Raw genomic sequence first — 57,671 nt, 5'->3', positions numbered from 1 at the left:
CAGGCCATCAGGGTGAAAGCCGAATGCGCCAGCAGCTTGTCGAGCGCCTTTCGGTAGGGGCTGGGCATGGCCAGGGTGGCGAGGTCTCGGTGCGGAATCAGCCGATGGTTATCTGGCCAGACCTGGGGTGCGGTGGCAGGGAACTCATGGACCCACAGCGTCACCTTGTAGCGTGTGATGCCATAGTTCATCTTCAGGAGCACCGGCGGAGGGGACGCGGCGAGGTTTTCTGGCAGGGCAGGGAGCTTCCATAGGCCGGTGCGCCGGGCACCTGTCTCTTGCTCCAGCAACACTCCTTCAGCGGTCTGGATGAAAACGACGCGCTCCGTGACTTCCGTCATCTGGGTTTTGTTCGATTTGACGGGGAGGGAGGTCGGATCGGTGGCGCGGCAATGTTTTTTCACTGGGCACTGCGGGCACAGGGGCTGTGTAGGTTTGCAGATTGTCTGGCCCAGCTCCATGAGGGCGGAATTCAGAGAGCGAGGATCTTCGGTGGCTTGAACCAGCTCGGTGGCACGCTCCCAGAGACGCTTGCTGCCGGTGGTGGAGTCAATGGGGGTCGCATCATTGTCCAGACGTGACAGGACTCGGGCCACATTGCCATCCACGATGGGTTCTGCCAGGCCATAGGCAAAGCTGGAGATGGCCCCTGCGGTGTAGGGGCCGATGCCGGGGAGCGCACGGATCGCGGCTGGATCGGTCGGAAAAACGCCACCGTGCTCAGTCACCACTACCTGGGCCAGTTTCTGTAAATTACGTGCGCGGCGGTAATAGCCCAGGCCTTCCCAGGCCTTCAAAATCTCACTTTCAGAAGCCGCCGCCAGAGTGGCAAAATCAGGGAAAAGGGCCAGCCAGCGCGCATAATAACCGCGATCCAGCACGGTGCTGATCTGCGTCTGCTGCAGCATGATTTCCGAGACCAAAATGGCATAGGCATCCCTCGTCTGCCGCCACGGATAGTCGCGCCCGTTTTGGCGAAACCAGGAGACCAGGGCAGCGGAGATGAGGGGGGCAGACACAGGAGAAGACTACGCAGGTCCATGGGGTGCCGAAATCACAACTTTGCCACGGACTCAAGATTTGGTTGGGCCCTGACGTCCACCGGCCATCTCTCGCAGGAGTTCGATCTGGATTTGCTGCACCTCCATGAGGCGTGTTGCCTGCTGATGCAGCATGTAGTCCATTTTGTCATGCAAGTGACGGATCTCCAGCTCGGCCTTGAGATTGATCTTGTAATCGTTTTCAGCCCGCTTCCGGTCACGGCTTTCCTGGCGGTTCTGGCTCATCATGATCACGGGTGCTTGCAGGGAGGCTAAGCAGGAGAGAATGAGGTTCAGCAGGATGAAGGGGTAAGGATCATAGCCACGGTTGGCCAGAAGGACGACATTCAGCAGAATCCAGATGGCCATGAAACCTCCGAAGGCCAGGATGAACGTCCAGCTACCGCCAAATTCAGCCAGCTTGTCTGAAAGCTTTTGGCCCACGGTGAGCTGGCTTTCTCCCTCTTCTTCACTGTCTGGGTGCTCACTGAGCAGCTCCTGACGATGCAGGCTTTGAAGCACCTCCTCATCCAGGTGGGTGAGATCGCCTAACTGGCTTTGCAACAACTGGCGCACATAGTCCAATCGGGCCTCATTGAGCACCTCCGTGCTGATCAGGGATTCGGGCTTCAACTCAGGGTGAGCCGCCCGGATAATGTCGGCAATTTGAGGTGGTAAGGCCGTGAGAGGTCTCAGCTTGTTAGGCGAAAAGGATTTGCCAGTGACCGCACATGTTTGAGTCATGTGCGACCATGCCGCGAAATTCCTCGAATAACAAGTCAGGCCATTCTTTGGGACATCAGCGTGCTGAGACGGATTTGCCGGTGCCTTTCAGCAGTTTTTCCAGCGCTTCATCAGGTGCCACGCCTTTCTTCAAAGCCTCTCCATATTCGGTCTTGGCCTTGTCCCACTGCGGTGGGTCCCATGTAGCGTAAAGCACCGCCAGATTGAAGTGGGCTTCGCCATAGTTTGGGTCAATGGCGAGGGCGGTTTTGAATTCGCGCTCGGCACGATCCAGGAGGTTCAATTTGGTGGAAATGATGCCCAGGTAGTGGCGGGCGCGGGCATTTTTGGAGTTCTTGGTCAGGCTCTTTTCAAAGGCGGCCGTGGCATCGTTCCAACGCTGCTGTTTGAAGTGCGTCACGCCCAGGTGGAAGGCGGCCAGTTCATGGCTGGGGTCAATGTTCAGGCACTTTTTCAGGGCAGCCTCAGCTTCGCTCAGCTTGTTTTCACGCTGGCGGGAGTAGCCCAGGCCGACGAGGGCGGTGGTGTTTTTGGGGTCCACGCGCAGGGCGTCTTCGTAAAGGGCGGCGGCCTCGGCGAATTTCTGGGCGCTGAAGGCTTCGTTGGCTTTGTCCAGAAGCGAGTCCAGCGGTTTCTCGGCTGGGGTGCTGCCAGCAGGTTTCGGGGCCTGGGCGATGAGGGTGCCCTGGATGCTGTCCCCGCCCAGCATTTCGCGGACGGAGGGATCGGAGAAGAGTTTTTCTTCATCCGGGGTCAGGGTCATGCGGCTGCCGCGCAGCTCTTCCACCTGTTCCAGCAGCTTGGAGGAGACTCCCTGCATCTTTTGCAGCTCGGCCAAAACGAGGTCCTTGGCCTGCTGCTGGCGGTATTGGCTGCGGAGCTGGCGCATGACGATTTCGCGCAGCAGTTCGTTCTCCTGGGCCAGTTCCGGCGTCATGGCGGCGGGCTTGCCATCCTGCAGGTTTTTGAGCTGCAGGGTCAAGTCTGCCACTTGGTTTTGAAAGGTGGCGCTCTGCTGACGAAGGGCGGTCATCTCCGTTTGCAGGGTGGTGATCTGGCCGCGCAACTGGGTGATTTCCTGATCCTTGCGGGTGACGTCGCCCTGGAGGGAGGCCACCTGCTTTTGAGCGGTTTCCAGTTCCTTTTTCAGGCGGTCATTTTCAGCGACGATGAGCTTCACCTCATCCTTGGCTGGAGCGCGTTTTTTGAGAGACTCAATTTCCGTCTGCATACCCAGGTTTTGGGCGCTCAGTTTGTCGCGTTCCTGCACGGCGGTGTCGCGGGAAGCCACAGCTTCGTTGCGCTGTTTTACAGCGGCGTCGCGTTCCACCAGGAGATCATTGCGCTCTTTTTCCAAGGTGGAGATGCGCAGGGAGGCATCGGCGAGCTTTTGCGAGGCTTCCTTGGAGGCTTGCTCAGCACCCGTGAGGCGTTGTGAGGCCTTGCGATATTCGATTTCGAGATTGAGCTTTTCTTTGACCAGGGCATCGAGCTGGCCATTGGCGGCGCGCCCGGCGGCAACTTCTTGCTTCATCGTTTCGATGGCCTTTTCCATGGCGGCAGATTTTCCGGCCAGGGTGTCCTTGTCCTCGCGGGCGGTAGTGATTTCGCCGGAGGCCCACTGGTACCACTGCTGCCACTTGGTCAGGTCCATCTGCATCTGGTTGTTCTGGGTCTCCAGTTGCAGCATGCGCTGGCGGTAATTTTGTTCCCATTGGGAAAGCACATCGCTGAGGCTGGGCATGGTGCCCGCGGGGCCTGCGAGCGTGCCTGGGCCGGGGGCCTCGGTGCTGCCGGTGAAAACGGGCATCGTCGGGGCTGCGGCAGGTGCGGGGGCCGCCGCTGTTGCGGGGGCCGGGGCGGCGGCTGGCTGGGAAAGGCGGCCTTGCATCCGGGTGATGGCCTGCTGGGTGAGGCTGCGGCGGTTGGCCAGGAGGTTGGGTTGCCAGTCAGGATGGCTCTGGGCCACGGTATCAAAAATCTGCCCCATCTGCTGATAGACCTGGAGGGCACCGGCAAAATTGCCGTCGGTCTCCATCTTTTCAGCGTCCTTTTTCATCACGTAGCCCCTGAAAAATTGCTCGGCAGCATCGTCCACCTGCGCTGAGGCGAAGGGGGCGAAAAGGAGTGCGAGACCAAAGGCGGCCAGGGGGGCAAGGCGCATTTTCTTCATGGGGAGGGGGAATTTAGCGGAAATGCAGCCCTTTGTAAATAGCGGTGCGACATTGCCTGCTGGACGGGAAACCCCATGGTTGCTAGCATTTGGGCGTAATTTCGGGAAAAAACAGCCGTTTATCTCGATTCCCCCAACTCAACCACATAGCATAAAACCCCATGGGTCTTAATATCATCTCACGCCGTCATTTTCTGGGCCGCACGGCAGGCCTCGCCGCTGGTGCCTTCGCAGGTCCAAACCTCCTCCTCCGTGGCCAAAACGCCGCCAGCAAGAAGCTGAACCTCGCCGTCATCGGTGCCAATGGCAAAGGCCAGTCCGACACCCAGGGCGTGACCCTGGACCACAACATCGTGGCCCTGGTGGACGTGGACATGAACCGCCTCAACGAAGCGGCCAAGAAGCGCGAAGACCACCACGTGAAGTCCGGCCAGGCAGCCCCGGCGGCACCGAAGCTGTATCAGGACTTCCGCAAGATGTTCGACGAGATGGCCAACGAGATCGATGGCGTCATCATCTCCACCCCTGACCACACGCATTACGTGGCAGCGATGCATGCCATCAAGCATAACAAGCACGTCTGCGTTCAGAAGCCCCTTTGCAATTACATCGGCGAAGTGCGTGAGCTGCACCAAGCAGCGAAGACCGCGAAAATCACCACCCAGATGGGCAACCAGGGCCGCACCATGGAAGGCCAGCGTCTGGCCAAGGAGTGGATCGAGCAGGGCGCTATCGGCACCTTGAAAGAAATTCGCCTGTGGACCAACCGCCCCATCTGGCCCCAGGGCCCCCTGGTCAAGAAGGCCGCTGAGTGCCCTTCCAACCTTGACTGGGACCTCTGGCTCTCCAGCGAAGCCAAGGAGCCTTACTTTGAGTTCGAAATTCCTGAAGGCATGAGCGGCAAGCGCGGCAACAGCCTCCACCCCTTCAACTGGCGTGGCTGGTGGCAGTTCGGCTCCGGTGCTCTTGGCGACATGGGCTGCCACATCATGGACGCCACCTTCAGCATCCTGGGCCAGCTCATCCCTGAGCGCATCGACGCCACCAGCAGCCCGATCTCCGATACCTGCGCCCCAGTGTGGTCAGACCTCGTCTATCACATGCCTGCTGGCAAGCATGGAGCCCTCAAGGTCTCCTGGAATGACGGCTCCAAGGACGGCAAGCCGAACAAGCCTGAAATCTCCCCGCACATGACCAGCGAGCTGGCCAAGAAGGCTTTCGAAAAAGCCAGCAGCGGCATGATGTTCATCGGCACCGAAGGCACCGTCTTTGAAGGCGAAGCCTATTGCGGCAGCCCCGTCATTTACAATGAAGAGCGTTACACCCAGGTGCGTCTCGACATGAAGGCCGGCAAAATCAAGAAAACCGAAACCCGCAGCGTGATGCCGAACAACCCGCAGGGCGAGTGGGCTCACCACATCGTTAACGGCGGCCTGCCAAGCTCCAACTTCGACTATAGCTGCCCGCTGACCGAGTTCGTGCTTCTCGGCAACCTGGCCGTGCGTGCTCAGCAGAGCGTGCAGTGGGACAAGCAAGGCATGAAGGTCAGCAACGCCGAAGCTCCGAATAAGTTCGTCTCCCGGCCCGCCTACCGCGACGGTTGGAAAGCTTAATCGCTACTCAACGCCCGTTTTGAACGGGTGTTGAAACCTTAAAACCCCGGCATTGCCATAGCAGTGCCGGGGTTTTTTGCAGGTTTTGAGTGAGCCAACCCCAGCGATGAATCACTTCGTCAGGCGGGCGTGCCATTCGTCCAGGTAATGGCCAAAAAAGGGATACAGGTTACTGGCATTGAATAGCCTTCTTTCGAGGCTGGTATCCACGTTGAGAACCCTCATGGATTGTTCCCGCACGCTGCCATCGGGCAGGGTGGTGCTGATGCGGCGTGGGAAGCCGATGGTGCGGTCCATCCAAATGAGACGCGTGTAGCCGGAGCTTCCGGTTTCGCGGAAACGTGAGTAGCCCACACCGCCGATGATGTCCACGACCTCGAATTTGGCCTTGCTGCTCAGGGCTGAGTAGATGCTGGTGAGATCAGTGGCAGGGCCCTCGGAGGGGGAAGGAGCTGGGGTCTGGGATGAGGTGACCTTGCCCTGGCTGCAGACGGTGATGGCAATCTCTGCCTGCTGATTTGCGAATTCACAGCGCCAGTTCTCCCCTTCGATGGAGAAGACATTGCAGGTGCGAGTTACTTCTCCTCGGGCATTGCGTGCGGAGGTTTCCTCCACCCAGGTGATTTTCTTCGGCAACTGCATGGGGGCGAGCTGTGCGTTTGCCCATAGAGCAGAAAAAACGAACAGGGCCAGGGTGAGACAAATTTTCATGCAAGAGGGCGGCGAAAGGAGGCAATGGAAGACGGGCTGATTCTTATGGCTGGGGCCAAAAGATCAACGCGAATTCACGCCCAGACTCACTTCAGCGCCGCCAGTGCCTTTTGAATATCGGCAGCCTGCCCGGAGGTAGAGGCGCTGTCATCATGCCAGACTATCTTGCCGTCTTTGATCAGAAAGCATTGCCGCTGGGCCATGGAAAGCATGCCACCGAAGACCTTGCCGACTTTGAATGCCTCCAGCACCTTGCCATCGGTGTCGGCGATCAGGTCGTAAGGCAGCTTTCTCTGGGTCTTGAATTTCTTCTGGGTCTCGACGTTGTCGAGGGAGACCCCTAGCACCTGCACGCCTGCCTGGGTCAGGTCGGCAAAGGCATCCCGCAGGGAGCAGGCCTGGGCGGTGCAGCCGGGAGTGTTGGCCTTGGGGTAAAAGAAAACCACGGTGGGACCTTTTTTGTACACATCAGCAAAGTTCACGGTCACCCCATCCTGATTGATGCCGGAGATCTGGGGGGCGGGCTGGCTGACCTGCGGGCTTTCTGCTTGGCAGGAACTGCCAAACAGGCCGGTGAAGAGTGCGGTCAAAAAGCGCATGGTGAGTTTCATCTGCTAGAGGTTCGTCTCGGGACGGTCGCCGGATTCATCGGATCAGTCACGAATGTTCCGGTATCGGTACGGAAGATAGTTTTTTTGCTTCAGGTATTCGAGACGTATCTGCCTGCGAAAAACCTTCCAGGTGGGGTGGCAGCCTGCCTCATAGACGGAGACGCGAGTGCGCGCGGGATTGGCCCAGCCGGCGAAGAGCAGCACGTGGGCATTGTGGGTGTTGAGGATGTCCCCAGGGCGCAGATCCTCATAGCCTCCCAGCTTGTCACAGAGAGTAGGAAGTTCCCGGGTGGAGTAGGAGCGGTGCAGCCGCCAGCAGCGCGAAATGAGACCGGAACAGTCGATGCCAGTTGCTTCACGGCTCACGGCGGCATCCAGACCTGCGCGTTTGGCCGGGGTATAAATATCGCCCGCAGCAAAGCCCCGGCGAATTTTGGAATCAAACGCTTCCAGAGAATCAAAACCGCCCCACTGATAGGGGACACCCACATTCCAGGCACCGGCCATCCACCAGCCGGGACGGGTGCCATCTGCGGGGCGGTAGTCCGCGTCCGGTGTGTCCACCTGGATGCCTTGGGAGTCTTTGCCATGCTTGATGTTAGGTTTGGCGGCCTTCCATCGGTGCTGGCTGTAAGCCCGGGCGATGGCCAGCACCTCCCGCCGCTGCACGATCGGGCGGCGGCTGGTGTCTGCTTTTTCAGGCACGGCAGAGCAGGCCGCCAGCAGCAGGGCAAGCCCAGGGAGACAGAGGAGGAGCGCAGTGGGTAGCTGCGTGGGGAAAAGCGAAACGGTCATGCCTTGCGGCAGCTTAAAAGGGTCGGGCTGACGCACAACCTCCCATTGCAAGAGCGGGCACCTGCTGCCGATTATTTGTCCTCGGCCAGAATGAGCGGGCTTTCCCTCTGCTTATTGGCGGCATCTGGAGTATCACCAGCATTTAGACGAAGTTTTAGGTCTTTCGCTTTTTCTTGGCGGCCAGGGGCCAAGGGTGAGCGGGTAAGGTCTGTCCCTGGTATTTTGCGGGCATCTGTCGGCGGCGAAATGGGCTCCTCAAAAAAGGCAAAGGCCGTGGAGAGCACAAGAAGAAGAGCGACGATGGCCAAAGGCTGCCCGTAATCGAATTTAAAATTTTTCATGAGCTGGAGGTTGGAGAGCGGTGTGAAAGTCACCCTTTCATCCCGCCTCCAGTGCAAGAGGCTCACGGTAAGGATGAAAGGGCTTAGGTTCCGGGGGGAAAGTGGCAGTCAGTCGGCTTGTCTCTTCAGATGATCGGGCCTGATGAAACTGAATGATTATGAAACAGCCTTGTGATAGATATAATTGTTTAAATGAGTAAAAATGATTGGTTTTACCAATGAATAAGAGGTCGTTCGGAGGCGGACAAAAAGATTTCAACTCACCTTTATCTCTGGTTTGTTCTTAATATTGCTTTTTGCATGGGAAAGCCCGTGTATCCCTGGAGCTGACGGATATCGTGAAAATCTATGCATCCTGTAAAAGTTTCGGAAAAAACTGGCAGCGAGCCCCTTCGGATTGGGGCCTTGGATGCACTGAGAATGACGGCGGCCGTAATCGTTTTTCGGGAGCACTTTTATGTGGTCTTTGATATCGATGGTCCTCGATATTCCGCCTTTGGCCTCCTAGATGCCAAGGCGGCGGTGACGTTGTTTTTCGTCCTCAGCGGTTATGTGCTTGCCATCTCGCTGAGCCGCAGTGAGCCATCGCTGAAGCAGTACGTGAACTTTGGGATCCGGAGGTTTTTTCGCATCTATCCACTGTATTGGGTGGCTTTGCTGGTGACCTTTTGCGTGTTGATCTGGGTTCGGACCAAACCGGACTTCACCTACGCGGTGGACATGCCGTCCTCATTCGTGGATGCGCCGGGGCTGCAATGGAAGCAGTGGCTTTTGCAGATGACGCTGATAGCTCCTGGCATTGTGTCATTCTTCGCCATGCCGACAGTTTGGACGCTGATGGTGGAGGCCAAGGTAGCCATCGTTTTTCCCTTCCTGGCCTGGGTGTTGTTGCGCACTCACTGGGCCGTAGCCGCCGCTGTGCTGGCTGGCCTAGTTTTGGGGGCTGGCTGGCTGATGGACCATGTCGTGGGCACTGCCTTGTTCCTGGGGCAGTTTGGCATGGGGGTGATGCTGCACCGTCTGCCCGCCAAGATATGGTCTAAGATGAACACCTGGGTCTGGTGCCTGCTGCTGCTGGCGAGCATCGCTCTTTACCGGACCATGTCCTTGCGCCTGAGCTTTTCGCATGACCAGGCGAGCTACTACCATTATACCTGTGCGCTGGGCAGTGCGGGTTTCATTGTCTTCACACTTCATTGGCCTTTGGTGAAATCCTTTCTTGAACGCATCCAGAAGGCCCTCCGATACGACCTTTCCTATGGCCTCTACATCCTGCACTATCCGGTGATGATCGCACTCCGCAGCATATGGTTGGAAGGTGGCAGGACCTTGCCACTAAGCGCGCTTTGCCTCCTCTCAGCGACTCTGACGGTCAGTCTGGCGTATGTCTTGCACCGTTTCGTGGAACTCCCGGCGATCCGGCTGGGGCGTAGGATGACCTTTCGGTGAAACGCATCGCTGCCCAGACGTCCTTTGTCAGGAGGCACTCTTGGTCATCAGGTCTGCCCCGAACAGCGCGGGGTAGCGTGTGTGAAGCTCGTCGTACGCGGGTTTTAGCAACTGGCGTCCGGCAGGATCTGCGAGGATGGGATGCGGGCGCCAGTGAACGGAAGTCAGTCCTTTTGTCCACGGTCTGCCTTGGTCGAGTGCATGAGATTTGAGGCTGCCTTCGAGGGCGGCCAAGGTGACATGGCAGGAAATATTTTCGACGGCCCAGGCGGCGGAATCTAGGGAGGCTCCACGGGCAAGCAGGTCCAGCAGATCTTGGGCAATGTGTCCTGGGCGTAAAAAGGCACCTGTGCGCGGATTGATGTGGGCGGCCGAGCCGATGCTGGCCCCTTTGCGCATGGCGATGGCGGCTCCCGCAAAAAGAGACTCGACCATGGCCACGCAGCCGCCTTCGCGCCGACTGATGACCATGGAGATCTTGGCATCGCATTGCAGCCGGGTGACTTCTTCAATCGGAAGGGATTCTCTGATCTCTAAGGACTGTGGCACACTCAGTTGCTGGGCCATTTGCTGGATGGTTTCCCGGGTGTTGCTGCCTTCGTTTTGGCCGACAAGAACGATGCGCAGATCCCTCGGCATCTCTTTGAGGGCCTCCAAAAATTCCCAGTGTCTTTTGAAATCTCCCCAGTTAGCGACCATGAGGATGTCCACGCTGCGCTCAGCCCAGGGTTTGGGCTGGTAAAAGGAGGGCTCCACCCAGTCACAGGCGAGGCCGGGGAGGCAGCGTACTTGCGGATGAAAGTCCTGCAGGCGGGTGCGTTCGCCGTGGGTAGCAGGCTGGACCCAGAGACCACCCGGCAGGCGGGCGGTGGCCAGGCCCAGCAAGGCATAGTCCGTGGGAGTCCAACTGGCCGCCAGGATGATGTCATAATGGGAAGCCAGCCAGCGCAGTTCCTCTTCCGGCAGTGCCAGGAGAACTCGAGCCAGGTTGTACTCAAAGTAATGCAACAAGACGCCTTTTTCCCCCTGCTCACCGGGGCTTTTGAGGATGACGGTGCGTGTGAGCGAGGGCTTCTGTTTGACGATGGCCGGTAGCCGGGAGCTATGGCGAAGGACAGCCAGCCAGAGTTCAGCGTCGGCACCCTGGGCGGTCTCATGCAGTCGTGCCATGATGGGCCGCCAGGCGGTTTCCCGGTCACAGAGGCTGACGGCACGTGCCAGCATGGCCAAACGGGCAGGCTTCTTGGCCAGAGTGGAGGCGAGGGCAAGGAACTTCCCGCACGCTTCGCGGATGGATTCTGAGTAGCGCAGCTCGTCTTTGAAGCGGGTGCCGATGAGGGAAAGCGGGGTCAGCTTCATGACGCGTTTCCTGGGGGCTGCGGGTGGGCCGAAGGCTGGAGGAACCTGCTGCCCTGCCAGAATTCCGGGTGTCTGATAGCTCGGCCTGTTGTGGTGTCAACCTGCTGACCGAAGTCATGACCATGAAGAGGTGGTGGAGTCATCGGTTGGAGGTTTCGAGGAGATCTGGAGGGAAAACGGAGGGGAAGCGCTGGTGGCATTCTGCGTAGAGCGGCCGGAGTGCGACGGCGTCTTGCGGATGCGCATGGCGCGGGTACGGCCGCCAGTGTGGCAGCAGGAGATCCTGGGTCCAGGGACGGCCATGCTGGATGGCCTGCGTGCGCAGGGCTTGGTTGACCTTGGCGTGGGTTTGGTGGCAGGAGATGTTTTGGGCGGCCCAGGAGGCGGGCTGCAGAGTGGGGGCCACTTGGTGCAGTTCCTGGATGTCCGCCGCCAGATGTCCTGGCCGCAGCCGCCTGCCCGTGAGGGAGTGGATGTAATGCAGGGGACCCACGTGGGCATCTGCCCGCAGGCCCAGGGCGCAGCCGGCGAAGAGAGATTCCACCGCTGCCACACAGCAGCCTTCGCGTAGGCTGAAGATCAAGGACACCCGGGCTTGCAGTTGCAGGAGAGAGACCTCCTCCGCAGGCAAGGACTGGCAGATTTCCAGCTTCTGGGGCACGCCGATGTCCTGGGCTAGACGGGCGATGAATGCCTGGTCGCGATTGCCCTCCACCTGGCCGACGAGGACCACCCGCCAGGATGCCGGGAGATGGCGCAAGGCATGAAAGAAATCCCAGTGCCTTTTGAATTCGCCCCAGTTGGCCACCATGAGGATGTCGATGGGACGCTGCTGCCCTGGCTGCACGGGATAAAACTGCGGGTCCACCCAGTCGCAAGGCAGGCTGTCGAGCACGACGAGGCGGGGATGGAAGGAGGCCAGTTTGGCTGCCTCGGCGTAATTGCAGGGCTGCACAAACACAGGCCCAGTGGTCTGGGCCAGGAAAAGACGGAGGGCGGCGTAGTCGGTGGGGGACCAACTGGTGGAGAGAATGAAGTCAAAGTGCTCATCCAGCCAGCGAAAGTCCTCTTCAGAAATGCCCAGGGCCAGCCGCACCCAGTTGTATTCGAAATACATCAGCAGCACTCCTTTTTCTCCATTGGGGCCAGGGGCCTTGAGAATGATGGACCGGGAAAGCTGGGGCTGCTTCACCACCAGGCTGCGGTAACGCGGCAGTGAGGCGACGATGGGCCGCCAGAAGGAGACGGAATCAGGGAAGCGATCGGCAGCCTGTAGTTGCCGGATGAGGTGCTGGTCCAGCCGTGGCGATTCGCTGAATTCCAGCGCGCGGCAGAGGGTGCGTGCCGCTGCAGCAGGCGTGGTCAGGGTGGCCCTCAGTCGCAGGCGCAGGGCATTGAGTGAACGCAGCCGCCGCGAATGCCGGAGCGAATCCACCAAGCGCAGCCTAGACAGCCGCCACCAGCGCCGCAATGGGGAAGTCGGGTTTGAAGATGCTGATTCCATGGAATGGACAGACGCGCCTGTCATGAATCAGGCATCGGATGACGGCTTCACGCCGTGAATGCACCAGCCCTGGGTATTGAGAGGTTCTGAATCCAGCCGGTCCAGCCACAGGAGCACCACTTTGGCAAAGAAGCCAAAGAACATCTGGCAGAAAAGCATGGAAAGCTTTTTGACTAGCCCTGGCAGGCTGGACTGGCGGAAGAAATTGACGGTCCAGTGCAACTGGTACGCCAGCAGCGCAAAGTGCCCCCCCTGCGGCATTTCGCGGAGGATTTTAAGCCCTGCGGCATCAAAGAGCAGTCTCAGGCCGAGGTTGGTGAAATTGAAATAATTCCACGGCAGATTGTGCAGTGGGGAAGACTGAGGCGTGGTCAGAAACAGGTGACCTCCCGGCTTCAATACGCGGGCCATTTCTGAGACGACCTTTTTAGGGTCCTGCACATGCTCCAGCACCTGGGTGGAGAGCACCAGATCATACGTGGCATCGGCAAAGGGAAGGGCCGAAACGTCGGCTGCAAAGTCAACCCCTGGGCCGGGGCTGAAGTCGCAGGTGTGGAGGGTGGCCCCGGTGGCGAGCAGCTCTTTGCGCAGATACTGCTCGTGTTCGTGGCCAGAACCGGCATCCAAAACCAGCATGCCAGGCTTCATTAGGGGCATGGCCTGGGTGCGGATGAACTGGTGCACATACCAGCGTTCTACCTGGAGGCGCTCATGCAGACGTGGACTCAAAAGGTGGGAGCCGAGGGACATCAGTCGTGGTAGTGGTATGGATATTACCGGAATCACTCGGGCAGTTTGCCCGGATGAAAGCTGACGTCACCTAGCCTCTCCTTGTCCACTGTCAAGGTTGCGCCTCATCCGTTTCATGTCGGGAGTCTGGGTGAGCACCGCGAATGCCGCTGGCGGCCACCTGCCATTTTGGCTACCATGATCCCTTATTCCCATGAACTTTCGTGACCTCGAATACCTCGTCGCTGTGGCGGAACATGGGCATTTTGGCCAGGCCGCAAAGGCCTGCCATGTGAGCCAGAGCACGCTGAGCCTGCAACTGCAAAAGCTGGAGGCGGATCTCGGGGTGCAGCTAGTGGAGCGGACCAACCGTCGCGTCGTCGTCACGCGCTCAGGTTTGGTCTTTGTCAGCCGCGCGCGGGGCATCCTGCGTGCGCGGCAGGAAATGCTGGATGAGGTGGCGCTTGAAGCCGGGCAGATGCCCCGTGAAATCACCCTGGGAATGATTCCCACCATTGCCCCGTACCGGCTGGGCGCGGTGCTTTCTGCGGTGAAGCTGGCCTGCCCAGAGATGTCAGTGCGGGTGGTGGAGGACGTGACCCAGGCCCTGGAGAAAGGGGTGGCCCAGGGAGACCTGGATGCCGCCATCACAGCGACCCCGACCGTGGACTCCCTTCTCGAAGAGGCTGTGCTGATGGAGGATGAACTGCTTTTGGCCGTGCCTGCGGGCCACAGTCTGGCTGCCTCCAAACGGCGGGTGGTCCCCGAGCGCATGAGTGGTGACAAACTGCTGCTGCTCAAGGACGGCCATTGCCTGCGGGATCAGGCCCTGGACTTCTGCGCCGCGCATGGCGGCGGCGGGCCGCATGAGTCCATCGCCACCAGCATCGAGACCTTGATCGCTCTCATCCGTCATGGGGCCGGCGTGACTCTGATGCCCAAAATGGCCCTCGCTGATCGCCCGAAGGTGGAGGGGGTGATGTTTCTGCGGCTTGACCCCAGTCCGGTCCGCACGGTGCGGCTGATCACACGCAAAACATCGCGGTTAGGCCAGGTGCTAGCGCGTGTCCTCGGTCATGCTTGAGTGGTTATGCTTAAGGGATGCGGGAGGGTCTTTGTGACAATTGATGCATTCATTATCAACCTATTGCGTTAGATCCTTCGTTATGCTAATTTCCATAATTCCGCATGAACAAGGCTCCCGCTTCGGTCATTGGTCTCTTATTGACCTTGGTTTCCTCACTCAATGCCCAAACGGGTGTGCTGCGGGAGGTGTGGACTCATCTGGATGGCGGGGTGGTGGCGGACCTCACGCTTTCCGCTGATTACCCTGGCAATCCATTGCTGCGCACGGTGGATGCTAACTTTGCCGCGCCTGTGAATTGGGCGGAGCGGTATGGTGTGCGCATGCGGGCCTACCTCACCCCTGCTGCTGCGGGCAGCTACAGCTTCTGGGTCAGTGGGGATGATAACTGCGAACTGTGGCTAAGCACGGATGATGAGCCTAACAACAAGGTGCGGATCGCCCATGTGCCCGGCTGGACGGAGGCGCTTCGCTGGACCAAGTTTACGGAGCAAAAGTCTGCCCCCATCTCCTTGCAGGCGGGGCAGCGTTATTACATCGAGGCCCTGATGAAGGAAGGCTACGGCGGAGACAGTCTCGCCGTCGCCTGGGCCACCTCTCCCACGGCCACCCCGCAGGTGATTCCTGGCACGGTGCTTACACCCTTCGAGGTGCCGGCAAGCATTCCCACCGGACTCTTGGTGGAGGCGGGTAAACCCGTCACTCAATACGCGCCTAACTACACGGTAGAGCTTGCCGCCCAGGCCCTGAATGTGGCGGATGCAAATGTCTCCCCGACCCTCCAGTGGACACAGGTGAGCGGCCCTGCGGCGACGATCACGACGGCGGATGCAGCCACCACGTCCGCCATCTTGACTCGCGCGGGAGTGTATGTTTTTCGCGCCACTGCCAGCCATTCAGGCAACAGCGCCTTCGATGATGTGACGGTGACCATTCAGCCACCTCTGGCGGCAGATGCTGGCAAAGCTTTGGCAAACTATTGGTTCGGCGTGGATGGCAATACCGTGGCTTCGCTTTCGCGGAGTCTGGATTATCCCAATTTCCCGCATGCGCATCGCCTGGTCAGCACACTGACCCAGACGCAAAGCCTCGCTGAGCAGTATGGCCAGCACGTGCGTGGTTTTATTTTGGTGCCGGTGACGGGGAGTTATCGGTTTTTCATGGCAGCTAGTAAGAAAGCTGAGTTTCATCTGAGCACCGATGCGGCAACGGCGAACCTCCAACTGCGAGCCGCTGTGACCACGACGGTGAATGCGACGGATTTTGCCAACCATGCTGCACAGGCTTCCCCTGCCATCACGCTCACCGCCGGGCAAAAGTATGCCTTTGAAATCCGGCACAAGGATGACTGGGGCACGGACCATTGCACCGTGATGTGGCAGCAGCCGGGGCAGAATTATCTCAGCGAAATCACCGGAGAATATCTGGCACCACCTAGCGATGCCGCAGCGGTGATCGCAGGGACACAGGAGTTCGATCTCAGCCACGACTATCTGCTGAATGCTGGGCGGGATGTGGTGCTGCACATGCCACGGAATTCCGTCTCACTCAGTGCTTATGAATCCCGCCGCATCTGGGGGGCAGATGCACCCACGCGTGTCTGGTCTCAGGTCAGTGGGCCCAAGGGCGTGCTCTTTTCCACGCCTGATTCCGCCCAGACTCTGGCCACCTTCCCCAAAGCGGGCCTTTATGTACTGCGCTACAGCGTGACCACGCTGAACAACACCAGCACGGATGAAGTGACCGTGGACGTCAAAGCTCCCCTGAATGCTCAAGTGGGTGCCCTGACTCGCCAAGTGTGGTGGGACAAGCAGTATGCGACCTTAGACGCGCTGCGAGCAGATCCGGCTTTCCCAAATTCTCCGGATATCGTGGATGCCGTGCCAGATCTGAAACAGCACAATAGCTGGGCAGACCGCTATGCGACGCGGGTCACCGGCATTTTAAATGTGCCGGCGGGTGGGCCTGATCCTGTCAATTACGTGTTTTATGTCTCAGGTGATGATGCGGTCGAATTTTCGATCAGCACCGATGCGACGATGGCTAATTTGCGCAAAGTTTGTTACGCTACCACCGCTAGTGGCCGTGAGGTCTGGACGAATGAAGCCTCCCAGACCTCTGCCCCCATCGCTCTGAAACCCGGTGGGCGTTATTATGTGGAACTGCTGCACAAGGAGACCTGGAGCAGTGACTACTTTGCCGTGGCCTGGAGTCCCGAGGGAGATCGCCGGCCAAAGGTGATCGAGGGTAGCTACCTGGAGCCTAGCCAGAAGGCGCCTGCCTTTGACCCCACGCTGACCTTTTACGCGCGAGCTGGCAAGGACCGCACCTACTGGTGGCCACATGACCGCACGCGCCTCGCCGGCTCGTGGATCAAGGTTCTTAGCTCGGATAAAACTCCGACTGCGCTCTGGAAGCAAGTATCCGGCCCCAAGAGCACTTTGGTAGAGCCAGCAAGCCTAACCAGTGAAGTTGTTTTTAGTGCCGCAGGAATTTACACCTACGAGTTGGCTATTACCGAAGGCGCTTACACGCATCGGGACACGGTGGTGATCACCGTGACGGCTCCTTTGGCCAAGACGACGGGTGCTTTGACAAGGTCTGTATGGCTGGATGTGGAGGGCATCACCTTACCGGATCTGTTCGCTTATGACCCGGCGCTGGCTTACCCGCATTTTGAAGATTTGCTGCCCGGGGTAGAGCCTCCGAGCAACTGGGCAGACTACTATGGCACACGCTTGAAAGGCAGCCTGATGGTGCCAGTGAGTGGGTCCTACACCTTTTGGATCGCCTCTGACGATGCCTCCGAACTGAAGCTGGATCTCAATGATGGGCAGGGCATTCGCCGGGTCGCTCATCTGGACAGCGCCGTGTACAATTCGCGGGACTGGGATCGTCGTGCCTCGCAGAAATCAGCCACGCTGAGCCTCACGGCAGGGGTGCCTTATCCGGTGGAGATTTTGCATAAAGAACGGGATTCTTCGGACTACCTGGCGGTGGCCATGGAGGGTCCTGCGACGAATGGCCGTGAGGTTGTATCTCGTGGGTTTTTGATTCCAGAGCGCGTTGTGCCTGCTTTCAATCCTGAGATCTCGGTGGCGCTGGGCACGGATCGCACGGTCCTGTGGCCACAGAATGAGCTGGCGCTGGCCGCACTGGTGTATGATTTGAAAGCGGGGCCTAAAGCCCTGAGTTACCAGTGGTCTTCGAAGTCGGCGAAGGTCTCCTTTGATAATAAAGCGAGCCCGGTCGCGAGGGTGAAATTTTCCGGCCCTGGGGTTTATGAAATCAAGATGACCGCCACGGATGGCACGAGCACGGGGACCGATACCATGCTGGTGACGGTGCAGAATCCGCTGGCCACGAAAGCGGGTGGTCTGCTGCGCGAAACGTGGACGGGTGTCACGGGGTATCAGTTGGTGAATCTCACCAATTCGGCGGCCTACAAAGGCAAGCCTAACCACAGCGATATTTTGCCCAACCTGGAGACGCCTAGCAACTGGGGAGACAACTATGGGCAGCGGCTGTCCGGTTTCCTGCAAGTGCCCATCGAGGGAGATTACGTTTTCCTTTTGGCCAGTGATGAAGAGAGCGCCTTTTGGCTGAATCCTCAGGGGGATGCGGCAGCAGGTGCGCAAAAGATCTGCTCCACCCCTTACGCCACAGGTCGGTATAACTGGACCCGGTATGCTTCGCAAAAGTCAGCGGTAGTGCATCTCGTGCCAGGCACTCGTTATTATGTGCAGGCGCTGCATAAAGAAGGTGGCAGCGATGATTATTTTGCTGTGGCGTATCGGTTAGCTTCACAGACGGATGCGGAGGCGCAGGTGATTCCTGGGGCTCTGCTGAGCCCGCCGGATGGTGTCACGGCGAGTGCCTTCGACGGTGAGATGATCGTGAAAGCAGGGGAACCTCAGAGCAGCTACTGGCCGAAGATTCGGTTTAGCCTCAAAGGTTCAGCGGTGGATTATGTGCCGGGGCCGCAGGCGCTGGCGTATCGGTGGTCCATCCTCAGTGGCCCCAAGGGCACGGCCATTTTCGATCAACCCACGGCCCTAACCACCGATGTGGAATTGCCAGCGGCAGGAACTTACAAACTGCAACTCACCGCAACGGATGGCGTCAATACCCGCTCAGCGGAGGTCACGTTGACGTTGGCTGCGGCCATCGCGCAAGGGACCGGTTCGATCTTAGCGGAGACCTTCAATGGCATCAATGGCGGCTGGGTCACGGACTTGATGGCCTCGCCTAAATTCCCGAACAGCCCAGACTCACGCGTGCAATTGCCACGTGCGGAGATCCCTTCTAACAAAGGGGAAAACTATGGCATGCTGCTGCGCGGGTATCTGCATCCGCCTGTGACGGGCATCTATCGTTTTAACCTGGCTTCGGATGATTGGAGCGAGATCCACCTCAGCACAGACCGCACGCCTGAGAAGAAGGAACTCGCCTGCTTTGTCCCGGCGGGAACGGATTACTATGAGTGGCGCAAGTTCCCCGACTATCAGCTTTCCCGCCCGATCTCCCTGACGAAGGGGAAGAGCTACTACATCGAGATCCGGTTCAAGGAATCAGGCTGGCGAGATCATTTGGCGCTGGCTTGGTTGTTGCCAGGAGCGACTGCCTTTGAGGTGATTGACGGGCCTTTCCTCTCGCCGTTTCAACTCGCGGATAAACAGCCTCCAACCATCACCCTCACGGGCGGCAGCAGTGTGACCATTCCTGTGGGCGGCAGCTATGTGGACCCAGGCTTCAGCGCGCAGGATTTGGAAGATGGCAACATCACCGGCTCCGTCACCACTCAAGGAACGGTGGATACCTCCAAACCCGGCACCTACACGCTGCGTTATGTCGTCACCGATTCATCAGGCAACCAGTCAGTGATCGCGACTCGGCAGGTCACCGTGGCGGTGGCTGAAGGCACGGAGCCAACGTATCCTGCGGATGCCAGCGGTAGCCATGTGGCGAGCCCCTGGACAGCTCCGGCAACGATCACGGATCTGGAAGCCGCGCGGTTCCTGAAACAGGCGACCTTTGGCCCTTCGGAAGCGGACATTGCGCGTGTGAAACAGGTCGGTTTCTCCAAGTGGATTGATGAGCAACTGGCGCTGCCAGTCACTTCACATCTAGAACACCTGGATCGCATGGCATTGTTTGAAGGTGCCCAGGAACGGTTGCTGGAGCTTTCCCGCACGGCTAATACCCTGGGCCTTCCGGGGGCAGTGATGCCGATGACGAACACCCCGCTGGAGACGGAAGATCGGCTGTATAGCTGGTGGACCATTGCGGCGACGGCACCGGATCAGTTGCGGCAGCGTGTGGCGCTGGCGTTGAGTGAGATTCTCGTCATCTCAGACCGCAACGGCGCTCTTCGCAATTACCCGCGCGGCTGCACGAACTACTACGATCTGCTGGCCCGCAGTGTGGCTCCAGGGGTGCCGTATCGAAAGCTGCTGGAGGATGTGACTTTCAATCCCATGATGGGTGTGTGGCTGACGATGGTGCGCAGCTCAAAAACTCAGCCGGATGAAAACTACCCGCGTGAGATCATGCAGCTCTTCAGCATCGGGCTCGAGCACCTGAACAAGGATGGCACGCTGAAGCGAAATGGAGCGGGCAATGCGATTCCCACGTATTCGCAGACTGAGATCTTGGAGCTGTCGCGCGCCTTCACTGGGTGGACGTTTAACAACTCGCGCAGCTTCACCTGGAGTGGCAATGCCACAGATGAAATCAACCCCATGATGTCGTTTGAAGATGCCCATGATCGGGGTCAGAAAGTCATCGTAGGTGGGGCGACGATACCCGCAGGACAGACAGCCATGCAGGACGTGCGCCGTTGCCTGGACATCCTCGCGGCTCACCCGAATGTGGGGCCTTTCATCAGCAAACGGCTGATCCAACGTCTGGTCACTAGCAATCCTAGCCCCGCCTATCTCTTCCGTGTCTCCAAGGTCTGGGATGACAATGGCAAAGGGGTGCGTGGAGACATTGGCGCGGTGGTGAAAGCCATCTTATTGGATTCCGAAGCACGCATGCTGAATGCGGCTCCCGGTGCGGGTAAAATGAGTGAGCCGATGATCCGCCTAGCCCGTGTGCTGCGGGCTTTGCCGAAGCCACCGAATAGCAACCCACCTGTGCTGGGCCGCTATGTGATGTGGAATGCGAGCGACGAGCTGGGCCAGTGGCCGATGCAGGCCCCGACGGTCTTTAATTTCTTTAACCCGACCTATTCACCTCCCGGCGCTCTTCTGAATGCGGGACTGGCAGCGCCCGAATACGAGATCACCACGGAGCTGACGGTGACGGATACGGCGAACTACTTCTTTGAAGGCGTGACCAATGGATTTTACGCGAACCAAGGCGGACGCGTGGGCTTGGACCTACTGCCGCTTACCAGCGTGTGGAATACCCCGGACGTGCTGTTGAGTAAATTGGAAACCCTTTTGTTAGGCCGCACCATGTCGGCAAACCTGCGGGCTTCTCTCATGAACCTTCACGCGCTGCACATCGCCAATGCCAACAACGGGGTGAAGGTGATGCTGCAACTGATCACGGCCTCGCCTGAGTTTTCCACTGAGCGTTGATTTCTCCCTCTTTTCGACCCTTTTCCTTTTGCGCCCATGATACCGAACGAAATGCCCACGCTCCTCACCCGGCGGAACTTTCTGGGCCGCAGTGCGTGCTCGGCCATGTCCACGACCTGCCTGCTGAATACCATCCTGACGCTGCGCCACATGAATGCGCAGGCAGCGGATGTGCTGGCCCCTGGAACCCCCTACAAGGCCATCGTCTGTGTCTTCCTGTATGGAGGCAATGACTCCAACAATCTGCTGATGCCACGCGAGTCCTCAGCCCATGCGAAGTATGCCGCCAGCCGCACGGTGCTGACGATTCCCCAGGCGAATATTCTGGCGCTGAACACGCTGAATGACAATGGCCTGAACCTGGGCCTGCATCCTTCCATGACAGGCTGCCGAGACTTGTACAATCAGGGCAAGCTGGCGCTGATGTCGAATGTGGGCACGCTCATCGCCCCAGCGACTTTGCAGGACTATCACAACCGCACCGCAGCCATTCCTGACAATCTTTTTTCCCACAGTGACCAGCAAGTGCAGTGGCAGACCTCTGCCAGCACCATGAATGCCGCGTATAACCAGACAGGCTGGGGCGCAAGGATGGCGGAAGCCCTGGTGGGCACGCAGGAGCGCACGTCGGTCTCCATGCTGGTGTCCTTGAGTGGGACGAATTTCTTCCAGGTCGGCAAGACGATGCTGCCCTTCCGCCCAGGTCCAGGTGGCACCCCGGTGTTTCGTTTGGGGCAGGGGAGCAGCAGTCAGGATGTGTCACGCTACACGGCTTTTCGTAACATCTTGAATGCGGAGTATGCGAACCTGATGGAGGACGCTTTTGCCGATCTATCCAACAAGTCCATCATCGAGGCGGATACGATCAATGCAGCTCTGCAAGGCACGTCGAATTTCCCCACCATCCCCGCGAACAATGACCTGGGTGAGCAACTCCGCACGGTGGCGAAGATGATCCAGGCCCAGGGGCCGCTGGGCATCACGCGGCAGATTTTCTTTGTGGCCACGGGTGGTTTCGACACGCACGGGCCGCAGCTCGATGATCACGCAGGTTTGTTAGGCCGAGTGAGCGCGGCGATGAAGGGCTTTCAAGATGGGCTGGAAAGCATCGGCATGGGAGATTCCGTGACGAGCTTCACCGCATCGGACTTTAACCGCACCTATGACTCCAACGGACGTGGTTCTGACCATGGGTGGGGTGGGCATCACATGATCATGGGCGGTGGAGTGAATGGGCAGAAAGTCTATGGCAGCTACCCAGACCCAGACATCACCGTGGCAGGCAATCCGCTGGATACAGGGCGTGGCCGCTGGGTGCCGACCACCGCAGTGGATCAGTATGCCGCGACGATGGCGAAGTGGTTTGGCCTCTCCGATTCACAGATTCGGGATGTGTTCCCGAACATCCTGAACTTCGACGCCAATTTAGGTTTCATGAAAGCGGCGTGAGTTGGCTAGCTTTTCATCCTCTGATGAAGGATTGCCGTTTGGTGATTTTGTGCTAATCTTTCGTTATGAATTTGCTGTCGCGTATCACCTCTTCGCCTGAGATCTGTCATGGCAAGCCTTGTGTGCGTGGATTGCGTTATCCCGTGGAGTTTTTGCTGGAATTGCTCAGTAGTGGAATGAACCACGAGGATATTCTGGCTGATTATGAAGATCTAGAACGAGAAGATCTTTTGGCCGCTATTGCTTGGGCCGCACGCCTCACACGGACTAAAAGAATCGAACCTGTCCTGGCATGAGATTCATGGTGGATGCCCAGCTTCCACGAAGGTTGTCCTGGGAATTGAAATCGTTAGGGCAAGATTCGATTCATACGCTTGACCTGCCGATGGGTAATCTCTCATCCGATTCCTCGATTGCTGATCTGGCAGATCAGGAAGACCGTATCGTGGTCACCAAGGATAGCGACTTTGTGGATTCTTTCCTGCTTCGCGGCAAACCTGCCAAATTGCTTTTGATAAGCACGGGCAACATTCCTAACAATGAGCTTATTCATTTGCTGAAGTTAAACTGGGGGCAAATCACGGAGATGTTTTCTCAAGGCGACTTTGTGGAAATGACTCGTCAATCTTTGACCCTCCATCAATGAAGTGAAGGTATGAAATCATTCCTTCGTCCCTTCGCTTTCATTTTGCTGCTGCTTCTGGCGGTCTTGTTTGGACTCATGCTCGGCAAGGGTGGTGGCATTGGGGGATTGTGGGCGGATGTGCAAACATGGTTAGGCAAAAAGCAAGAGAGTCTGCAGCCGGAAGATCCGGCGCTGAAGGCAGGGCTGCCCGTGCCCGATCCTGCTACAGGTCTGCCGCCTGGGCCGCTGAATGATTTACTCAAACCCGATCTCACCCCGGAGCAGCAGACGACTATCGTGGGGCAGATGCTGATGGATTATTGGACGACGGTGCGCTCCCTGCCGAACGGCACTTGGCAAGAGGTGTGTGACCAACTGGCCGGCGCAAATCGCAAGAAGCTGGCGCTGGTGCCCAAGGAGCATCCGGCGCTGCAAAAGGAGGCTTTTCGCTCTGCTCCTGAGGCACCGGGCATCCGCCTGCACGTGATCTCCAGCAGCGGCTGCGCGTTCCAACTCGTTTACGATGGGCCGGACGGGCTGCCTTACACGAAGGATGATCTGGTGCGGAATTTCCCACCCGATCTGGAGTTTAAGTGAAGCTCGATGGCTCAGGTGTCTTACTTGGCGCGTGTTTGGTAGGTGCGGGAGTGAGACTGCGAGGGCACGGCGAGGGTGTAACTTTTGGCATCGGCACTGACCATGCAGTGGATGGGATGAGCGGTGCAGGTTTCACCGAGATCACCGTGATTGGCGATCATGGTTTTATCGGTCGTGTTCTCCTGGTCTTCGCGAATGTTTTCGTGAACTTGATACATGGCGATGAGAGTGGGCGCAGACTTAAGGGCATCGAGAACGGATTTGCTGGTGCCCTTTTTGGGACCGTTGTTCATGACGGAGACGGTCGGCTGTAGGCTGCGGATGAGGACGGGATTGTTGCTGCTATCGAGACCGTGATGGTTCACCTGATAGAGATCCACCGTGCCGACAAGATTAACCGGCGTGACGAGCTTTTCCTCCACGTTCCAGGTGAGGTCGCCGCCATCAAAGAACCGAAAATCACCAAATTGAAGCAATAGGACAACGCTGTTGGCATTGTCACTCGGATCCACGGCTTTGGGGGGAACGCTGCCTGTGAGTGGGTTGTGGGGAGCATCACTGGGCGCGGTGATGAACTTTTGGTTAGCGCCCAGGCAGCGCAGGCTGAGCTTGGGGCTGCCAGCGGTTTGCTTCAAAGGCAGTTCGCCACCAGCGGCCAGAGTCACGCGTTTTTCCACCTTCGCGCTCAGGTAAGGGCGTTTCATGAGGGCCCAGCGCATGTCTTGCGGTTTGCCATCGGGGCTGCCTTCGGGCACGCCTTTGTCATAAAGAGTGCCGATGGGCATGAGCTCGGCCAGTTCAGCCAAGCCACCAAAGTGGTCGGCATGGAAGTGAGTGATGACGACGTGGTCAATGCGCTTCAGGCCAGCCACCTGGGTGGCTACCTGCTGAATGCGCTGGGGATCGCGCCCACCGGGATTGCCTGTATCCACAAGGATGGACTCGCCTTCCGGGGTGACGATGAGGGTGGAGCCACCGCCTTCGGAATCAATCCAATAGAGATCCAGGGTGCCATCCCGCGCAATGACGCAAGAGAGAGAGGCCCAAAAGAGAAAGAGAAACATTTTCATGCAGAGGCTTCACGCATGCACGGTGCTGTTTCTCTCTCCTGAGCTGGAAAAATCTGTGGCTCGTTAGCTTTTGCGGTTCAGTTCATCCAACTGACTGTTGAGCGTGCAGAAGTCATAAACCACCCCGATCAGCAGGCCACCGCCTGAGATGAGGTAAAGCAGGCCGGAGATCCACTTGCCCTGGTAAAAGCGATGCACGCCAAAGATGCCCAGGAAGGTGAGCAGTATCCAGGCGGTGGAGTACTCGTAAGGACCTGGGGTGTAGCGAGCGTCCGCCTTGCGGTCCATGCCGGGGATGAGGAAGAGGTCCACAATCCAACCGATGAGGAAGAGACCCCCGGTGCAAAACCAGAGGATGCCGGTGGCGGGTTTGCCGAAGTAAAAACGATGGGCTCCGGTGAAACCGAAGATCCAGAGGATGTAGCCGAGGGCTTTATTGTGAGTGGAGGTGGGAGCGATATTCATAGCGGAGAGACAGTGAGACTGAAGCCGACGAGGGCCACTGCAATATCGTGACTGGTTTGGAACGTGGTCGTCTAGGGAATAGCGGATGGAAATTCCTGCGAAATATGGGGCGGGCGACTTCGTCTTTAGGGGATGCGTTTCGCAGCCTTTTTTTTCGTTCTGTTTCTCGCCTCTACTTTGGCTCATGGCCAAGCGTCGAAGCCTAACATATTATTGATTGTCGCGGATGATCTGGGCTGGGCGGATGTGGGGTGGCATGGGGGATTCGGCAAGACACCGCACATGGACAAGCTGGTGAAGGAAGGGGTGGAACTTGATCAACATTATGTTCAGCCCGTCTGCACTCCCACCCGCACGGCCCTAATGAGCGGGCGGTATCCAGGGCGCTTTGGCCCACACTCACTTGCTCCGACCAATCTGCGTGCCATGCCTCTGGGCACGGTGACGATGGCCTCCATGCTGAAGTCTGTGGGCTATGCCACTTACCAGACGGGCAAGTGGCATCTGGGAGCACGTGTCGAATGGGGTCCGAATGCCTTCGGCTTTGATCACGGCTATGGCACCCTGACCGGGGCTGCGGATCCGTGGACGCACAAGTATCGCGTGGGCCCCTATGAGGATACCTGGCATCGCGATGGCAAGCTCTTCCATGAGGAAGGCAATGCGACTGAACTGGTGGCGGCTGAGGCAGTGCGGCGCATTGAGGAAAAGAAAGGGCCGTGGTTCATCTATGTGCCCTTCCATGCCGTGCATACCCCGGTGGATGCCCCTGAAGAATACAAGAGGCTCTATGAGGGCGTGAAGTTTCATGACGAGCCAGAAAAGCAGGACAGTCGGCTACGCCTGGCGGCCATGGTTTCCCAGTTGGATGCGAAGATCGGCCAGATGGTGGCGGCTTTAGAAAAGACGGGGCAGCGGGAGAGCACGCTGATCATTTTCACCAGCGACAATGGCGGGATTGAGTCTCTCAAGAATGCCTACGTGGGTGAGGTGGGCCATTCCCCGCTGAACAGTGAAAACGATCCGCTGCGTGGGCAGAAGAACACACTGTATGAAGGGGGGACTCGGGTGTGCGCTTTCGCCAACTGGCCGGGCGTGCTCATGCCGCAGAAGTTTACGACGGCCATGCACGTGGTGGATTGGATGCCCACCCTCGCGACCCTTGTCGGGTATGAGCCGAAGGAGGATCTGAAATGGGATGGCGTGAGCCAGTGGCTGCCGCTGCGCGGGGCGCGCATCATGCCTCCGCCGCGTTCCATCTTCATCGCCCATCGCTCGGGCGACGCCTCGCTGCGGCTGGGCGAATGGAAGCTGATCTCCCGGGCCAAAGGGAAGGCGGAGTTATTCAATATCGCGGCAGATGCTTATGAAACCCAAAACCTGGCTGCTGAAAATCCGGCCAAGGTGGCGGAACTGGCGGCCCTCTTAGCCGCCGAAAAAGCCAAGGATGACCCGAAACTACCCGCAGATTTGGAAGGGCTGCCCCACTAGGAGTCACCCTTTATCACTTCTCAACCAATGTGGGTTGTGTAAGCCGCTGCATCCATGAGAGGGGCGGCTTCACTGGCGCTGGCCATCTTGATTTTGAAGATCCAGCCTGCGCCGTAGGGATCGGTATTGATGAGGCCTGGCTCGGCGTTGAGGGCTTCATTGACCTCGACGATCTCGCCTGCCACCGGAGAGTAGATGTCGCTGGCAGCTTTGACGGATTCCACCACGCAGACCTGCTGGCCTGCGGTGACGGTACCCAGCTTGGGCAGGTCCACAAAGACCACGTCGGTCAGTTCGGCCTGGGCGTGGTCGGTAATGCCGACAGGGGACACTTCCTGGGTGGGGTCCACCCACTCATGGGAATCACGATAACGAAGCTGGTCGGGAACGGTGCTCATGATGGGTGGTTTGAAAGGAGGAGATCCAGCTTAGACCCAGCCCATGGCGCTCATGCGGCCGTGGATGGCTTCTTTGGATTCGAGGAGCTCGGCGATGGGGTCCCACTTGCCGCTGGTCAGGGCCTCATGGGCGGTGGAGGCAATCTTCACGCTGAAGCTGTCGTCACCGAAGACGACGCGATTGTTTTCCACGTCCACAGTCACCTGGATGGCAGGATTGACTTCAACCGCAGCTGCCAGTTTGGCGATGTCTTCAGCTGAGGCGATCACGCAAGGGATGCCGAGAGTGGTGCAGTTGCCGAAAAAGATCTCGGCAAAGCTCTGGGCGATGACGGCGCGGAAGCCAAAACGGTAGAGGGCCTGGGGGGCGTGCTCGCGGGAGCTGCCGCAGCCGAAATTCGTGCCGGAAAGCAGGATGGAGGCACCCTTGAAGCGAGGGTCGTCCAGGGGATGACCGGTAGGCTTGCCGTCTTTGTCGAAACGCACGTCGTAAAAGGCGAATTCACCGAGGCCGTCAAACGTGACACACTTCATGAAGCGGGCAGGGATGATGCGGTCCGTATCAATGTCGGAACCTGGGACGTGGACGGCAGTGCCGGAAACTTGGGTGATCTTTGCAAGGGCCATGGTGGAGCTGCCACTCATAGCAGGGAAGTGGCGCGGCTCAAGCCCCAACCCGCGCCCGGCGAAAGACGACCCCGATTCCAGCCCCGAATCCGAGGCCGTAGAAGAGGCCCCAGGAGAGTTTGCCCAGCAGGGCGGCCTGGGTCTTGTCCACTTTTTTGAGGCCCGCGAGGTTTTCCTTGCTGAGCCAGACATCGTACATGGCCCAGTCCCCGGCAAAATAACCGGCGGCCTGGAGGACGAATAGAGTGAGGGCGGCCATCAGCCAGCGCCTGGTGCTGCCCAGGATGGCCATGCTGACGAGGGTGAAAGCGAGCGAGCCTGCGGCGATGCCCACCCACTCGCCCGTGCGGCCTTTCAGACCGAACCAGGCAGCGCACCAGACGACGGAGTAAAGGAGGAAGGCGGGCAGAAAGGCCATGTAAAACCGTCCCATGCCACCTGCGAGCGGGCCCAGGACGAGTCCGGAAAGTCCTAAAAACACAGCGGCGATGGCCGCATACATGCCCAGTTCTCCTCCGAAATCCTTAAAGAACGGGGCGGCAAAAGCCCAGACCGAAAAGGCGGCGACACTGACCAAGGCAAACCCGAAGGCTCCATGAACGAGATCAAGCCAGAGGGGACGGGAGGGGAGGGGGGCGTTCATGAGTTTGTCTAAGTATCGTTACTGGTAACGTGCGGGACCTTGCCTCATTAGCGCCGCTTGCCCATGCAGCACAGAAAGTGTTCTGACTTGAGGTGAGTTTGCTTTGCAGCGCCAGCAGTTCCGCCTTGGCTTCCGCACTGAGAAAGGTCGGAGGCTGGATCTTGCCCGGTGTGAAGGGCAAGGCAGAGGAGAGGCTGAATGGCCTTCAAGAGGAAGGACGAAACACCCCGGTCTGGATGTATCAGGCATCGCATTTTTTCTCGCTGTTTCGGGAGAGGGACGCAGGCTAGGCGGGCTGGTCGTTGCGTATCCTCTAGGTCTCGATAACCTCCCTCCACGTGGCTTCCCCCTTCCAACTCAATCGCGAATACGAACCGAAAGGCGATCAGGCCCAGGCCATTGCCAAGCTGGTCAAATCCGTCCGTGCAGGCAATCGTCATCAAACTTTGTTAGGTGTCACCGGATCCGGCAAAACCTATACGATGGCCAACATCATTGCCGACATCGGCAAACCAGCTCTGGTGTTTTCCCACAACAAGACCCTCGCCGCGCAGCTCTACTCCGAGTTCAAGAACTTCTTCCCGAACAACGCGGTGGAGTACTTCGTCAGCTATTTCGACTACTACCAGCCCGAGGCTTATATCCCGCGCACGGACACCTACATTGAGAAGGACAGCAGCATCAATGACGAGATCGAGCGCCTGCGCCTTTCCACCATGGGTGCGCTCATCACGCGCAAGGACGTCGTTGTCATCGCCAGCGTCTCCTGCATCTACGGCTTGGGCTCGCCCGAAGACTACGAAGGCATGATGGTGCCTGTCCACGTCGGCCAGCAGATGAGCAGGGAAACCTTCCTCACTAAGCTGGTGGACATGCTCTATGAGCGCAATGACATCCAACTCAAACGCGGCACCTTTCGTGCCCGGGGAGACGTGGTGGAAATCGTGCCCGCTTACCTGGATAGCGAAGCCATCCGCGTAGAGTTCTTTGGCGATGAGGTGGATCGCATCAGCGCCGTGGACATCCTCACGGGCACCGTCACCCTGAAGATGCCGAACTACACCATCTTCCCCGCCAAGCAGTTCGTTACGCCTAACGACAAGTTAAAAAAAGCCGTCGTGAAGATCCGTGATGAGATGGAAGCCTGTGTGGCCAAGTTTGAAAAGGAGGGCAAGCTCCTCGAGGCCCAGCGCCTAAAAATGCGCACGGAGCACGACATCGAAATGATGCAGGAAATGGGTTTCTGCCAGGGCATCGAAAACTACAGCCGCCACCTCACGGGCCGCGTCCCTGGCGCCACACCGGGCACCCTGCTGGATTTCTTCCCCGATGACTTTCTTTGCTTGGTGGATGAGAGCCACGCCACCATCCCCCAGATCGGCGGCATGTATGAGGGGGATCGCTCCCGCAAGACCGTCCTGGTCGAGCACGGCTTCCGCCTGCCCAGTGCGCTGGACAACCGCCCCCTGAAGTTCCCCGAGTTCATGGATGCGGTAGGCCAGCTAGTCTATGTCAGCGCCACGCCTGCGCGTTTCGAGATCGAAAACAGCGTCGTTGGCAATGACACCTACATCCCGCATAAGCGCGACCGCATTGGCGAAGAAGAAGGCACGCCCGCAGCTTTGCCCGGTCTCGCCGTCCGTGTCAGTGGCAATTCCCAGCCCGTGGAAAAGTTCGATGTCGAAACCAAAGGCAAAGCGCTCGTGGTGGAGCAGATCATCCGCCCTACCGGTCTGCTGGACCCCATCATCACCATCAAGCCGCTCAAGGGCCAGATTGATGAAACCATGGAGCTCTGTCGCCAGCGCATTGAAAGAGGCGAACGTGTCCTGGTGACCACTCTCACCAAACGAACCGCCGAAGACCTCACCGACTACCTGCGCAATCTCGATTTCAGAGTCCGTTACCTACACAGTGACATTGATGCGATCGAGCGTGTGGAGATCCTGCGTTCTCTGCGCAAAGGCGACTGCGATGTGCTGGTGGGCATCAACCTTCTGCGCGAAGGTCTGGACCTGCCGGAGGTCAGCCTCGTCTGCATTCTCGATGCGGACAAAGAAGGCTTCCTGCGCAGTGAAACTTCACTCATCCAGACTGCTGGCCGCGCGGCCCGTCACGTCGCAGGGGAAGTTGTTTTGTTTGCTGACATCGAGACCCAGAGTATCCGTTCCCTGCTCAGCATCAGCGGTTACCGCCGTCAGGTGCAGATGGACCATAACGAAAAGTATGGCATCACGCCGCAGACCGTCCGCCGGGGCGTGCAAGAGTCTCTGCAAACGCTGGGCAAGGCCAAGGAGGTGGAAGACAACGTCCTGCGTGAAGCTGGTGGTGACTTCGCCGTCATTGATGTCATCCGCGAATTGGAAGGTGAAATGGCCGAAGCCGCCACCAAGCTGGAATTCGAACGCGCCGCTCTTCTGCGCGACCAGATCCGCGAACTCAAGAAACAGGCGGGACTCAATCCCGATGAAGGCGGCGTGCTGCCGAAGACCAAAAAAGTCCTTTACGGCAAACCGAAACGTGGAGGCAAGAAAGGCAAGTGAGTGCGGTGCGGAAACATCATCTGGCGAATGACGGATGATGTGCGGCCATTTCACCATCCATCAATACCCGATGCCCTTCAAATAAGCGGCGAGTTCGGTGCGGAATTCGTCGGTGCAGGCTTGGATGATGCGGGCTTGTTCAGTGGAGGAGTAGTCGCTGAAATTGGCTTTAAACTCAAGGTTAGGCAGGGTGCGGCCGTTGAAGTAGCGGCTGAAGTGGGCCAGGCTTTTTCCGGTCTGGGCATCCAAAAAATGGATGAGTTGATAACACTGCACCTGTCCCACCTTGCCCTGATGCCAGATGCCCAACCCCTCCGCCGTCATGTAGGAAGGGGCTCCGTAGGGATAGTAGTAGCGGCCGGTGATGAGAAATACGGCGTCAGCTTTGTGTTTGGCGGCCAGGGCCTGGCCCCAGGTTTTATAATCGGGGTGCTTCGCGAAGGGGTTGCTAGGCACGTGCGGAGGCGCTTCCGGAGAGAAGATGACTTCTTGGAACTTGCCTGAGAGTTCTTCGCGCAAGACTTTGTTGATACTGCGATCCAGCTCAGGGCTCCGGATGGCTGTGGCTTCCTTATTTCCGAAGGCGGTGAACCCGATGGAGTGCCGTGTGACCTCACGTCCAACATTGGAGGCGACGACGATGCGCTTGACGGAGGCTTTTTTGGCAGGGTCAATGCTGCTGCACTGGCAAAGGATCAGGCTGATGGCGAGAAGAAGGAGGTGACGCATGGAATGGATTTTCATAGGATGAGGTGGGCCTTATGGCAAGCCTCAGAGAAGGATGGAGGAAGATAACTTCGAAGGTTCCAGGGGGCGTCAGAGGCAAATCTGATCAAGGATTAAAAAAACATTTGTCAGTGTAACAGTTGTGCTGTTACACTCAATACACGCAGCCGCTATGCTTCCTTTTTCACTCCAGCTCCAAGATGGCATTCCCGTGTCGGACCAGATTCTTCTGGCGGTGCGGAAGGCGATGCTGACGGGGCAGATGCGGGCGGGCGACGAGTTCCCCAGCGTGCGGACGCTGAGCCAGGAACTGCGCATCAGCCCGACAACGGCGCACAAGGTGGTGCTGCTGTTGAAGTCGGCTGGGTGGCTGGCCTCGCGCCCCGGCATCGGCATGGTGGTGACAGTGCCTGAGCAACCGGGGGTGGCAGATCGGCTGGCGCAGATCACACCACAATGCCGGGCGCTGCTGCAGGAAGCGGCGGAGCTGAATCTTTCCCCTGAGCAGGTTCTCAAGCATCTGCGCAGTCTCATTTCAACCGAACAGAAGCCATGATTGAGATTCACGAACTCCACAAACGCTTCCGCAAGACGGAAGCCGTCGCCGGTTTAAAACTGTCTGTGCCAGAGGGACAGGTGACGGCCTTTTTAGGGCCGAATGGCGCTGGGAAAAGCACGACGATCAAGTGCCTGCTGAACCTGCATCGGCCTGATCGCGGAAACATCGCGGTGTTGGGCTGTGACTCACGTCGGCTGGGCCCGGCACAGTTTGCGCAGATCGGTTACGTTTCGGAAAACATGGAACTACCGCTGTGGATGACGGTGGGGCAGTTTCTGGACTATTGCCGACCGCTGTACCCGCTGTGGGATCGGGACTTTGAGCGGCAGCTTTTGCGTCAGTTTGACCTGCCGCTACAGACGAAGCTAAAGGATCTTTCGCGTGGCATGCGGATGAAGGCGGCGCTGCTGAGCAGTCTGGCCTACCGGCCCAAGCTGGTGGTCCTTGACGAGCCCTTCAGCGGGCTGGATCCGCTGGTGCGGGATGAGTTCATCCGTGGCCTGCTGGAACTGACCGAGCAGGAGGGATGGACGGTGTTTGTCTCCTCGCATGACATTGAGGAAGTGCAGCGGCTGGCGGATCGCATCGCTATCATCCATCGTGGCAGTCTGGCGCTGGCAGAGAGCCGGGAGTCCCTGCAGGCACGGTTTCGTGCGGTGGAGCTGGTGCTGCCGGAGGCGGTGCAGGTGCCCACCACACTGCCAGCGGACTGGATGCATGCGGAGCAGGCTGGCCGCACGCTACGGTTCATCACCGGTGGGTTTCAGGAAGAGGCGGCGCTGGGGGCGGTGGTGCGGCAGGTCTTCCCCGGCGTGCAGCACCCGGAGGTGCGGGCGATGAGCCTGCGTGAGATCTTTGTTTCGTTGGCCCGTGCCTACCGTCTGGAGGCCAAGTCATGAATCTGGCGATCCATCATTTAAAAAAGGAGGCGCGCTGCATCCAGGGTCGGTGGTGCTTTTGGTTAGGCCTGCTTGGGCTGGACCTGGCAGTGCAGATGGAGTGGCTGATGCCGATGCAGGGTTATGAAAATGGGCGGGCGCTCTACTGGTGGCTGCATGTGACGGTGCTGGGCACGGCGCTGATGCTGTCGCTGGTGGGCTGCGGGGAGGATCGGCCATCCAATGAGGCGGCGTTCATTGCCACGCGGCCATTGCCGCGGCGCAGTTATTTTCTGGCGCGGGCACTGCTGGTGGGGGTGTTTTTCATGCTGCCATTGATGCTACAGGAGGGGGCGTATCTGGCACTCTCAGGGCGGTCTTTGCAGGCCATCTGCACGGGCATTGGCTGGAGTGTCGCGGTGACGGGTGCGTGGCTGCTGTGGGCAGTGCCGGGCGCGGCCCTGTGGAAGGCTTGGTGGCAGGCGCTGCTGGGGCTGCTCTTGCCGCTGGTGGGCCTGTGGCTATGTGACTGGGCGGTGACGGAGGCCTGGAAGCATCAGGAATGGTTGCGTGATGTGGGCACTTTTTCGCAGGCGGCCTGGGTAGCGGTGGCGTGGTTTGGTCTTGGCATCTGGGCGGTGCTGGCCGGACTGCACCAGCGGGCAGGACTGCCCCTGGGGCGGAGGCTGGGCATCATGGCAGCGCTGGCCCCTCTGCTGTATGCCGGACTGGTGTCCTGGGAACTGGGTGTGAGGCAGCCGATGGCGCAGGATCGGGCGCGGGTGGCTGAGCTGGAGCTGGCCATGGAGATCCAAGTGCCGCGTGAGAAGCTTCGCCCCCTGCTGAAGGCTACGTATCAGGGGCGGCTGGCGACAGTCTTTTACGGGCAAATGCGCCTGCTGCATCTGCCTCCGCAGGTGGAGATGCAATCACGTCTGAAAAAGGTGACGGCGACGATGGGTGGGCTGCCCGTGCCTGCACATGTCACGCAGGATGATGATGCTCCGCCACCCCGGCAAATGCCACAATTTTACCCTGGTGCCATCCTTCAAGTCCTGCCTGCGGGCACGGTCCTGATGCCCAGCCTGGAAAGCGTTTTCAAAACGGGCGGGGACCCCCTGGAACATGAGCTGGGCCGGGTGGAAAATGTCGTCACAGGCAGCCCTGCGGGCCCGCTGATTTTGCAGAGCCACTTTGAATCTTCCTGGTATGAATGGACCACGCTGGCGGATCTGCCGTTGGAGGTGGGCGCACATGCAGGGGATGAGGAGGCGGGGCTGACGATCACCGAACTGCTGCCAGACACAGCCGGCTGGGTGCTGTCTAAGCCGGGTTCTCAACCAGGGACGATGACGCTGCAATGCCGCATCCATCAGAGCCGCAATGATGTGGGGCTGCAGATGGTGCTGCACAGCCCAGACCAAAAGCTGGCGTGGAGCCTGGGTGGCCACACCATCGACAACTCCTTTCGTGCCCTGTCTCGTCGCGCCACCCACACGGGCTGGCAGCGCAGCCTGGCCCGTTTGTCTCAGGAGGGGGTGCTGCGTTACGCGGATGGGCAGCCCATGGCAGATATGAGTAAGCTGCGCCTGTTGGTGATGAAACGACGCTATCTGGGGCGCAGTGAATGGGCCTGGCAGTCCCCGCCGCTGGATCTGCAGCAGCAGGTGCCAGGTGCACGCGACTGGTATTTTCACTCGGGCAGTTGGACGCTGGGAGATCCTGTTAAGCAACTGGATCTGCGCCTAGCAGCGCTGACGGCACCCGGCCCAGAAGCCACTCCGGAGGCTCAGCGTGACTACGTATTGACGGTGCTGCGCAGCTATCACGCCTTGCGTACGGAGGCGGATAAACGCGCCCAGTTTGACCTGGTGGTAGCCAAGCTGCGTCCCTTTGCCGAGCAGCACTTGGACGTGCTGCTGGACCTTCCCGCCAGCGCGGTGGAGGGGCCCGGGAGCCCAATCTTTCGCCTGGCTAACCAATTGTGCAATGACACGCATCGCGACCGCATCGTATCACGCATTTTAGAGGCAGACTGGATGGCGGCACTGGTGACCAGCAAGGGCTGGAGCGAGGCCGCCCGTGAAAAGATGCTGCCCGCCGTCATGGCCGTGCCCCGGCATGAGAAACACCTGCGCACGCTGATGCTGAGCTGGCAAGACCCTGCCGTGCAACTGCGGCAGGTGGAGGAGCTCCGCTACTTCCCCGACTCCAAAACCTTCGAAACCCTGTATGCCGTGCCGGCGCTGCGCCCTCGGCTGGATGTCGTGGCGAAGATACTGGAGGCGGAACTGCGACCGCTGCGGGGCTGGGGTGGTGACATGCGCCCACGGTTGGAAATCGCCATTGCCCAAGGCAGTGCAGCGGCGCTGGATATGGCACTGCCGTGGATAGCAGTGATGCATAAGGACGATCCCCTGAATGATGACCAGTCCCTGTTTCCTTTCGCACAGGATCTGGCTGGGCGCATAGGCTTGGCGCTGCCCACTGGCGGCACCCAGGAGATCAGCCTGCCGTTTCGCGGTCTGCGAGCCGCTCAGTTCGACTATCAGCCTGCGCTGCGCACCTGGAGAAAGAAACCATGACCCCTCCCACCACGCTCACCTTTGCCGCCCAGGTGCGGCATCAGCTCCACAGGGAGTGGCAGCACCACCGCCTGTGGGCTCTGGCTCTGCTGGCCTTCATCGTCCTGCGTCTTGCGTATCTGGTAGATCCTTTTTGGCAAGCCTATGCAGGTTACCGTGGCGAGCCCTACTGGCTGCAGTTCATGAACATCTTTGTCCCTGCGGCTCTGTTCATGCGCGTCATCCTGGCGGAGCCTCTGGCGAGCTCAGACCTAGGCACGCTCACACGCCCCCTCAGTCGCTGGGCGCTGGTGCTGGGCAAAGGCCTTTTCCTCTCCCTCACGGCCCTGCTGCCCTGGCTGCTGGCGGATGCGTGGCAGTGGCGTGGGTTTGATCACTCAGTCGGCACGTGGATGGCTCTGCTGCTGGGCAGCGCACAGGGCATGCTGGTGACCGCGCTGCTCTTTGCCGCCTTGGCCAGTCTGGCCACCTCGGTGGCGCAGTTGACACTTCTTTTGTTAGGCTTTGTCGTGTTGTATTTCGGTCTGGACATCGCCTTCAGTCAACTGCGGGAAATTCTCGGCTGGCAGCAGGTGAATCGTGAGGTTCCCCCTTTTGGTCAGGCCAGTGCCTTGCTGAATTCCTTGGCCTACGTGGTGCCCAGCCTCATCTTCCTCGCAGTCTTTCTCGTGCAGGCTGTCGGGCGGCAGCGCAGGCTGGCCGGTGCCCTGTTGGTTATGGGCATCATGCTGGCAATGGGAGGTTCGCATTATTGGCAATGGCTGAGCTGGCTGCGTCTGCCCCTGCCTGCCTACACAGCCAATGAGCTGACGCTCGTCGTTGGCCCCGCTCCAACGATTGCTGATGAGGCCCGCCCCGTGCAGCCCCTCTGGCCCACTCTCCACGTGGCAGGTCTGCCGCCCCGGCACATGGCCATGGTGGTCCACTTTGCCCCGGCTGGGTTGGACATGAATCAGGCCCGCCTCCACTGGCGCAAAGGCGAGGGGCCTTTCTACTGGATGGATGACAACATCAAGCAGCGTGAATTTGATCGGGCGAAGATCTTGTTAGACCAGTACCCCGATACAGATCTCTCTTTCACCTCCGACTTCTCCGGGCCGCCGCCGATGCGAGCTCCTTTGAATAAGGTTTTGGGTCCCACTCTGCCTTCGCAGCCCTGGCAATTGCGCTTGGCCGTCTATGAAATGCGCCAACTGCTGGACCTGCCCCTGGCCGATTTCCTCAAGGCTCCGCCCCCATTCCTGCTGAAAAGCGGCCGACGCCTTGAGTTCCAGCCTCTGAAAGAAGGTCGCGGCGCCTACATCTTACCCTGGACCGTGCGCCTGCAGAACAGTCGCCTGCTTCCTGCTCCGCTTTTGCAGATGGATGACATTCCCCGCTTTGCTGACGGCGGTGTCGGCGGGGCCTGGGCGGTGCTGCGAGATGGCTCAGTGAGGGAAAACAACCTCATCAGTCGGCAGTCAGGCAATGAAAACATCCTGCGCAGCGGCCAGTTCCACGAAGACACGACCTACAGCTGGGAATTTCACCTCGACAAACCGCTGGACCGCCTGGCCCTCACCGGCCTCACCCTGGACACCTGGATCAAGAACGTCCGGGTGGAGATCTGGATCCCCGAATTGCGTGGCATCACCGACCTAGAAGTCAGCCCCGAAACGATGCGACAGATGGTGGGCAGGCCAGATCGTCGATGAAGGATTTGCAGTTGGAAGGGGGCGGTCGTAACTGCTTAGCCTAACAAGAATTGAAAATCATTCAGGGTCAGTCCCTGGGCAAAGCTCTCTTCTCCAAGAATGTCCTGAGCGAGCGCCCCTTTCTGCTTTTGCAGCATGCGGATCTTCTCCTCGATGGTGTCTTTCATGATGAGGCGGTAGGCAAAGACCGTCTGCTTTTGGCCGATGCGGTGGGTGCGGTCGATGGCCTGGGCTTCGACGGCTGGATTCCACCACGGGTCATACAGCACCACGTAGCTGGCGGCCGTGAGATTCAGCCCGGAACCTCCGGCCTTGAGACTGATGAGGAAGACGGCCGGCCCTTCATGTGACTGGAAGGCACTTACCAGGGCCCCGCGATCTTCGGTGTCGCCGGTGAGGATGAATGTGGTCCAATTTTGTTTAGCGGTTTCGTCCTGGATGATTTCCAGCATCTGCACGAATTGGGAGAAGACGAGCACCTTCTGCCCTTCCTCCATGATGGGTTCCAATTGCTCGATGAGGGCATTGAGCTTGGCGCTCTCGCTCTCATCTTCGGCGGCTTTTTTCTTTTTGCCTTTGGCGGGCGTGGCCTCTTTGTCCAGGCCGACGAGACGTGGATGGCAGCAGATCTGGCGTAGGCGTAGCAGACTGGTGAGGATGTTGAAGCGGACCTTGTCGAGCTGGTGGCTGGTCTCCACCTTTAGGAGCTGGGCGCGAGCACGTTTGATTTCGGCTTGGTACAGTGTGGCCTGGGTGCCTTCCATCTCCGTGAGGAGGTCCTCTTCCACCCGTTCAGGCAGGTCCGTGGCGACTTCCTTTTTCGTTCGCCGCAGGAGGAAGGGCTTCGTGCGCGCGGCGAGTCGACGACGGGCCAGGGGGTCCTCATTCGCATCAAACATCCGGCCAAAGCTGGCCCGGCTGCCGAGGATGCCCGGCATGGCAAAGGCGAAGATGGACCACAGGTCCAGCAGGCGGTTCTCGATGGGAGTTCCCGTGAGGGCCAGGCGGTGGCGGGCCTCCAGCGCACAGGCGGCACGGGCGCTTTGGGAGGTGGGGTTCTTGATGGCCTGCGCTTCATCCAGGATCACCGCGCCCCATTTCTGCTCCCGCAGCAGGTCCTCATGCTGGCGCAGGTGCGGGTAGTGGATGACGAGGAGATCCGCACGGCCATCCAGGCCTTCTTTGCCTGAGTTGCCGCGGTTCCAGACGGTGACCCGCAGATCCGGGCTGAAGCGGGCCGCCTCTGCACGCCAGTTGTCCTGCACCGACTTGGGGCAGATGACGAGGATGGGTTCCTGCACTTTTTGTTCGGCGCGCAGCCAGGCTATCCAGGTCAGCGCCTGCAGGGTCTTGCCCAGGCCCATGTCATCCGCCAACACTCCGCCAAAGCCGTTCATGGAAAGATAGGCCAGGAAGTGAAACCCCTCCGTCTGATACGGGCGCAGGTTGGCGCTGATGACCGCAGGCTGGGCCGGCGTGACACGAGTGTGGATTTCCTCCAGGCGGCGGCGCACCTGGGTGGCACTGTCAGCAGGTAGGAGTGTGCTGCTGCTTTTGGTTAGGCTGTCCAGTTGCAGGGCGTGCAGGCGCTGCTTTTCACCTGTGAACTGCTGGGCGGAAAGGCCCAGGTCCGCCAGGTCTTGCTCCTGCTGGTCGGTCAGATTGAACTCCAGCTTGCGCCAGCCTTTGCCGGGCAGTTTCACCCATTTGCCCTTCGCACGCAGGAGGAGGTTGATCTCGTCCTGGCTGAGGGTGTGGTCCGTGACATCGAGGGCGACGGTGAGGTCAAACCAGTCCATGCCGCTTTTGGATTCCTCGATCTCCAGCCGCACCTGGCCGGAGATGCCGCCATCGCGCAGGCTGGCCAGTTCGGCATCCAGGGTGACGGTGATGTCTTCGGGTCGGCGGGCTATCCAGGCGGCAAACAGATCCGGCCAGTCTTTGCCACTGATGCGTTGCTCGACCTTTTCCGGAGCAGCAGCGGACTGGCGCAGCGGCATCTGGCGCAGCCAGGCTGCCGTGGCGGGCAACCGGGATTTATCAATCTGAACGAGTTTCTCTTCGGTGGGATGGATGTTTTTGGAGTCCCAGTATTTGGGGATCCATCGGCTGCCATTCCAGGTGCTGGGCACCTCGACATCTTCAAACTTGGCGCTCGCCTCGAGGCGGAAGTAGTCGCTAGGCGAGTGCGAGTAACGGTACACTTCTCCTCTCACCTCCACGCTGGCTTTGACGGTCTGCACTTTTCCGGTCAGGCGGGCTGGCACTTCAACTCCCAGCTTGGCCAGGGCATTTACGCCTTCACGGCTTTCTAGTGCTGCAGCCGGGATGACGGTCGGCCAAGTCTGACGTTCGTTTTTGAAGGGCCAGTAGGAGAGCGGGTAGATGAGGCTGCTGGTGACGTAGCGTACCGGGTTTCCTGGAATGATGGCCACGGGCGGCTCAGGGCGCTGGCCATCGTCCGTGTACAGATGCAGGTGATAGTCCCCTCCAGGGGCGGTGGGTGCTTTCAGGCTCCACTTCAGAGGTTTTTCCGCGCATTGCAGCGGCTCGCCATCCTCAGAGACCACGTGTTCACGGAGCAGTTCGGGGTTGCTGATTAGCTGGGTCAGGCAGCGGTTCAGGCTTTCGGCCAGGGGGGCGAGCTCGTTGCCGACGAACTTGCCGTAACTGTCCTGAAAAGCTTTGAGGACCAAGCTGGATCCCGCATTGATCTTCGGTGGCGGGTCGCCATACAGAGGGCTGCGGCTGAGATCCTTGAGGGCCTTTTGGCTGATCTTGCCAAACTCCGCTTCATTCGGCTGGCGAGCCTGGATGGTCGCCCCGGCATAGTGCAGCACGAGGCGCAGCTCTGGGCCCGCTTCGGTTTCATCCAGGTCTGGATCCTGCCACTGGCCCATGAAGGTTTTCCATTCCTGCACGGCGTGATGGCGCTGCCACTTGGCCGCCAGCTCCTTTTGCAATCCTGGATCCAGAAGGCTGGGCAGGGGATCGGGAAGTTGGGCATTGAGTTTTTTCAGCGCGATGGCTAGGCAGGCTAGAAATTCCCAGAGATTGGCTGGCGGCACCTCGGCGGGCCAAAGGGTGACTTTTTGATAACCCCAGGCGGATCTGCCGCAGCTTTGGAGCAGCGAAGCCTGTTCGACTTTCGAGATCTTGTTGATCCACCAGGGTTCCACGGCCTGGAGTGTCTGGCGGGCCTCCGTTGGTAGGGGCCGACCCAGCTTGGCAATGACTTGGCCGGCGAGAGTGCTCAAAGAGGGGGCGGCAGATGAGCTCGTGGAGGCGAGGTTGCTCGGCTTTTGGGGTAGGGGCGCAGGGACAGCGTTTTTGCGCAGTTCCAGCAGCAGGGCCACAGCGTGCTTGCAGTGCTTCCCCATGGGGCAACTGCAGCCGATCACGGCTTCCTTTTCTGTCCAGGAAAGGGTGATCTGGTAGATCCTGCTTCCCTGAACCTGAGCTACCAGCCCTCCAGGAATGGGGGTCATGCTGCGCACGGCACGTTCGCGCATCAGCGCAGCACCCCGGCTCACGATGTGCGGGGCGTAATCCTGCAGGGATGTTTCGATTGAGACACGCTGGGCAGGGGTGATCTTGATGGCAGCAGCAGACATACGAAACGAAGGGGATGAAGAGCATGGCGAGGCCATGGAGTCTGGCCACCGCTTTCCGTCGCGGTGTAAGCTGGTTTCAGGATCGCTGGCGGATCCGTCGCAACTGCCGATTGCCGGAGGCGGGCGGATGGCACATCCTTCGGTATGGACTCTCCCGTCGTTGTCTCGCACCCGCTCGCCCAGATACACCTCACGGAAATTCGTCGGGTGAACACGACCTGCGGGCAGTTTCGCTGGCATCTGCAAAGGCTGGCTGAGATCCTGTTTATCGAGGCCACCCGTCACCTGAAGACATCGGCCATTCGGGTGCAGACCCCCTTGGCTGAAACGGAGGGCGCAGCCTTTGCGCGGCCCATTGTCCTGGTGCCCATTTTGCGTGCTGGCCTCGGCCTACAGGAGGCCATCTTGCCCCTGGTGCCAGATGCCATAGTGGCCCACGTCGGCATCGCACGGGATGAGGCCACCGCCCAGCCCATGCCCTACTATTCAAAACTGCCCTCAGTGCTGGCGCAGGCCGATGTCTTTCTGCTGGATCCCATGCTGGCCACCGGTGGCAGCGCCTGCAGCGCCGTTAACCAGCTCAAGGAGGCCGGGGCCACCTCCATCACCTTCATTTGTGTGGTGAGTTGCCCTCATGGATTGCAGGCCTTTGCCGCCCAGCATCCCGATGTGCCAGTGATCACCGCCGCCGTTGATGATGGGCTCAACGACCGCTGTTACATTGTGCCGGGGCTGGGTGATGCAGGAGACCGCTGCTTCGGCACCTGAGGGTAGGTTTTGCCCCCGTGGACAAAAAAGTTGCGTTTGCACGGGGATTGCTCTGTTCATCATCGCGGAGACGTGAAATAGTGTTCTGCATTCCATGAAAGAGTACGCTTACATTCACGAGGAAGGCCAACTGCCAGCACCGCTAAGTTCGGTGCCATTCCTCAACAGTTTCACGGAGGACCAGTTGGATGAAGTGCTCAACTCTTCCAGCCTGCTCCAGTGCGATGCGGGCGATACCATCATCCGCGAAGGATCCATTGATTCTCGCATCTACATCCTCCTGAACGGGGAGCTGGAGGTCAAGGTGGCCGGTAAAAAAGTGGCCCTCATCTCCCGTGTGGGAGACGTTTTTGGTGAGCTGGCCCTGGTCAATCAGGACAAGCGCGCAGCCTCCGTCATTGCAGGAAGCCGGGCGCTATGCCTGGCGGTGGATCAAAAGTTCCTTCAGGACATCCACCCCCGCGAAGAAGATCCCGCTTTTCATGCGGCCCTTTTTGAGTTTGTCGCCCGTTTGGTCGCGAAAAAATTGGACGCTACCTCCCGCCGTTTGGCGGAGCTGGAAAAGGAACTGCGCGTCCTGAAGGGGGAGCCTGCGGCGGAATCTGCTCCCGCGACTCCGGTGGTGGTGAGCAAAGCCCCTGCGGTGAAAGCCAAGAAGGCTGCGGCCAAAAAAAGCCCGCCTAAAAAAGCAATGGCGCGCCGGTAAAGGCGCGCCATGCGGAGTTTTAAACGGATGAGCCCGATGTGAATCAGGCCATGCGAGGCTTCACCAAAGCTTCCAGGCGGCTCACACCCCGGCGGATGCGGGCTTTGATAGTGCCCAGAGGCTCGTTGAGCCGCTCGGCAACTTCGGCCTGCGTCAGCCCGCTGAAGTAGGCCAGATGAATGGCTTCCCGCTGGTCGTCGTTCAGCTTTGATACGGCACGGTGGACGATGGAGTCACGCTCCTTCTCCTCCAGGATTTCCAAGCCGGATTCCTCGAATTCAAACTGGAGCTTCTTGTTCTCCGATTCAAAGTCGTCGTTGAGGCGTGAGCGGCGCTGCTTGGAGCGGATGCGGTCAATGGCACGATTGCGGGCCATGGTTGTCAGCCAGGTCAGTGGCTTGCCCTTACGGGGTTCGTAAAGATGGGCTTTGTTCCATAGCTGCACCAGCACCTCCTGCATCACGTCTTCGGTGTCGTGGTGGTCGTTGAGGACGTTGGAAATGGCGGCAAAAATGAGGCCAGAATACTTTTTGTAGAACATCTGGAAGGCAGCCGAGTCGCGTTCTGCGATTCGCTGGATCAACTGGATGTCTTCCTGGATCTGACGCTCCTGCTCGATGTCGATGGTTTCAGTCATTTTAATGGGGGGTTCAAGGTTGGACGCCTCCTGGACGATGTTATTCCAGACATCGACAAAAAGAGCTGTGTTCAATCATTTGTCAATTTATTGTCGAATAGTTTTGTCTAAATGTGAGCATTTGTCTAATAATTGCCTTTGCCATGGAAAAAGCAGCCCAAGACAGAATCAGGTATTCACGAAACGATCTTTCCCCCTAGAACAGGGGACGATGCTTCACCTACCCATTCCGGTAGAGAGGGGCCTGTTGGCCTTAAAATGGGGCATCCGTCGTGGGAACCCTTGCATGGATCTGACCCCAGGAAACGCTTGGAATCCGTCCTGGGACCAGCGTATACCCGCTGACTGTCTAGCTTTTGGGCGCTGGAGGTGCCTCGGGCAGCCATTCTTCAGGAGCTCCGGCCTTGCGGAGGACATCCCGCAGGGAGATCGGCTTGCCGTTTTGGCTTTTGCTCTGTTCAGCCGCTTCTAAAAAGGCATAGATTTCCAGGGTCTGTGCCCGGGTGACAGGCGGCTGCCGGGACTGGAAAAACTTGATGATCTCGCGCAGGAGTGGGGTGTAGTCCCCCTGGTTTTTTTGTTCGACAACGCCTTTTTGTCCAAAGCGGGTCAGCTTGTAGTTGGGGGATCCCATGGGCAGGGCATGGATGGCATGCAGGGTGCCCAGGCGATCTCCTTCCCACCGGCCTGTGACCACGGAACTGGCAGCACTGGCGGTGCGGCGCACTTCCAGGCAGCCGCTGCCCATGACGGTGAACAGGGCCTCCGCCGGGTGAATGCCATAGAAGTAAAGGTCCGGATGAAAGGGCAGAATGGGGGCCGGGCCATAAGAGATGGCCGCCAGGGCAGGGGTGGTTTCCGCCGTGGCCACCTCAATCACGCCAGGGTACCAGCGCATGGCCGAGGCACTGAAAAACGGCACCTTGGCAGCTTCGGCTGCCTTGTAGATTTCCACGATGTCCTTCAGGCTCGCAGCCACCGGTTTGTCGAGGAAGAAAGGTTTGCCAGACAGCAGCACCTCGCGCACCTGGGCCAGGTGTGGGCGGCCATCCACGCTCAGGATCATCACCGCATCCACGGCGGCACAGACCTCGGTGATGCTGCCCAGGATCTGCACCCCATATTTGTCCTTCAGGGTCGCCGTAAAGCCCGCCACACGGTTGGCGCTTTCAGGCAGGTCTGGGCTGCCTCCCGCATAGGCCGCCACCACACGTGCGCCAGGGATGTGGCTGGGATTGGCAGGGTCATTCAGCCGCAGGGTAAACTGCTCGCTATGGGAAGAATCCAGGCCGACGATGCCGATGCGTAGGTTTTCTGCCATGAGGAAATGGGGCGATAGCATGGCTGTAAGAGCCATGATGAGCGCAATCGTGTACCTGAGGTGACGGGCGGCCATGAGACAAAGTGGCACCTGGGTGCCGGGGGATGCAAGCAGTGAAACAGGGAAGTCTCGCATCCTCCTTATGCATTCGGCGGCGGCGGGGGAATTGGTTCCCGTAAATTCGCCTGTAGCGCCTCGGCGGACACCTCGCCCTCCCAGCGGCTGATGACCACTGTGGCCACGCCATTGCCCACCAGATTGGTCAGGGACCGGCACTCGCTCATGAATCGATCGATACCCAGAATCAGTGCCATCGCTTCCACGGGTACGCTCGGCACAGCCGCCAGTGTGGCTGCCAGTGTGATGAAGCCCGCTCCGGTCACCCCGCTGGCTCCCTTGGAAGTCACCATCGCGACAGCCAGCAGGGCGATCTGCTGGCTGAGATCCATCGGTGTATTCGTCGCCTGGGCCAGGAACACCGCCCCCATCACCATGTAGATGTTGGTGCCGTCCAGGTTAAAACTGTAACCGGTGGGGATCACCAGCCCCACCGTGGAGGGGGCACAGCCCAGGCCACGCAGTTTCTGGATCATCTGGGGCAGCACCGTTTCAGAGGAACTGGTACCCAGCACCACCAGGAGTTCTTCTTTGATGTAAATGAGAAACCTGAAAATGGAAAAACCAGCCACCCGTGCGATGAGCCCCAGCACCACCACCACAAACAGCGCCGAGGTGAGGTAAAAACCCAGCATCAGCTTCAGCAACTGCTGCAATGAGCCGATGCCATAACTGCCAATGGTATGCGCCATCGCCCCCAGGGCCCCCAAAGGTGCCACTTTGATGACGATGCGCATGATGCCGAAGAACAGGTCGCTGGCCTGATCCACCACATGCAGCACGGGCTTACCGCGTTCACCCAGGCCCGCGATGGCAAAGGCCGCCAGCAAGGCCACAAAAACCACCTGCAGCAGGTTCCCCTCAGTAAAGGCACTGACAAAAGTCTTCGGGATGATGCCCAGCAAAAAGGCCGTGGTGCTCAGGTTCTTGGCCTGTCCAGCATACCCCTGCACGGTCTCCACATCCTTGGCATCCAGGGTGGTCAGGTCCGCATTGAAGCCGTCTCCGGGCCGCAGCGTGTTCACCACGATGAGGCCGATGACCAGGGCCAGCGTGGAAACGATCTCAAAATATAGCAAGGTCTTACCGCCCACCCGTCCCAGCTTTTTCACATCGCCAATGGAGGCGATGCCGTGGACGACGGTGCAAAAGATGATCGGAGCGATCATCATCTTGATCAGGCTGATGAAACCTTTGCTCAGGGGCTCCAGGGCCTTCCCGTGCTCCGGGAAAAAGTGGCCGATGGCAATACCGACCGCCACAGCGATGAGCACCTGGATGTACAGGACCCGGTACCAGGGAGTGCGTGAGGGGGCGACGGGTTCAGGATGCATTTCGGAGTGAGGGCGTGATTCAAGCCCGAAGCCACGCCGAAATGCAAGCAATGTCTCTACTTCTCCACCTTGGGGATGACCTTGTAGCGATTGGGATTCTTCTTGTAGTCGTCCAGGCAGGAGGCGCAGCAGAAGATGATGGTGCCCTTGTCTTCAAAAACCCGGTAGATCACACGGGCGGCTTTGCCATCCACGGGGCAAAGGTCATTGATGGGTGGACCGCCTTTGGCAAAGACGGCCGTGAGGCTGACGAGAGAGAGGAGCAGGATGGGCAGCAGGGATTTCATGGCGGCAGGGTGGATGCGGCACGGGTTGAATGTGCCGCCTTACCTGCCTCAACGCATGGCGTTGACCATTCCTAAGCCCAGGCCAAACATGGCCCTCTGATGCGCAAAGTTGGCGCACTGCGGGAGTTTCGAAGGTGAAAACGAGGCGTGTGGCCCCGGTCTGACTCAAAACGGAATGTCGTCGTCTTCCATCCCATCGGTGATGGGACCTTCGCCGAAGTCGTCCTGCTGGGCCGGGGCCTGGCGTTGTGGAGGGCGCTGCTGCTGTGCGGCTGGGCGCTGGTAACCACCACCGCCTCCTCCTCCCGAGTTGCCGCCGCCACCGTAACCACCACCGCCACCTGCGGGGCGACGCTGCTGGGGTGCCGGGGCGCTGTAGCCCTCGTCATCGCCTGCATAGTTTCCACCACCGCCGCCGCCACCCCCTCCGGGGGCACCGCCTTTGCTGTCGAGGAACTGCATGTTCTCGGCCACGATCTTGATCTTGCTGCGCTTTTGGCCCGTGGCCTTGTCTTCCCAGGTATCCATCTGCAGACGGCCTTCGATGAAGACGGAGCGGCCTTTCGCCAGGAACTGGCCTGCCAGCTCGGCCTGCTTGCCCCAGAGGACGATGTCCAAATAAGTCACTTCTTCCTGGCGTTCGCCACTTTCCGTGAGGTAACGCCGATTGACGGCAATGGCCATGTCACAGACCGCACTTCCCTTGGGGGTGTAACGCACCTCCGGGTCGCGGGTGAGATTGCCGATGAGCATGACTTTATTGAGCGAGGCCATATTTCCTCACCTTATCCAGCCAGCACGCTTCGCCACAACTACTTTTGCCATTCGGGAATACCAAAATCCAGTTGCAAAGCCGCATGGAGGCCCGCCCAAGTCCTCCCTTGCCACCTCTACCCGCTATGGTACGCTGAATAGCGAGATGACTTATGAGCAACTGCCGGACGAATGGAAGGAGTGGGTGGATCTCACCCCTCTGGAGCGTTTCCGGCGCAGCGAGATCATCTTCGCCCAATATTTAGCCATGGGAGGCAGCCTTGATCCCGACCCCGATCCGACAAGTCCTTTTGATGATCCAGAAGCATGGCGTCCAGGCGCTGCTCATGGGAGGGCAGGCCTGCGTCTTCTACGGCGCGGCGCAAGTTAGCAAGGACATCGATTTTGCCCTCTGTGCAGATGATGAAAACTATGAGCGGCTGCACAGAGCCCTGGCAGAACTGAAGGCAGAGCGCATTGCGATTCCGCGTTTTGATCCTGCCTTTCTAAAGCGCGGTCATGCCATCCACTACCGTTGTCAGGCCCCTGGAGTTGAGGGGCTGAGGGTGGATGTGATGACCCAGATGCGTGGAGTTCCTGATTTTGCTACCCTTTGGGCGCGACGAACTACCTATGGTGACGACGCAGGGGCTGAATACCATCTTCTGAGCGTGCCTGATCTCGTCAAGGCCAAGAAAACCCAGCGCAGCAAAGACTGGCCGATGATTGAACTCCTGGTTGCCATTCACTATCGTGAAAACCGGGAACATGCCGATCCAGAGTGGATTCATTTCTGGCTGACGGAGGCGAGAACCCCCGAACTGGTTCAAGAACTCTGCCAACGCTACCCCTCCCAGGCCGCCGCCCTGGAATCCCAACGGCCGCTCCTCGCCCTGGCCCGCACACCGGACATGGATGCCCTCCGCGCTGCCTTGGATGCCGAGGTCAGTGCAGAGAAGGCCCTGGATCGCGCTTACTGGGAGCCGCTACGCCAGGAGCTGGAGCAGTTCCGGCGTGAGGAGAGGATGGGTTGAGTATCCAAACAGATCGCGACGAAGGAAAGGCGACGACGAAAAAGTCCGTCACCTCGCCTTTGCCTCTTTCTGCTCGGAACCCTGGCCGAGCGGTCAACCTACTGGGTTTTTGACGACCCATCTAGCCTCACTCCATCTCCAGCACCTGATGCAGGAAGGCCCATTCGTCGGCGGTTTCTTCGATGACTTTTTTCAGGGCGGTGCCGGCACCGTGACCGGCGCTGGTTTCGATGCGGATGAGCACGGGCGGGCCATCTTTGGCTTGGCAGGCCTGGAGGCGGGCGGCGAATTTGAAGCTGTGTGCGGGCACCACTCGGTCATCGTGATCGGCGGTGGTGACGAGGGTGGCGGGGTAGCGGGTGCCGGGCTTCAGATTGTGCAGCGGGGAGTAGGCGTAGAGGGCCTTGAATTCATCGGCCTTTTCGCTGCTGCCGTAGTCGCTCTTCCAGGCCCAGCCGATGGTGAAGAGATGAAAGCGCAGCATGTCCATGACACCCACGGCGGGGAGGGCCGCACCGAAGAGCTCGGGCCGCTGGGCCATGCAGGCACCGACGAGGAGGCCGCCATTGCTGCCGCCCATGATGGCGAGTTTTTTCGGCGAGGTATAACCTTCTTTTTGGAGATGCTCAGCACAGGCGATGAAGTCATCGAAGACGTTCTGTTTGGTCAGCTTCGTCCCGGCGCGGTGCCAGTCGGCACCGTATTCGCCGCCGCCGCGCAGGTTGGCCATGGCATAGACGCCGCCCATTTCTAACCAGACGGTGCGACCGATGGAAAAGCCGGGGGTGAGGCTGATGTTAAACCCGCCGTAGCCGTAGAGGAGCGTGGCGTTGTTGCCGTCCAGCTTCAGGCCTTTTTTATGGACGATGAACATGGGCACGCGGGTGCCGTCTTTGCTGGTGGCAAAGATTTGTTTCGTCTCGTACTGGCTGCCGTCGAAGTCCACCTTCGGCTGGCGATAAAGGCTGCTCTGTCCGGTGGCGATGTCGTAACGGTAGATGGCCCCGGGCGTGGTGAAGCTGGTGAAGGCGTAGTGGGTGAAGGTATCGCTGCGGCGGCCGTTAAACCCACCGATGGTGCCGATGCCGGGGAGCTGGATGGAGCGGATGAGTTTCCCTTCCAAATCAAAGGCGCGCATGTCGGAACGGGCATCCTTGAGATACTCCGCCAGGATCTGGCCGCCCACGATGGAGATGCCGTCGAGTTTGTCCTCGGTCTGCGGCAGGATCTCGCGCCAGTTTTGGCGCTCGGGTTTCGTGACATCAATGGCGATGACACGGTAGCGCGGCGCATCGAGATTCGTATGGAAGTAGAAGACGGGGCCGACGTTGTCCACGAAGCTGTAAGCGGCATCGAAGTCATTCAGCAGCTCCACCACTTTGGCCTCGGGCTGGGTGAGGTCTTGGTAAAAGATGCGCTTCTTCGGGTCGGTGCCTTCGGTGACGCTGAAGGTGAGGTAATGGCCGTCATCGGTGACGTAGGCGTGCAGGCCCCAGTCTGGCTGGTCGGGGCGTTCATAGACTAGGCGGTCTTCACTCTGCGGTGTGCCGAGTTTGTGAAAATAGACTTTTTGGTTCTTGTTCGCCTCGGTCAGGGCCGCGCCTTCTTTGGGCTGCGGGTAACGGCTGTAGTAAAAACCACGGCTGTCCTTGGCCCAGGAAGCGCCGCTGAATTTGATCCATTCCAGCACGTCCGCGCTGTCCTTGCCGGTGGCGATGTCCTTGACGCGGAATTCCTGCCAGTCACTGCCGGCTTTGGACAGGCCATAGACGAGGAATTTGCCATCCGGGCTGGGGGCTGTCTCCGTGAGGGAGGTGGTGCCATCGGTGGAAAGGGTGTTCGGGTCTAACAAAAGGCGTGGTTCTTTTTCCAGGTCTTCGGTGACGTAGAAAACGCTCTGGTTTTGCAGGCCGGAGTTGCGATTGAAAAACCAGCGACCGCCTTCTTCAAAGGGCACGCCTACGCGCTCGTAGTTCCAGAGTTTTTCCAGGCGCGCGCGTAGCTCGGCCCGTTTCGGGAGCTGGTGCAGGTAGGGGAAGGTGACGGCATTTTGGGCCGTGACCCAGGCCTTGGTTTCCTCGCTGTTGTCATCTTCCAGCCAGCGGTAGGGATCTGCCACCTTCGTGCCGTGGTAGTCATCGGAGACGGCGGGGTCCTGACGGGTTTCCGGGTAGGGCAGAGGCTGGGCAAAGAGGGCGGTGGACATGAGGCAAAAGAGGGGCGTTTTCATGACGAAGGGCCGGGACTGGAAAAACTAAACGCACGAAGCGGTGACCACTTCGTGCGTTCTTAAAAAGCGGCTGGGAAGGCGAAACCTTAGAGCGACTTGGTGTAGCCCAGGTAGCCCATGAACACGCCGATCAAGGCGGCGATGACGATGATGACGGAGGGCTTCACCACGCGACGCTTGGCCAGGACGGGGAGGAAACCAAGGACCAGCCAGAGGCCCAGCTTCACATAGACCCAGGTAGGCAGGGCGCTGAAGAGTTGCATTTTGGCCAGCATGCCAAAGCCGGACACAAGGCTGATGAGTAATCCGGTGCCGTGCCACTTCATGGCGGACTTGGCGCTGTCATTGGACAGCAGGGCGCCAAAGCCGATGTACACGAGGATAAGACCCAGAATATGAAGAAGATGGTAAGCTGCGAGGGGCATAGGTGGTCAGGAATGTTGCCACGATACGTGCCTGTGGACAACTGCGGTTTGGATTTTGGCCGATTTAAAGAGGGAAAGAGAGAGGAAAAGAGCGGGTGGATGGCCCAAAAAACATCTCCCATGGTCCTGAAATCCCGGATTCCACTGTAGACTCCTTAGTAGCTTGGGTGATAAAGGAATATCCCTAGTTATGCACGTCACCCAAGAGGGGGATAATAAAGGTATTCATTATTTGCCGTGAATTTTGAAAATCCGGCGCTGTTATGAATTCACTCTTATTTGCATCCCCGCTGAGTCGCACCTGGACGGCGCTTTTCACAAGCCCCTTGGGAAGAGTCCTGTTCCTCGTTTCCATGCTTTGGCTGGGGGCTTCCGGCGCAGCGCAGGCCCAGGCCCCGGTCAAAGTGAACTTCGAATCCGGTGCGATCACCCTGGCCGGAGGGCAGGCGACTTCGACCACCTGGCAGTCGGTCACCTTCACACGCAATTTTAATGGCATCATTCCGGTGGTGGTCATGGGGCCCGCCCACAGTGCGGATAGCCACCCTCACACCGTGCGAGTGCGTAATGTGACGGCCACGGGCTTCCAATGGCAGATTGATGAATGGGATTACCTCACCGGGGCGCATCCTGGATCCATCACAGTTCATTTCTTTGCCATGACCCCCGGCACACATGTTTTTGGCAGCCAGCGCTGGCAGGTTGGCCGCGTGTCAACCGTAAACCGCGCGAATACCACGGTGCCTCTCACAGGTTTCACCTACCCGCCCATGGTGCTCACCCAGGTGGAAACCACGGCAAACGTCATCGCGGCCAACAACCCCCGCGCTTTGAAAACTCGCAATTCCGCCGTGACGAACACCGGCTTCGTGGTGAATCTGGAGACCCAGCAGAACTACACCACCGCGATTTCCAATGAAGGCATTGGTTATATCGCAGTTTCCGAAGGCATAGGCTATCTGGATGGCAAAGTCCTCTGGTCCTACAGCCCAGGCACAGTGGGGAATGCCATCAAGACTTTCTACACCGGCCCGTTCACCAATCCTGTGGTGGTCGCCCAAACCCAGACCAAAAATGACACGGAACCGGGCGATCTGAGAATGAGCAGCCTGCCCATCCTTTCAAATGGCTCCACCCGCGTCCAGTTTTCCTTCCAGGAGGAAACATCTTCCAACAGCAACCTGAACCACACGGCAGAAACCGTGGCTGGCGTCTTTGTGGGTGACATGCCGGGAGAAAGCGCTGCGAAACTGGTGTTCGGAAGTGTGAACGTCAATCAAAGCTCCCCCACCCAATGGTTTAAAGTGAATCTGGCCACGGCCTACACTGCCCCCGTGGTGGTGTTTGGGCCCTTGACGAAAAATGAGGCCACGCCTGCCGGAGTGCGCGTGCGCAATGTGCTGGCGGTGGATCCTGCCAATGGCAACAAGGCAAGCTTCGAATATCAGGTGGACGAATGGGACTTCGCCGATGGCATCCATGCTCCAGAGACCGCCAGCTACACCGTGATGGAAGCCGGGGTCTTTGCCATCGGTGGCCAGGTGGTGCAGGCAGGCAGCGCGACTGGGGTCACCCATACGGGCTCCGTGCAGTATCTGAGCGACAGCTACTGGGCCAGCGACATCTATTATGAGCGCGAACCCGCTGTCTTTGCCCAGTGCGTGACCGTCAACGAAGCCAGCGCTGTGACCGCCCGGGTGGACAGCGTGGACACCCTTTATTTCTGGCCGGTGAATTTCCGGGTCCGCCTCACGGAGGCCGAAAATGCCGATCAGACCCATGCCGCTGAAACAGTGCATTTCATCGTCATGCCCGGCGGGACCGGCCAGTTCATGAGCTCAAACAGCAACTTCCGCTTTGCCACCGGGATTGGTTCTCTGAGCTCGGTGCCATCGGCGGCCAGCTTTGGTTCCAAGTATGCATCCCCGGCTCTTTTCGCCGCTGCCCAGGGCAATGGTGAGGCCAGCTTCCAGGTGGAAGGTTATTATGAAACTGGTCTGGCCAGCGATGCAGATCCCATCGTGCTGCGCCATGGTCAGTTGAATGCTGCGGGAGTGAATCTGGTGGCGGATGAAGACGCTTCCCCTTCTGCGGACAATGTCCATACTGCCGAAAATGGAGCTTGGTTCGTGGTTCAGCAGGCTGCCGATGCCGATGGTGATGGTGTCTCCGATACCATCGAAACCCAGATGGGCACCAATCCAAGTCTGGCGACCAGCCCCTCCAACGCCTCCGGCGGCACTGCCACAGACTGGGATACTCTCCAGAGTTTGTATTCCCTGACTGCCAGTGTGACGACTGCCACTGCCTTTGAAACCGTGGACAGAAAAGCCACCACTCCGGTTTCCTCGCCCGCTGTGATCCAGCTCAGCCGCAGCTACGGCACCATGCAATTGAACCTGCGGGTCACCACGGAAGCTGGCAGCACCGACATCACCAAAGGCAATGCGATCGCCGCCGACTATTCCATCCCCGGCGTCAGCGGGGGCAATCTCCTGCTGCCAGCAGGGCAGGGGGTCACTGGTTCTCCTTACGTGGTGAACATCAATCCAGTCCGCGATTCCGTTGTCGAGGTTCCAGAGAACCTGAAAGTGACCTTTGGCCCCATTCCTTCAGGCGCCAATCCCGCGATCGTCACCTACCCAACTTATGTGCGCATCAGCGATGCGGACCCGACCAACATCAACAACCGCAGCATGTATGTGGCTTACCTGTCCCGTGGCACGGGAGTGGTTTCCACCGGTTCTGGGGTGGCCGTGGCCCTGCTGGAAGGCGACAACAATGACGCCAAGACCAGCGTGAACGTCAGCGGTCTGAGCTCGCCGCAAAACACCACTTACCTCCGCATCAACAATGACCAGGACATCCGCAACAACCTGGGCGTGGGCCAGATCAACAACGTCACCTGGCTCATCCGCGCCGCCGCCTCCGAAACAACGGACCAAGCCATGCTGGATGCCCTCAACGCTGGCCGGATCTATGTGGATATCAATACGGTGAACTACACCGCCGGTGAAATCTTTGGCTTCTTCAATGCGGCCCAAGGCTCTGAAGACTTTGATCCGAACCGCCCCGATCTGGATGAACCCGCCCTCCCAGGCAGCCTCACCGCTGTGGAGGCAGAGCGCGACATCTACCGCTTCCTCGATCAGTGCACCTTCGGCGCCAACACCAGCAGCTACAATGAGGTGAAAGCCGAGATTGAGCTGGTGGACGGGACCCTGACCGATGGCTGCACGGCGGCCAATCTCATCCAGGGTTATACCAACTGGCTGAATAAGCAGATGGATCCGGGCACCACCCCCTCCCCGAATTTCCTCACCCTGGTTATGTCTGCCGACAATGAGGAGTTTGTCATGCGCGGTGCCAAGCCCATCCAGGCTGGCAATGACCCACAGTTCGCCAGCGCCGGTTTCGGAGCCAGCTTTGATGCTTTTGGCAATCTGACGAACCCTTACAACAACGCGACGAACAACGCCTTCAGCTTCAACTCGCCGCAGAACAGCGCCAACCGCCGCCGCGAATGGTGGACGATGGTGCTGCAGTCCAAGGCTCAGGTGCGCCAGCGCATGGCCGCCGCCCTTCAGGAAATCCTCGTCATCTCTGAAAACGACACCACCGTGGCCGGTCGCCACTACGGCACGGCCAACTACTGGGACATGCTGGCCCAGGGAGCCTTCGGCAAATACCGTGACCTGTTGGAGAAGGTGACCTACAGCCCGATGATGGGTGTCTATCTCAGCCACCTGCGCAACCGCGCCCGCTACACCAGTGGCAATGTGGAAATCTCCCCGGATGAAAACTATGCGCGTGAGATCATGCAGCTCTTCACCGTCGGCCTCGTGCTCCGCCATCCAGATGGCAGCCTGGTTCTGGGAGAAAACGGCCTGCCCATCCCTACCTATGACCAGACCGACATCACCGAGCTCGCCCGTGTGATGACCGGCCTCACCTATGGGGCCCGTCATGCGGCCATCACGGTGCGCCGCAACAGCTCCCAGGGAAATGTGCTGGTGCCATCCAGTGTCAGCGCCAGTCCGCAGATCGAATTCCAGGGCGTTCATTTCACGGACTTCGGCATCGGTGGCGGAGAGACCTGGTACCAGGCATCCTGGATCTATCCGATGAAGGCCCTGGGCCGTGTCAACGGCATCACCTACCACGACTTCAATCCTTATGTGAACTCCCTTGGCGAAGTCTCCGGCACTGTCTCCAAAGTCCTATTCGCCGGCAAAGCAGGGGAAAAGCAGATCCCACTGGTTAACACCGTCGGCCTTACCGATGTGCAGACTCATCCTCTGGCCGATGAAGATCTTCGCATCGCCCACAATGCGCTGGCAGGTGACCCTGCCTCCGGCTCCTACAATGGCCACCCGAATACCCCGGTCTTCATTTCCCGGCTGCTGATCCAGCGCCTCACCACTTCGAACCCCAGCCCCGGCTACCTTTATCGTGTGAGCGAAGCCTACCGCACCTCCAATGGCAATCTGGGAGAGGTGATGAAGGCCATTCTGCTGGATTATGAAGCCCGATCCCTGGCCGTGGCCGACAGCCTCGTGGGTGCAGGCAAGCTCAAGGAACCGCTCATCCAATACGCCTCCCTGTTCCGTGCGCTGAAGGCCTACAGCAATGCGCCTCTCTCAAATCTGGTGAACATGAAGCTGCCCTTCACCGGTGCCGACAGCCCAATGGTGACTTCCTATCCCGCCTCGGAAGCCTCCGCCTTCATCCCCGGTGCCACACGCATCCGTCTCAATGACCAAACCGGTGCCATCGGCCAGTCTCCGCAAAAGGCCCCGAGCGTGTTCAACTGGTTCCTGCCAGACTACGTGCAGCCCGGCCCTATGGCGAATGCAGGTCTGTTTGGTCCAGAACTCCAGATCAATACCGAGAGTAATTTGGTGAACCGAGTGAACCGCCACTATGCCCTCACCTGGATGGGCCTCACCGGCGCATACCCAGGCTTCGGTCTGGACGACTTTGTCACCAATTCGGCCAATACTGCCGCTCAGGTGCAGACCAGCGTCACCACCCTGACCTTTGACTCCACCAACTGGGACATCCCGCAGACGGTGACCGTGCGCGGTTTGGAAAACCAAGGTGCCGACGGCACCCGCCCCACCTCGCTGCTGCACACGATGGCCAGCGCGGATCTCAACTTCGCTGGCAACTACACACCACCGATCAATTTCACCGTTTCGGACAACGACACCACCACGGCCAAACTGGTCGCCATTAGCCAGAGTGGTGGCAGCAGCACGGTGGTGGAGGGCGGCACGACAGACACTTACACGGTCCTGCTTTCCGCACCTCCGGCCGCTGGCCAGACGGTGACGGTGACTCCCAATGCTGTCAGCGCTATCCAGGTCGCCGCCGCTCCTGCCGCTAGCCCGGACGTCACGTTCTCTCCTGCTTCGGTGACCTTCAACACCACCAACTGGAACACCCCACAAGTGATCACGCTGACTGCGAACAATGACACCGTGGTGAACAGCTTCCTCGCAGGCTCTGCACCGCTGAACACACGCGTGGCCACCATCCGCCACACCGTCACCAGCGGCGATGTGGGCTACAGCGGCCTCCAGGTTTCCGACTTCAACTGCGCAGTCACGGACAATGACGTCGGTCGCCGGTTCATCCCCACCAAGGCCACCAACACGGGTGTCGCCATGGTCACGGAAGGCAGCACCACCGACACCTACACCGTCGCCTTTGCCAGCGGCACCGCCCCGACGGCGAACGTGACTGTGACCTTCAACTACAATTCCAGTGTGGTGGATATCACCTCCACGGATGCCACCCTATTGAAGCCTTCCCCTGGCGTCGCCACGCTGACCTTTACCAATAGCACTTACACAGGGGCCAAGACGGTCACCATCAATGCAGTGGATGATGCTGCCTTTGAAGGCATCCAGTTCACCCAGATCACCCACTCCACCGCCAGCACGGATGCCACCTACAATGCGCTGCCTTGCGCCCCGCTGGATGTGCGCGTGAATGACAATGACAACGCCGTCAACAATGGCATCTCCATCACCCAGACCTGGGGCAATACCAAAGTGGTGGAAGGCGGGCTGACCGACACCTACTTTGTCGTGCTCGACAAAGCCCCGACGGGCAATGTCACCCTGACCTGGAGCGGCAACAACGGCGACGTGGCCGGCATTGCCAACCTTACCTTCACTCCCACCAACTGGTGGGTGCCGCAGACGGTCACCATTACCGGCACGGACGACCTGAGCGTGGAATCCACCCACACCAGCACCATCCGTTATGTGGCCAGCGGCGGCGGTTACAGCAACGTCACCACGCTGGATGCAACGGTGGGTGACAATGACATCAATTCCTCCGCTGGCATCCAGCTCGTCCAGAGCTCCGGGACCACGGCGGTGACGGAAGGTGGTGCCACCGACACCTTCACCGTGAAGCTCACGGGCGCGCCTAACAATGACGTGGTCATCGCCATGACAGCCACGCCCGCCGGTCAGCTCAGCCTGTCGAATTCCACGCTGACCTTCAATTCGGCCAACTGGGACACCGCCCAGACGGTCACCGTTACAGCCACGGACGATACCGTGACTGAAGGTGCCCAGACGGCTAGTCTCGCCTTTGCGGTCACTAGCACGGATTCGCGATACAACACCTTTGTCGTCTCAGACGTCAATGTGGCTGTGACCGACAATGACAATGGCTCACGCATCGTCATCGCGGAGACTTCTGGTTCCACCCTGGTGACGGAAGGCAGCGGCACGGATACTTTGAATGTGAGCCTCAGCGGCCCAGCAGCCCCAGCTGCCAATGTGGTCGTGACCCTCGCCTCCGCAGGCCAGGCCGCGCTCTCCCCAGCCACGCTTACCTTCACGCCGGCCAACTGGAATACGGCGCAGACCGTCACCGTCACGGCCAACAATGATGCCACCGCTGAGGCGAATGTGACCGATGTCATCACCGCAAGCACCAATGCCAGCCAACCAGCCGGTTTCCTCAGCCTGTCCTCCACGGTGGTTGCCACCGTCCTCGACAATGACGACATCAATAGCGGTGCCGGGGTAGTCCAGATCATCCAGACCAATGGTGCCACCCGCGTGCACGAAAGCGGCATGACGGACACCATCGAAGTGGCCCTGCGCCGGGCTCCCTCCGCCAACGTCACGCTGACCCCCACCTTCTCCGTGGCCAATCAGGTGACTCTCTCCAGCGGTGCCCTCACCTTCACGCCTAACAACTGGTTTGTTCCGCAGACGGTGACCATCACCCCTGTTGAAGACGCAACCGTGGAAAATGCCCATTCCACCGTGCTCACCTACACGGCCAGCGCCACGGGCGGTTATGTGGTGCAGGATTTCTCCACGGTC

Annotated in this window: 42 protein-coding genes (2 of these 42 only partly in view); 18 read left to right on the top strand and 24 right to left on the bottom strand. The window is 59.2% G+C overall.

From position 1 onward, the window contains the following. The 3 genes in view from ABEB25_RS05240 to ABEB25_RS05230 are tightly spaced (at most 55 nt apart) and all read right to left on the bottom strand, a layout consistent with a single transcriptional unit that may run on beyond the window. Positions 1-1,019: the 5' portion of an A/G-specific adenine glycosylase gene (locus tag ABEB25_RS05240; protein ID WP_345735329.1), read on the bottom strand. 1 nt of this gene lie to the left of the window's left edge; the window shows 1,019 of its 1,020 coding nt (coding positions 1-1,019); the start codon lies at positions 1,017-1,019; its stop codon straddles the left edge of the window (only 2 of its three bases are visible, at positions 1-2). A gap of 54 nt (positions 1,020-1,073) precedes the next feature. Then, positions 1,074-1,784, bottom strand: a complete 711-nt coding sequence (locus tag ABEB25_RS05235; RefSeq protein WP_345735328.1) for a DUF1003 domain-containing protein — start codon at positions 1,782-1,784, stop codon at positions 1,074-1,076. Positions 1,785-1,839: 55 nt separating this feature from the next. Beyond that, the gene (locus tag ABEB25_RS05230) at positions 1,840-3,948 is read right to left on the bottom strand and encodes a tetratricopeptide repeat protein (RefSeq protein WP_345735327.1); all 2,109 of its coding nucleotides are present in this window, start codon (positions 3,946-3,948) and stop codon (positions 1,840-1,842) included. Positions 3,949-4,118: 170 nt separating this feature from the next. Here ABEB25_RS05230 and ABEB25_RS05225 point away from each other — a divergent pair, with 170 nt between their 5' ends. Then, positions 4,119-5,570: a Gfo/Idh/MocA family protein gene (locus ABEB25_RS05225; RefSeq protein ID WP_345735326.1), complete on the top strand. Its 1,452-nt coding sequence runs from the start codon at positions 4,119-4,121 to the stop codon at positions 5,568-5,570. 111 nt (positions 5,571-5,681) lie between these two features. On the opposite strand, the gene ABEB25_RS05220 is transcribed toward ABEB25_RS05225, so the two are convergent. From ABEB25_RS05220 to ABEB25_RS05205, 4 genes are all read right to left on the bottom strand, one after another. Beyond that, positions 5,682-6,281 (bottom strand): hypothetical protein, encoded by a 600-nt coding sequence (locus ABEB25_RS05220; RefSeq protein ID WP_345735325.1) that lies wholly within the window; start codon positions 6,279-6,281, stop codon positions 5,682-5,684. Positions 6,282-6,367: 86 nt separating this feature from the next. Then, a complete protein-coding gene (locus tag ABEB25_RS05215) occupies positions 6,368-6,892 on the bottom strand; it encodes a peroxiredoxin (RefSeq protein WP_345735324.1) in 525 nt (174 codons plus the stop codon). Positions 6,893-6,934: 42 nt separating this feature from the next. Next, positions 6,935-7,687, bottom strand: a complete 753-nt coding sequence (locus tag ABEB25_RS05210; protein WP_345735323.1) for a hypothetical protein — start codon at positions 7,685-7,687, stop codon at positions 6,935-6,937. Between the two features lie 71 nt (positions 7,688-7,758). Further along, the gene (locus ABEB25_RS05205; RefSeq protein WP_345735322.1) at positions 7,759-8,028 is read right to left on the bottom strand and encodes a hypothetical protein; all 270 of its coding nucleotides are present in this window, start codon (positions 8,026-8,028) and stop codon (positions 7,759-7,761) included. A 348-nt stretch (positions 8,029-8,376) separates the two neighbouring features. Between ABEB25_RS05205 and ABEB25_RS05200 the strand changes: the two genes are divergently transcribed. Next, complete coding sequence (locus ABEB25_RS05200; RefSeq protein ID WP_345735321.1) at positions 8,377-9,477, top strand: acyltransferase family protein; 1,101 nt, start codon at positions 8,377-8,379, stop codon at positions 9,475-9,477. Positions 9,478-9,504: 27 nt separating this feature from the next. Here the strand turns inward: ABEB25_RS05200 and ABEB25_RS05195 are convergent, their stop codons facing one another. The 3 genes from ABEB25_RS05195 to ABEB25_RS05185 all read right to left on the bottom strand — a co-directional run bounded on the left by ABEB25_RS05195 (position 9,505) and on the right by ABEB25_RS05185 (position 13,090). Beyond that, positions 9,505-10,836, bottom strand: coding sequence for a glycosyltransferase (locus ABEB25_RS05195; protein WP_345735320.1), 1,332 nt, complete (start codon positions 10,834-10,836; stop codon positions 9,505-9,507). 139 nt (positions 10,837-10,975) lie between these two features. Continuing rightward, complete coding sequence (locus ABEB25_RS05190; RefSeq protein WP_345735319.1) at positions 10,976-12,340, bottom strand: glycosyltransferase; 1,365 nt, start codon at positions 12,338-12,340, stop codon at positions 10,976-10,978. A gap of 27 nt (positions 12,341-12,367) precedes the next feature. Then, positions 12,368-13,090: a class I SAM-dependent methyltransferase gene (locus ABEB25_RS05185; protein ID WP_345735318.1), complete on the bottom strand. Its 723-nt coding sequence runs from the start codon at positions 13,088-13,090 to the stop codon at positions 12,368-12,370. A gap of 193 nt (positions 13,091-13,283) precedes the next feature. Between ABEB25_RS05185 and ABEB25_RS05180 the strand changes: the two genes are divergently transcribed. The 6 genes from ABEB25_RS05180 to ABEB25_RS05155 all read left to right on the top strand — a co-directional run bounded on the left by ABEB25_RS05180 (position 13,284) and on the right by ABEB25_RS05155 (position 23,411). Continuing rightward, positions 13,284-14,153, top strand: a complete 870-nt coding sequence (locus tag ABEB25_RS05180) for a LysR substrate-binding domain-containing protein (RefSeq protein WP_345735317.1) — start codon at positions 13,284-13,286, stop codon at positions 14,151-14,153. A gap of 104 nt (positions 14,154-14,257) precedes the next feature. Then, on the top strand, positions 14,258-20,740 hold the full coding sequence (locus tag ABEB25_RS05175; RefSeq protein ID WP_345735316.1) for a DUF1800 family protein: 6,483 nt from the start codon (positions 14,258-14,260) through the stop codon (positions 20,738-20,740). Between the two features lie 36 nt (positions 20,741-20,776). Continuing rightward, on the top strand, positions 20,777-22,189 hold the full coding sequence (locus ABEB25_RS05170; RefSeq protein ID WP_345735315.1) for a DUF1501 domain-containing protein: 1,413 nt from the start codon (positions 20,777-20,779) through the stop codon (positions 22,187-22,189). 65 nt (positions 22,190-22,254) lie between these two features. Beyond that, a complete protein-coding gene (locus tag ABEB25_RS05165) occupies positions 22,255-22,485 on the top strand; it encodes a DUF433 domain-containing protein (protein ID WP_345735314.1) in 231 nt (76 codons plus the stop codon). Beyond that, positions 22,482-22,835, top strand: a complete 354-nt coding sequence (locus tag ABEB25_RS05160; RefSeq protein ID WP_345735313.1) for a DUF5615 family PIN-like protein — start codon at positions 22,482-22,484, stop codon at positions 22,833-22,835. The genes ABEB25_RS05165 and ABEB25_RS05160 overlap by 4 nt, the downstream gene beginning before the upstream one ends. A gap of 9 nt (positions 22,836-22,844) precedes the next feature. Then, the gene (locus ABEB25_RS05155) at positions 22,845-23,411 is read left to right on the top strand and encodes a hypothetical protein (RefSeq protein ID WP_345735312.1); all 567 of its coding nucleotides are present in this window, start codon (positions 22,845-22,847) and stop codon (positions 23,409-23,411) included. Positions 23,412-23,431: 20 nt separating this feature from the next. Here the strand turns inward: ABEB25_RS05155 and ABEB25_RS05150 are convergent, their stop codons facing one another. Beyond that, on the bottom strand, positions 23,432-24,481 hold the full coding sequence (locus ABEB25_RS05150) for a ComEC/Rec2 family competence protein (protein ID WP_345735311.1): 1,050 nt from the start codon (positions 24,479-24,481) through the stop codon (positions 23,432-23,434). A 63-nt stretch (positions 24,482-24,544) separates the two neighbouring features. Beyond that, positions 24,545-24,946 (bottom strand): NINE protein, encoded by a 402-nt coding sequence (locus ABEB25_RS05145; RefSeq protein WP_345735310.1) that lies wholly within the window; start codon positions 24,944-24,946, stop codon positions 24,545-24,547. Between the two features lie 132 nt (positions 24,947-25,078). Here ABEB25_RS05145 and ABEB25_RS05140 point away from each other — a divergent pair, with 132 nt between their 5' ends. After that, the gene (locus ABEB25_RS05140) at positions 25,079-26,437 is read left to right on the top strand and encodes an arylsulfatase B (protein ID WP_345735309.1); all 1,359 of its coding nucleotides are present in this window, start codon (positions 25,079-25,081) and stop codon (positions 26,435-26,437) included. A gap of 20 nt (positions 26,438-26,457) precedes the next feature. Here the strand turns inward: ABEB25_RS05140 and gcvH are convergent, their stop codons facing one another. The 3 genes from gcvH to ABEB25_RS05125 are packed head-to-tail and all read right to left on the bottom strand — an operon-like array spanning position 26,458 to position 28,105. After that, entirely contained in the window at positions 26,458-26,835 is a 378-nt protein-coding gene (gene gcvH / locus ABEB25_RS05135; RefSeq protein ID WP_345735308.1) for a glycine cleavage system protein GcvH, read from the bottom strand. Positions 26,836-26,865: 30 nt separating this feature from the next. Next, positions 26,866-27,462 carry a 3-isopropylmalate dehydratase small subunit gene (gene leuD, locus ABEB25_RS05130; protein WP_345735307.1) on the bottom strand — a complete coding sequence of 199 codons (597 nt, stop codon included), beginning with the start codon at positions 27,460-27,462 and terminating at the stop codon, positions 26,866-26,868. Positions 27,463-27,499: 37 nt separating this feature from the next. Then, complete coding sequence (locus ABEB25_RS05125; RefSeq protein WP_345735306.1) at positions 27,500-28,105, bottom strand: hypothetical protein; 606 nt, start codon at positions 28,103-28,105, stop codon at positions 27,500-27,502. A 338-nt stretch (positions 28,106-28,443) separates the two neighbouring features. On the opposite strand from ABEB25_RS05125, the gene ABEB25_RS05120 reads away from it, so the two are divergent. Further along, positions 28,444-30,648 (top strand): excinuclease ABC subunit UvrB, encoded by a 2,205-nt coding sequence (locus tag ABEB25_RS05120; RefSeq protein WP_345735305.1) that lies wholly within the window; start codon positions 28,444-28,446, stop codon positions 30,646-30,648. 60 nt (positions 30,649-30,708) lie between these two features. Here the strand turns inward: ABEB25_RS05120 and ABEB25_RS05115 are convergent, their stop codons facing one another. Continuing rightward, on the bottom strand, positions 30,709-31,377 hold the full coding sequence (locus ABEB25_RS05115) for a hypothetical protein (protein ID WP_345735304.1): 669 nt from the start codon (positions 31,375-31,377) through the stop codon (positions 30,709-30,711). Between the two features lie 169 nt (positions 31,378-31,546). Here ABEB25_RS05115 and ABEB25_RS05110 point away from each other — a divergent pair, with 169 nt between their 5' ends. Genes ABEB25_RS05110 through ABEB25_RS05095 form a run of 4 tightly spaced genes read left to right on the top strand, consistent with a single transcriptional unit; the run spans position 31,547 to position 37,090 of the window. Further along, complete coding sequence (locus ABEB25_RS05110) at positions 31,547-31,930, top strand: GntR family transcriptional regulator (RefSeq protein WP_345735303.1); 384 nt, start codon at positions 31,547-31,549, stop codon at positions 31,928-31,930. Further along, positions 31,927-32,832: an ABC transporter ATP-binding protein gene (locus tag ABEB25_RS05105; protein WP_345735302.1), complete on the top strand. Its 906-nt coding sequence runs from the start codon at positions 31,927-31,929 to the stop codon at positions 32,830-32,832. Before ABEB25_RS05110 ends, ABEB25_RS05105 begins: the two co-directional genes overlap by 4 nt. Continuing rightward, positions 32,829-35,396, top strand: a complete 2,568-nt coding sequence (locus ABEB25_RS05100; protein ID WP_345735301.1) for a hypothetical protein — start codon at positions 32,829-32,831, stop codon at positions 35,394-35,396. The genes ABEB25_RS05105 and ABEB25_RS05100 overlap by 4 nt, the downstream gene beginning before the upstream one ends. Further along, positions 35,393-37,090, top strand: a complete 1,698-nt coding sequence (locus tag ABEB25_RS05095) for a hypothetical protein (protein WP_345735300.1) — start codon at positions 35,393-35,395, stop codon at positions 37,088-37,090. Before ABEB25_RS05100 ends, ABEB25_RS05095 begins: the two co-directional genes overlap by 4 nt. A 35-nt stretch (positions 37,091-37,125) precedes the next feature. Here the strand turns inward: ABEB25_RS05095 and ABEB25_RS05090 are convergent, their stop codons facing one another. Continuing rightward, positions 37,126-40,704, bottom strand: coding sequence for a DEAD/DEAH box helicase (locus ABEB25_RS05090; protein ID WP_345735299.1), 3,579 nt, complete (start codon positions 40,702-40,704; stop codon positions 37,126-37,128). Positions 40,705-40,848: 144 nt separating this feature from the next. On the opposite strand from ABEB25_RS05090, the gene upp reads away from it, so the two are divergent. Together upp and ABEB25_RS05080 are read left to right on the top strand one after the other, a co-directional pair. Next, a complete protein-coding gene (upp, locus tag ABEB25_RS05085) occupies positions 40,849-41,472 on the top strand; it encodes a uracil phosphoribosyltransferase (protein ID WP_345735298.1) in 624 nt (207 codons plus the stop codon). A 94-nt stretch (positions 41,473-41,566) separates the two neighbouring features. Next, entirely contained in the window at positions 41,567-42,178 is a 612-nt protein-coding gene (locus ABEB25_RS05080; RefSeq protein WP_345735297.1) for a cyclic nucleotide-binding domain-containing protein, read from the top strand. A 43-nt stretch (positions 42,179-42,221) separates the two neighbouring features. Here the strand turns inward: ABEB25_RS05080 and ABEB25_RS05075 are convergent, their stop codons facing one another. The 5 genes from ABEB25_RS05075 to ABEB25_RS05055 form a co-directional block, all read right to left on the bottom strand. After that, a complete protein-coding gene (locus tag ABEB25_RS05075; protein ID WP_345735296.1) occupies positions 42,222-42,815 on the bottom strand; it encodes a sigma-70 family RNA polymerase sigma factor in 594 nt (197 codons plus the stop codon). A 349-nt stretch (positions 42,816-43,164) separates the two neighbouring features. Continuing rightward, positions 43,165-44,211 carry a Gfo/Idh/MocA family protein gene (locus ABEB25_RS05070; RefSeq protein ID WP_345735295.1) on the bottom strand — a complete coding sequence of 349 codons (1,047 nt, stop codon included), beginning with the start codon at positions 44,209-44,211 and terminating at the stop codon, positions 43,165-43,167. 65 nt (positions 44,212-44,276) lie between these two features. Then, on the bottom strand, positions 44,277-45,587 hold the full coding sequence (locus ABEB25_RS05065) for a dicarboxylate/amino acid:cation symporter (RefSeq protein ID WP_345735294.1): 1,311 nt from the start codon (positions 45,585-45,587) through the stop codon (positions 44,277-44,279). A 56-nt stretch (positions 45,588-45,643) separates the two neighbouring features. Further along, complete coding sequence (locus ABEB25_RS05060; RefSeq protein ID WP_345735293.1) at positions 45,644-45,874, bottom strand: hypothetical protein; 231 nt, start codon at positions 45,872-45,874, stop codon at positions 45,644-45,646. Positions 45,875-46,039: 165 nt separating this feature from the next. Then, the gene (locus tag ABEB25_RS05055) at positions 46,040-46,648 is read right to left on the bottom strand and encodes a single-stranded DNA-binding protein (RefSeq protein ID WP_345735292.1); all 609 of its coding nucleotides are present in this window, start codon (positions 46,646-46,648) and stop codon (positions 46,040-46,042) included. Positions 46,649-46,941: 293 nt separating this feature from the next. Here ABEB25_RS05055 and ABEB25_RS05050 point away from each other — a divergent pair, with 293 nt between their 5' ends. Then, positions 46,942-47,661 (top strand): hypothetical protein, encoded by a 720-nt coding sequence (locus tag ABEB25_RS05050; protein ID WP_345735291.1) that lies wholly within the window; start codon positions 46,942-46,944, stop codon positions 47,659-47,661. Between the two features lie 127 nt (positions 47,662-47,788). On the opposite strand, the gene ABEB25_RS05045 is transcribed toward ABEB25_RS05050, so the two are convergent. Next, positions 47,789-49,867: a prolyl oligopeptidase family serine peptidase gene (locus ABEB25_RS05045; protein ID WP_345735290.1), complete on the bottom strand. Its 2,079-nt coding sequence runs from the start codon at positions 49,865-49,867 to the stop codon at positions 47,789-47,791. A 110-nt stretch (positions 49,868-49,977) separates the two neighbouring features. Then, the gene (locus ABEB25_RS05040) at positions 49,978-50,316 is read right to left on the bottom strand and encodes a hypothetical protein (protein WP_345735289.1); all 339 of its coding nucleotides are present in this window, start codon (positions 50,314-50,316) and stop codon (positions 49,978-49,980) included. A 263-nt stretch (positions 50,317-50,579) separates the two neighbouring features. Between ABEB25_RS05040 and ABEB25_RS05035 the strand changes: the two genes are divergently transcribed. Next, a protein-coding gene (locus ABEB25_RS05035; protein WP_345735288.1) for a DUF1800 family protein crosses the window boundary here: on the top strand, positions 50,580-57,671 show its 5' portion. Its footprint extends 2,394 nt past the window's final position; 7,092 of the gene's 9,486 nt are visible here — the first part of the coding sequence; it begins with the start codon at positions 50,580-50,582; the stop codon falls past the right edge of the window.

The sequence above is a fragment of the Prosthecobacter algae genome, from assembly GCF_039542385.1.
GTDB lineage: Bacteria > Verrucomicrobiota > Verrucomicrobiia > Verrucomicrobiales > Verrucomicrobiaceae > Prosthecobacter > Prosthecobacter algae.
This window is presented reverse-complemented; position numbering and strand designations above follow the sequence as displayed.

Coding starts and splice junctions, on each gene's coding strand:
- ABEB25_RS05175 (WP_345735316.1), top strand. CDS start 14,258: ATGAACAAGGCTCCCGCTTCGGTCATTGGTCTCTTATTGACCTTGGTT.
- ABEB25_RS05195 (WP_345735320.1), bottom strand. CDS start 10,836: ATGAAGCTGACCCCGCTTTCCCTCATCGGCACCCGCTTCAAAGACGAG.
- ABEB25_RS05090 (WP_345735299.1), bottom strand. CDS start 40,704: ATGTCTGCTGCTGCCATCAAGATCACCCCTGCCCAGCGTGTCTCAATC.
- ABEB25_RS05145 (WP_345735310.1), bottom strand. CDS start 24,946: ATGAATATCGCTCCCACCTCCACTCACAATAAAGCCCTCGGCTACATC.
- ABEB25_RS05065 (WP_345735294.1), bottom strand. CDS start 45,587: ATGCATCCTGAACCCGTCGCCCCCTCACGCACTCCCTGGTACCGGGTC.
- ABEB25_RS05100 (WP_345735301.1), top strand. CDS start 32,829: ATGAATCTGGCGATCCATCATTTAAAAAAGGAGGCGCGCTGCATCCAG.
- ABEB25_RS05055 (WP_345735292.1), bottom strand. CDS start 46,648: ATGGCCTCGCTCAATAAAGTCATGCTCATCGGCAATCTCACCCGCGAC.
- ABEB25_RS05170 (WP_345735315.1), top strand. CDS start 20,777: ATGATACCGAACGAAATGCCCACGCTCCTCACCCGGCGGAACTTTCTG.
- upp (WP_345735298.1), top strand. CDS start 40,849: ATGGACTCTCCCGTCGTTGTCTCGCACCCGCTCGCCCAGATACACCTC.
- ABEB25_RS05155 (WP_345735312.1), top strand. CDS start 22,845: ATGAAATCATTCCTTCGTCCCTTCGCTTTCATTTTGCTGCTGCTTCTG.
- ABEB25_RS05080 (WP_345735297.1), top strand. CDS start 41,567: ATGAAAGAGTACGCTTACATTCACGAGGAAGGCCAACTGCCAGCACCG.
- ABEB25_RS05140 (WP_345735309.1), top strand. CDS start 25,079: ATGCGTTTCGCAGCCTTTTTTTTCGTTCTGTTTCTCGCCTCTACTTTG.
- gcvH (WP_345735308.1), bottom strand. CDS start 26,835: ATGAGCACCGTTCCCGACCAGCTTCGTTATCGTGATTCCCATGAGTGG.
- ABEB25_RS05160 (WP_345735313.1), top strand. CDS start 22,482: ATGAGATTCATGGTGGATGCCCAGCTTCCACGAAGGTTGTCCTGGGAA.
- ABEB25_RS05050 (WP_345735291.1), top strand. CDS start 46,942: ATGATCCAGAAGCATGGCGTCCAGGCGCTGCTCATGGGAGGGCAGGCC.
- ABEB25_RS05165 (WP_345735314.1), top strand. CDS start 22,255: ATGAATTTGCTGTCGCGTATCACCTCTTCGCCTGAGATCTGTCATGGC.
- ABEB25_RS05115 (WP_345735304.1), bottom strand. CDS start 31,377: ATGCGTCACCTCCTTCTTCTCGCCATCAGCCTGATCCTTTGCCAGTGC.
- ABEB25_RS05095 (WP_345735300.1), top strand. CDS start 35,393: ATGACCCCTCCCACCACGCTCACCTTTGCCGCCCAGGTGCGGCATCAG.
- ABEB25_RS05180 (WP_345735317.1), top strand. CDS start 13,284: ATGAACTTTCGTGACCTCGAATACCTCGTCGCTGTGGCGGAACATGGG.
- ABEB25_RS05205 (WP_345735322.1), bottom strand. CDS start 8,028: ATGAAAAATTTTAAATTCGATTACGGGCAGCCTTTGGCCATCGTCGCT.
- ABEB25_RS05215 (WP_345735324.1), bottom strand. CDS start 6,892: ATGAAACTCACCATGCGCTTTTTGACCGCACTCTTCACCGGCCTGTTT.
- leuD (WP_345735307.1), bottom strand. CDS start 27,462: ATGGCCCTTGCAAAGATCACCCAAGTTTCCGGCACTGCCGTCCACGTC.
- ABEB25_RS05075 (WP_345735296.1), bottom strand. CDS start 42,815: ATGACTGAAACCATCGACATCGAGCAGGAGCGTCAGATCCAGGAAGAC.
- ABEB25_RS05210 (WP_345735323.1), bottom strand. CDS start 7,687: ATGACCGTTTCGCTTTTCCCCACGCAGCTACCCACTGCGCTCCTCCTC.
- ABEB25_RS05235 (WP_345735328.1), bottom strand. CDS start 1,784: ATGACTCAAACATGTGCGGTCACTGGCAAATCCTTTTCGCCTAACAAG.
- ABEB25_RS05185 (WP_345735318.1), bottom strand. CDS start 13,090: ATGTCCCTCGGCTCCCACCTTTTGAGTCCACGTCTGCATGAGCGCCTC.
- ABEB25_RS05220 (WP_345735325.1), bottom strand. CDS start 6,281: ATGAAAATTTGTCTCACCCTGGCCCTGTTCGTTTTTTCTGCTCTATGG.
- ABEB25_RS05200 (WP_345735321.1), top strand. CDS start 8,377: ATGCATCCTGTAAAAGTTTCGGAAAAAACTGGCAGCGAGCCCCTTCGG.
- ABEB25_RS05125 (WP_345735306.1), bottom strand. CDS start 28,105: ATGAACGCCCCCCTCCCCTCCCGTCCCCTCTGGCTTGATCTCGTTCAT.
- ABEB25_RS05070 (WP_345735295.1), bottom strand. CDS start 44,211: ATGGCCGCCCGTCACCTCAGGTACACGATTGCGCTCATCATGGCTCTT.
- ABEB25_RS05045 (WP_345735290.1), bottom strand. CDS start 49,867: ATGTCCACCGCCCTCTTTGCCCAGCCTCTGCCCTACCCGGAAACCCGT.
- ABEB25_RS05225 (WP_345735326.1), top strand. CDS start 4,119: ATGGGTCTTAATATCATCTCACGCCGTCATTTTCTGGGCCGCACGGCA.
- ABEB25_RS05230 (WP_345735327.1), bottom strand. CDS start 3,948: ATGCGCCTTGCCCCCCTGGCCGCCTTTGGTCTCGCACTCCTTTTCGCC.
- ABEB25_RS05105 (WP_345735302.1), top strand. CDS start 31,927: ATGATTGAGATTCACGAACTCCACAAACGCTTCCGCAAGACGGAAGCC.
- ABEB25_RS05040 (WP_345735289.1), bottom strand. CDS start 50,316: ATGCCCCTCGCAGCTTACCATCTTCTTCATATTCTGGGTCTTATCCTC.
- ABEB25_RS05150 (WP_345735311.1), bottom strand. CDS start 24,481: ATGAAAATGTTTCTCTTTCTCTTTTGGGCCTCTCTCTCTTGCGTCATT.
- ABEB25_RS05060 (WP_345735293.1), bottom strand. CDS start 45,874: ATGAAATCCCTGCTGCCCATCCTGCTCCTCTCTCTCGTCAGCCTCACG.
- ABEB25_RS05190 (WP_345735319.1), bottom strand. CDS start 12,340: ATGGAATCAGCATCTTCAAACCCGACTTCCCCATTGCGGCGCTGGTGG.
- ABEB25_RS05110 (WP_345735303.1), top strand. CDS start 31,547: ATGCTTCCTTTTTCACTCCAGCTCCAAGATGGCATTCCCGTGTCGGAC.